This is a genomic window from Pseudomonas sp. UBA4194 (genome assembly GCF_002379585.1).
Classification (GTDB): Bacteria; Pseudomonadota; Gammaproteobacteria; order Pseudomonadales; family Pseudomonadaceae; genus Aquipseudomonas.
On record NZ_DFUE01000085.1, the window covers coordinates 1 to 57,334 of the forward strand.

Annotated in this window: 49 protein-coding genes and 1 pseudogene (1 of these 50 cut by a window edge); 24 read left to right on the top strand and 26 right to left on the bottom strand. The window is 61.5% G+C overall.

Annotated features, from left to right (window positions below; genetic code table 11):
• Positions 1-411 precede the first annotated feature (411 nt).
• From B3397_RS20645 to B3397_RS20665, 5 genes are all read left to right on the top strand, one after another.
• Positions 412-1,698: an ABC transporter substrate-binding protein gene (locus B3397_RS20645; protein ID WP_296253632.1), complete on the top strand. Its 1,287-nt coding sequence runs from the start codon at positions 412-414 to the stop codon at positions 1,696-1,698.
• Positions 1,699-1,845: 147 nt separating this feature from the next.
• Complete coding sequence (locus B3397_RS20650; RefSeq protein WP_296253634.1) at positions 1,846-2,751, top strand: carbohydrate ABC transporter permease; 906 nt, start codon at positions 1,846-1,848, stop codon at positions 2,749-2,751.
• A 98-nt stretch (positions 2,752-2,849) separates the two neighbouring features.
• Positions 2,850-3,593 (top strand): carbohydrate ABC transporter permease, encoded by a 744-nt coding sequence (locus B3397_RS20655; RefSeq protein ID WP_414704421.1) that lies wholly within the window; start codon positions 2,850-2,852, stop codon positions 3,591-3,593.
• Positions 3,594-3,597: 4 nt separating this feature from the next.
• Complete coding sequence (locus B3397_RS20660; protein ID WP_296253636.1) at positions 3,598-4,758, top strand: ABC transporter ATP-binding protein; 1,161 nt, start codon at positions 3,598-3,600, stop codon at positions 4,756-4,758.
• Between the two features lie 124 nt (positions 4,759-4,882).
• Positions 4,883-6,187, top strand: a complete 1,305-nt coding sequence (locus B3397_RS20665; RefSeq protein WP_296253719.1) for a carbohydrate porin — start codon at positions 4,883-4,885, stop codon at positions 6,185-6,187.
• Between the two features lie 539 nt (positions 6,188-6,726).
• Here B3397_RS20665 and hexR read toward each other — a convergent pair.
• Positions 6,727-7,587, bottom strand: coding sequence for a DNA-binding transcriptional regulator HexR (hexR, locus tag B3397_RS20670; protein ID WP_296253720.1), 861 nt, complete (start codon positions 7,585-7,587; stop codon positions 6,727-6,729).
• 213 nt (positions 7,588-7,800) lie between these two features.
• Here hexR and zwf point away from each other — a divergent pair, with 213 nt between their 5' ends.
• From zwf to B3397_RS20685, 3 genes are read left to right on the top strand one after another with little or no spacing between them, the layout of a single operon-like run.
• Complete coding sequence (zwf, locus tag B3397_RS20675) at positions 7,801-9,270, top strand: glucose-6-phosphate dehydrogenase (RefSeq protein ID WP_296253637.1); 1,470 nt, start codon at positions 7,801-7,803, stop codon at positions 9,268-9,270.
• Entirely contained in the window at positions 9,257-9,970 is a 714-nt protein-coding gene (pgl, locus tag B3397_RS20680) for a 6-phosphogluconolactonase (protein WP_296253638.1), read from the top strand. Before zwf ends, pgl begins: the two co-directional genes overlap by 14 nt.
• Before the next feature lie 17 nt (positions 9,971-9,987).
• Positions 9,988-10,653 carry a bifunctional 4-hydroxy-2-oxoglutarate aldolase/2-dehydro-3-deoxy-phosphogluconate aldolase gene (locus tag B3397_RS20685; protein ID WP_296253639.1) on the top strand — a complete coding sequence of 222 codons (666 nt, stop codon included), beginning with the start codon at positions 9,988-9,990 and terminating at the stop codon, positions 10,651-10,653.
• Positions 10,654-10,751: 98 nt separating this feature from the next.
• Here the strand turns inward: B3397_RS20685 and B3397_RS20690 are convergent, their stop codons facing one another.
• The gene (locus B3397_RS20690; protein ID WP_296253721.1) at positions 10,752-10,994 is read right to left on the bottom strand and encodes a DUF3820 family protein; all 243 of its coding nucleotides are present in this window, start codon (positions 10,992-10,994) and stop codon (positions 10,752-10,754) included.
• A 202-nt stretch (positions 10,995-11,196) separates the two neighbouring features.
• Here B3397_RS20690 and B3397_RS20695 point away from each other — a divergent pair, with 202 nt between their 5' ends.
• Positions 11,197-11,652, top strand: a complete 456-nt coding sequence (locus B3397_RS20695) for a PA2169 family four-helix-bundle protein (protein ID WP_296253640.1) — start codon at positions 11,197-11,199, stop codon at positions 11,650-11,652.
• A 334-nt stretch (positions 11,653-11,986) separates the two neighbouring features.
• Here the strand turns inward: B3397_RS20695 and B3397_RS20700 are convergent, their stop codons facing one another.
• From B3397_RS20700 to B3397_RS20720, 5 genes are all read right to left on the bottom strand, one after another.
• The gene (locus B3397_RS20700) at positions 11,987-13,486 is read right to left on the bottom strand and encodes a GGDEF domain-containing protein (RefSeq protein WP_296253641.1); all 1,500 of its coding nucleotides are present in this window, start codon (positions 13,484-13,486) and stop codon (positions 11,987-11,989) included.
• Positions 13,487-13,636: 150 nt separating this feature from the next.
• Positions 13,637-15,019: a heavy metal sensor histidine kinase gene (locus B3397_RS20705; protein WP_296253642.1), complete on the bottom strand. Its 1,383-nt coding sequence runs from the start codon at positions 15,017-15,019 to the stop codon at positions 13,637-13,639.
• A complete protein-coding gene (locus B3397_RS20710; protein ID WP_296253643.1) occupies positions 14,991-15,668 on the bottom strand; it encodes a heavy metal response regulator transcription factor in 678 nt (225 codons plus the stop codon). The genes B3397_RS20705 and B3397_RS20710 overlap by 29 nt, the downstream gene beginning before the upstream one ends.
• Before the next feature lie 10 nt (positions 15,669-15,678).
• Entirely contained in the window at positions 15,679-18,774 is a 3,096-nt protein-coding gene (locus B3397_RS20715; protein WP_296253644.1) for a multidrug efflux RND transporter permease subunit, read from the bottom strand.
• On the bottom strand, positions 18,771-19,919 hold the full coding sequence (locus tag B3397_RS20720; RefSeq protein WP_296253645.1) for an efflux RND transporter periplasmic adaptor subunit: 1,149 nt from the start codon (positions 19,917-19,919) through the stop codon (positions 18,771-18,773). The genes B3397_RS20715 and B3397_RS20720 overlap by 4 nt, the downstream gene beginning before the upstream one ends.
• A 336-nt stretch (positions 19,920-20,255) precedes the next feature.
• Between B3397_RS20720 and B3397_RS20725 the strand changes: the two genes are divergently transcribed.
• Positions 20,256-20,537, top strand: a complete 282-nt coding sequence (locus B3397_RS20725) for a hypothetical protein (RefSeq protein ID WP_296253646.1) — start codon at positions 20,256-20,258, stop codon at positions 20,535-20,537.
• Positions 20,538-20,553: 16 nt separating this feature from the next.
• Here the strand turns inward: B3397_RS20725 and B3397_RS20730 are convergent, their stop codons facing one another.
• From B3397_RS20730 to norR, 3 genes are all read right to left on the bottom strand, one after another.
• Complete coding sequence (locus B3397_RS20730) at positions 20,554-20,868, bottom strand: hypothetical protein (protein WP_296253647.1); 315 nt, start codon at positions 20,866-20,868, stop codon at positions 20,554-20,556.
• A gap of 50 nt (positions 20,869-20,918) precedes the next feature.
• Positions 20,919-21,818: a chemotaxis protein gene (locus tag B3397_RS20735; protein ID WP_296253648.1), complete on the bottom strand. Its 900-nt coding sequence runs from the start codon at positions 21,816-21,818 to the stop codon at positions 20,919-20,921.
• Between the two features lie 93 nt (positions 21,819-21,911).
• Positions 21,912-23,459, bottom strand: a complete 1,548-nt coding sequence (gene norR / locus B3397_RS20740; protein WP_296253649.1) for a nitric oxide reductase transcriptional regulator NorR — start codon at positions 23,457-23,459, stop codon at positions 21,912-21,914.
• Between the two features lie 141 nt (positions 23,460-23,600).
• Here norR and hmpA point away from each other — a divergent pair, with 141 nt between their 5' ends.
• The 7 genes from hmpA to cyoE all read left to right on the top strand — a co-directional run bounded on the left by hmpA (position 23,601) and on the right by cyoE (position 30,973).
• Positions 23,601-24,770, top strand: a complete 1,170-nt coding sequence (hmpA, locus tag B3397_RS20745; RefSeq protein WP_296253650.1) for an NO-inducible flavohemoprotein — start codon at positions 23,601-23,603, stop codon at positions 24,768-24,770.
• Between the two features lie 309 nt (positions 24,771-25,079).
• Positions 25,080-25,598: a disulfide bond formation protein B gene (locus B3397_RS20750; RefSeq protein ID WP_296253651.1), complete on the top strand. Its 519-nt coding sequence runs from the start codon at positions 25,080-25,082 to the stop codon at positions 25,596-25,598.
• Between the two features lie 552 nt (positions 25,599-26,150).
• A complete protein-coding gene (gene cyoA, locus B3397_RS20755; RefSeq protein WP_296253652.1) occupies positions 26,151-27,089 on the top strand; it encodes a ubiquinol oxidase subunit II in 939 nt (312 codons plus the stop codon).
• A gap of 3 nt (positions 27,090-27,092) precedes the next feature.
• Positions 27,093-29,108 (top strand): cytochrome o ubiquinol oxidase subunit I, encoded by a 2,016-nt coding sequence (gene cyoB, locus B3397_RS20760; protein WP_296253653.1) that lies wholly within the window; start codon positions 27,093-27,095, stop codon positions 29,106-29,108.
• A 3-nt stretch (positions 29,109-29,111) separates the two neighbouring features.
• Positions 29,112-29,741, top strand: coding sequence for a cytochrome o ubiquinol oxidase subunit III (locus B3397_RS20765; RefSeq protein ID WP_296253654.1), 630 nt, complete (start codon positions 29,112-29,114; stop codon positions 29,739-29,741).
• Positions 29,742-30,074, top strand: coding sequence for a cytochrome o ubiquinol oxidase subunit IV (cyoD, locus tag B3397_RS20770; RefSeq protein ID WP_296253655.1), 333 nt, complete (start codon positions 29,742-29,744; stop codon positions 30,072-30,074).
• A gap of 11 nt (positions 30,075-30,085) precedes the next feature.
• Positions 30,086-30,973 (top strand): heme o synthase, encoded by an 888-nt coding sequence (cyoE, locus tag B3397_RS20775; protein WP_296253656.1) that lies wholly within the window; start codon positions 30,086-30,088, stop codon positions 30,971-30,973.
• Between the two features lie 95 nt (positions 30,974-31,068).
• Here the strand turns inward: cyoE and B3397_RS20780 are convergent, their stop codons facing one another.
• On the bottom strand, positions 31,069-34,866 hold the full coding sequence (locus tag B3397_RS20780) for a dermonecrotic toxin domain-containing protein (protein ID WP_296253657.1): 3,798 nt from the start codon (positions 34,864-34,866) through the stop codon (positions 31,069-31,071).
• Positions 34,867-35,081: 215 nt separating this feature from the next.
• On the opposite strand from B3397_RS20780, the gene B3397_RS22620 reads away from it, so the two are divergent.
• Together B3397_RS22620 and B3397_RS20785 are read left to right on the top strand one after the other, a co-directional pair.
• Entirely contained in the window at positions 35,082-35,411 is a 330-nt protein-coding gene (locus B3397_RS22620) for a DUF4258 domain-containing protein (RefSeq protein ID WP_414704418.1), read from the top strand.
• On the top strand, positions 35,411-35,848 hold the full coding sequence (locus tag B3397_RS20785; RefSeq protein WP_296253658.1) for a transcriptional regulator: 438 nt from the start codon (positions 35,411-35,413) through the stop codon (positions 35,846-35,848). The genes B3397_RS22620 and B3397_RS20785 overlap by 1 nt, the downstream gene beginning before the upstream one ends.
• Positions 35,849-35,884: 36 nt before the next feature.
• On the opposite strand, the gene alaC is transcribed toward B3397_RS20785, so the two are convergent.
• From alaC to B3397_RS20830, 9 genes are all read right to left on the bottom strand, one after another.
• Entirely contained in the window at positions 35,885-37,087 is a 1,203-nt protein-coding gene (gene alaC, locus B3397_RS20790; RefSeq protein ID WP_296253722.1) for an alanine transaminase, read from the bottom strand.
• A gap of 116 nt (positions 37,088-37,203) precedes the next feature.
• Positions 37,204-38,244, bottom strand: coding sequence for a fimbrial protein (locus tag B3397_RS20795; protein WP_296253659.1), 1,041 nt, complete (start codon positions 38,242-38,244; stop codon positions 37,204-37,206).
• Positions 38,241-40,724 carry a fimbria/pilus outer membrane usher protein gene (locus B3397_RS20800; RefSeq protein WP_296253660.1) on the bottom strand — a complete coding sequence of 828 codons (2,484 nt, stop codon included), beginning with the start codon at positions 40,722-40,724 and terminating at the stop codon, positions 38,241-38,243. Before B3397_RS20800 ends, B3397_RS20795 begins: the two co-directional genes overlap by 4 nt.
• 68 nt (positions 40,725-40,792) lie before the next feature.
• Entirely contained in the window at positions 40,793-41,515 is a 723-nt protein-coding gene (locus tag B3397_RS20805) for a fimbrial biogenesis chaperone (protein WP_296253661.1), read from the bottom strand.
• Between the two features lie 67 nt (positions 41,516-41,582).
• Positions 41,583-42,116 carry a fimbrial protein gene (locus B3397_RS20810; protein ID WP_296253662.1) on the bottom strand — a complete coding sequence of 178 codons (534 nt, stop codon included), beginning with the start codon at positions 42,114-42,116 and terminating at the stop codon, positions 41,583-41,585.
• Between the two features lie 217 nt (positions 42,117-42,333).
• Positions 42,334-42,984, bottom strand: coding sequence for a DJ-1/PfpI family protein (locus B3397_RS20815; protein WP_296253663.1), 651 nt, complete (start codon positions 42,982-42,984; stop codon positions 42,334-42,336).
• Positions 42,985-43,164: 180 nt separating this feature from the next.
• Positions 43,165-44,328: a D-alanyl-D-alanine carboxypeptidase family protein gene (locus B3397_RS20820; protein ID WP_414704422.1), complete on the bottom strand. Its 1,164-nt coding sequence runs from the start codon at positions 44,326-44,328 to the stop codon at positions 43,165-43,167.
• 96 nt (positions 44,329-44,424) lie between these two features.
• Complete coding sequence (locus tag B3397_RS20825) at positions 44,425-45,807, bottom strand: sensor histidine kinase (RefSeq protein WP_414704419.1); 1,383 nt, start codon at positions 45,805-45,807, stop codon at positions 44,425-44,427.
• Positions 45,785-46,462, bottom strand: a complete 678-nt coding sequence (locus B3397_RS20830) for a response regulator transcription factor (protein ID WP_296253665.1) — start codon at positions 46,460-46,462, stop codon at positions 45,785-45,787. The genes B3397_RS20825 and B3397_RS20830 overlap by 23 nt, the downstream gene beginning before the upstream one ends.
• A 195-nt stretch (positions 46,463-46,657) precedes the next feature.
• On the opposite strand from B3397_RS20830, the gene B3397_RS20835 reads away from it, so the two are divergent.
• Positions 46,658-47,443: a substrate-binding domain-containing protein gene (locus tag B3397_RS20835; RefSeq protein ID WP_296253666.1), complete on the top strand. Its 786-nt coding sequence runs from the start codon at positions 46,658-46,660 to the stop codon at positions 47,441-47,443.
• 41 nt (positions 47,444-47,484) lie between these two features.
• Here B3397_RS20835 and B3397_RS20840 read toward each other — a convergent pair whose 3' ends face one another.
• On the bottom strand, positions 47,485-48,339 hold the full coding sequence (locus B3397_RS20840; RefSeq protein ID WP_296253667.1) for a class I SAM-dependent methyltransferase: 855 nt from the start codon (positions 48,337-48,339) through the stop codon (positions 47,485-47,487).
• Positions 48,340-49,091: 752 nt separating this feature from the next.
• On the opposite strand from B3397_RS20840, the gene B3397_RS20845 reads away from it, so the two are divergent.
• Positions 49,092-49,559 (top strand): hypothetical protein, encoded by a 468-nt coding sequence (locus B3397_RS20845; RefSeq protein ID WP_296253668.1) that lies wholly within the window; start codon positions 49,092-49,094, stop codon positions 49,557-49,559.
• Positions 49,560-49,608: 49 nt separating this feature from the next.
• On the opposite strand, the pseudogene B3397_RS20850 reads toward B3397_RS20845, so the two are convergent.
• Positions 49,609-49,730 (bottom strand): annotated as a pseudogene (locus B3397_RS20850) (glyoxalase); the annotation flags it as partial.
• A 309-nt stretch (positions 49,731-50,039) separates the two neighbouring features.
• On the opposite strand from B3397_RS20850, the gene B3397_RS20855 reads away from it, so the two are divergent.
• Positions 50,040-50,612, top strand: coding sequence for a hypothetical protein (locus B3397_RS20855; RefSeq protein WP_296253669.1), 573 nt, complete (start codon positions 50,040-50,042; stop codon positions 50,610-50,612).
• A gap of 21 nt (positions 50,613-50,633) precedes the next feature.
• A complete protein-coding gene (locus B3397_RS20860) occupies positions 50,634-51,092 on the top strand; it encodes a hypothetical protein (protein ID WP_296253670.1) in 459 nt (152 codons plus the stop codon).
• A 93-nt stretch (positions 51,093-51,185) separates the two neighbouring features.
• On the opposite strand, the gene B3397_RS20865 is transcribed toward B3397_RS20860, so the two are convergent.
• The gene (locus B3397_RS20865; protein ID WP_296253671.1) at positions 51,186-51,611 is read right to left on the bottom strand and encodes a VOC family protein; all 426 of its coding nucleotides are present in this window, start codon (positions 51,609-51,611) and stop codon (positions 51,186-51,188) included.
• A gap of 106 nt (positions 51,612-51,717) precedes the next feature.
• Here B3397_RS20865 and B3397_RS20870 point away from each other — a divergent pair, with 106 nt between their 5' ends.
• Entirely contained in the window at positions 51,718-52,572 is an 855-nt protein-coding gene (locus tag B3397_RS20870; RefSeq protein ID WP_296253672.1) for a LysR family transcriptional regulator, read from the top strand.
• Positions 52,573-52,672: 100 nt separating this feature from the next.
• On the opposite strand, the gene B3397_RS20875 is transcribed toward B3397_RS20870, so the two are convergent.
• The 3 genes from B3397_RS20875 to B3397_RS20885 all read right to left on the bottom strand — a co-directional run.
• Positions 52,673-55,186, bottom strand: coding sequence for a glycosyl hydrolase family 28-related protein (locus tag B3397_RS20875; RefSeq protein ID WP_296253673.1), 2,514 nt, complete (start codon positions 55,184-55,186; stop codon positions 52,673-52,675).
• Positions 55,187-55,381: 195 nt separating this feature from the next.
• Positions 55,382-56,620, bottom strand: a complete 1,239-nt coding sequence (locus B3397_RS20880; protein ID WP_296253674.1) for an NAD(P)/FAD-dependent oxidoreductase — start codon at positions 56,618-56,620, stop codon at positions 55,382-55,384.
• Between the two features lie 10 nt (positions 56,621-56,630).
• A protein-coding gene (locus tag B3397_RS20885; protein WP_296253675.1) for an ABC transporter permease crosses the window boundary here: on the bottom strand, positions 56,631-57,334 show its 3' portion. The gene runs 10 nt beyond the window's last position; 704 of the gene's 714 nt are visible here — the last part of the coding sequence; its start codon lies off the right edge, out of view — the gene reads right to left on this strand; the stop codon is at positions 56,631-56,633.

Consider the following 57,334-nt stretch of genomic DNA (forward strand, 5'->3'; position numbering starts at 1 on the left):
GGGGTGTGGGGTGGTGTGGGGCGTGGGAGGATTGTGGCTGAGGTCGGGTGCGGAGCGAGGTGGTGTTTACGAGTGATGTTGTGTGGTTCGGGGTTCGGCTACGCCCGAGATCTCCCCTCTTTCCCTGCCCTCCGCTCGTCCGATCGGAGCCTTAGCGCCCACGTCCTTGGTTGGGCTGTTTGCGTGCAGGACCTGCCCGTCGGTGGGTTGCCGGTGACCTTGGTGCTCCCGCGTGATGTGGGGTGAGGGGACCATTCACCGCAAACCTCAAACAGTACCCAACCCCAATGTCACCATCCCGTGACATTTCCCCATCCCTTCGTTACTTCACCCGCCGCAACACCTGATTACACTCCCCTGCAGCGCAAGCACCAGACTTGCATCTGCATAACAACAAAAAAAGGATGTCCCATGAATGCGATCTCTCGCCTCGCCACTGTCGTCTCCCTCGCTACCCTGTTCCCGCTGAGTGCCATGGCCGCCGATTCCAAAGGTACGGTCGAGGTGGTGCATTGGTGGACGTCGGGTGGTGAAAAAGCGGCGGTCGACGTGCTCAAGGCACAAGTCGAGAAGGACGGCTTCACCTGGAAAGACGGCGCCGTCGCCGGCGGTGGTGGCTCCACGGCCATGACCGTGCTCAAGAGCCGCGCCATGGCGGGCAACCCACCGGGTGTCGCCCAGATCAAAGGCCCGGATATCCAGGAATGGGGCAAGACAGGCTTGCTCAGCGACACGGCCTTGGAAGACGTAGCCAAGGAAGAGAAGTGGGACAGCCTGCTGGTCAAGAAGGTCTCCGATACCGTGAAGTACGAGGGCAAGTACGTCGCCGTTCCGGTGAACATCCACCGAGTCAACTGGCTGTGGATCAACCCGGAAGTGTTCAAGAAGGCCGGTATCGACAAAGCCCCTACCACCCTCGAGGAATTCTACGCCGCAGGCGACAAGCTCAAGGCCAAGGGCTTCATCGCCCTGGCCCACGGTGGCCAGGCCTGGCAGGACAGCACCGTGTTCGAGGATGTGGTGTTGTCGGTGATGGGCGCCGATGGCTACAAGAAAGTCTTCGTCGACCTGGATGAAAGCGCCCTCACCGGCGAGCAGATGGTCAAGGCCTTCACCGAACTCAAGAAAGTTGCCACCTACATGGACCCCAACCGCGCGGGCCGTGACTGGAACATCGCTGCCGCCGACGTCATCAATGGCAAGGCTGGTATGCAGATGATGGGCGACTGGGCCAAGTCCGAATGGACTGCCGCCGACAAGGTCGCCGGCAAGGACTACCAGTGCGTGCCGTTCCCTGGCACCGAGAACGCCTTCACCTACAACATCGACTCCCTGGCGGTATTCAACCTCAAAGACAAGGCCGACATGGCAGCCCAGCAAGACCTGGCCAAGGTGGCACTGGGTACGGACTTCCAGAAGGTGTTCAGCATCAACAAGGGCTCGATTCCGGTGCGCACCGACATGCTCGCCGAAATGGACAAGCTGGGCTTCGACGCCTGCGCTCAGACCGCCGCCAAGGACTTCCTGGCCGACGACAAGACCGGCGGCCTGCAGCCGAGCATGGCGCACAACATGGCCACCACGTTGGCGGTGCAGGGCGCGATCTTCGATGTGGTCACCAATTACATCAACGACCCCGAAGCCGATCCGAAAAAAGCCGCCGACCAGTTGGCCAAAGCCATCCGCTCAGCCAAGTAACCTGTAGCACCGGCGTAAGCCGGGTCCGCCCCCCGCCATTCCATCAGGCATACGCGGTGGGGCTAGACGCGGCTTACGCCGCTGCTACATGGCGTGATGCGTGACTGGACGCGGCTTGCGCCGCTGCTACTTCTTATCGAGGTTTCCATGAGCTCAATTGCTGTCACCAGCCGGGCCTCTTCCCAGGACGCTCTGCAGCGCTGGCTGCCCAAGCTGGTTCTGGCGCCGAGCATGCTGATTGTGCTGGTCGGCTTCTACGGCTACATCCTCTGGACCCTGGTGCTGTCATTCACCACTTCCAGCTTCATGCCCAACTACAAATGGGCGGGCCTGGCCCAATACGCACGTTTGATGGACAACGATCGCTGGTGGGTCGCCAGCAAGAACCTGGCGGTGTTCGGCGGTCTGTTCATCTTCATCAGCCTGGTGCTGGGCGTGTTCCTGGCGGTGCTGCTGGACCAGCGCATTCGTCGCGAGGGCTTTCTGCGCACCATTTACCTTTACCCGATGGCGCTGTCGATGATCGTCACCGGCACCGCCTGGAAATGGCTGCTCAACCCCGGCATGGGGCTGGACAAGATGCTGCGTGACTGGGGCTGGGAAGGCTTTCGCCTGGACTGGCTGGTGGATCAGGACCGTGTCGTCTACTGCCTGGTGATCGCGGCGGTGTGGCAGGCCTCGGGGTTTGTCATGGCGCTGTTCCTGGCCGGCTTGCGCGGCGTCGATCAGTCGATCATTCGCGCCGCCCAGGTCGACGGCGCCAGCCTGCCGACCATCTACCTGCGCATCGTGTTGCCGAGCCTGCGACCGGTGTTCTTCAGCGCGTTCATGATCCTGGCCCACATCGCCATCAAAAGCTTCGACCTGGTGGCGGCCATGACCGCCGGCGGCCCAGGCTATTCCTCGGACCTGCCGGCCATGTTCATGTACGCCTTTACCTTCAGCCGTGGCCAGATGGGCCAGGGCTCGGCGAGCGCCATGCTGATGCTGGGCGCGATTCTGGCCATCCTGGTGCCATACCTGTACTCCGAACTGCGGGGCAAACGCCAATGAGCAATGCAATCGGCAAACCGGCCCTGACCTTCAACCGGGTGGCGATCTACGCCGTGCTGCTGCTGGCGGCGGCCATCTACCTGGTGCCGCTGGTGGTGATGCTGCTGACCAGCTTCAAAACCCCGGACGACATCCGCACCGGCAACCTGCTCAGCCTGCCGGAAGTGTTCACGGTGATCGGCTGGGCCAAGGCCTGGGGCAGCGTGGGTGGGTATTTCTGGAACTCCGTGATGATCACCGTGCCGGCGGTACTGATCTCAACCTTCATCGGTGCCATGAACGGCTATGTGCTTTCGATGTGGCGCTTTCGCGGTTCGCAACTGTTCTTCGGCCTGCTGCTGTTCGGCTGCTTCTTGCCGTTCCAGACCGTGCTGCTGCCCGCCTCGTTTACCTTGGGCAAGTTCGGCCTTGCCAACACCACCACCGGCCTGGTGCTGGTGCACGTGGTCTACGGGCTGGCCTTCACCACGCTGTTCTTTCGCAACTATTACGTCAGCGTTCCAGACGCGCTGGTCAAGGCGGCGCGGCTTGATGGGGCGGGGTTCTTCACCATCTTCGGCAAGATCCTGCTGCCCATGTCGATCCCGATCATCATGGTCTGCCTGATCTGGCAGTTCACCCAGATCTGGAACGATTTTCTGTTCGGCGTGGTGTTTGCCAGCGGCGACGCGCAACCGATCACCGTGGCGCTGAACAACCTGGTCAACACCAGCACTGGGGTCAAGGAATACAACGTCGACATGGCGGCGGCGATGATCGCCGGGCTGCCCACCCTGTTGGTGTACATCTTCGCAGGCAAGTATTTCCTGCGCGGGCTCACAGCCGGCGCGGTCAAGGGGTAGTCACATGGCAACGCTGGAACTTCGCAACGTAATCAAGACCTACGGCAGCGGTTTGCCGGACACCCTCAAGGACATCGAACTGTCCATCGAATCGGGGGAATTCCTGATCCTGGTAGGTCCGTCGGGCTGCGGCAAGTCGACCCTGATGAACTGCATCGCGGGCCTGGAAAACATCACCGGTGGCGCCATTTTGGTGGACGGCGCCGACATCAGCGGCATGAGCCCCAAGGACCGCGACATTGCCATGGTCTTCCAGAGCTATGCCCTGTACCCGACCATGACGGTGCGCGAAAACATCTGCTTTGGCCTGAAGATCCGCAAGATGCCCCAGGCCGCCATCGACGAGGAAGTGGCCAGGGTGGCCAAGCTGTTGCAGATCGAACACCTGCTCGATCGCAAGCCGGGGCAGTTGTCCGGCGGCCAGCAACAGCGGGTGGCAATGGGCCGGGCGCTGGCGCGGCGACCGAAGATCTACCTGTTCGACGAGCCGCTGTCCAACCTCGACGCCAAGCTGCGGGTGGAGATGCGCACCGAGATCAAGCTGATGCACCAGCGCTTGAAAACCACCACGGTGTACGTCACCCACGACCAGATCGAAGCCATGACCCTGGGCGACAAAGTGGCGGTGATGAAAGACGGCATCATCCAGCAGTTCGGTACGCCCAAGCAGATCTACAACGACCCCGCCAACCTGTTCGTGGCCAGCTTCATCGGCTCGCCGCCGATGAACTTCATACCCCTGCGCCTGACCCGTCAGGAAGGTCGCCTGGTGGCCCTGCTCGACAGCGGTCAGGCGCGCTGCGAGTTGCCCCTGGGGTTGAGTGACGCGGGACTCGAAGCACGGGACGTGATCCTGGGTATTCGCCCGGAGCAGATCACCCTGGCCGACGGCGAGCCTAATGCCATGCCAACCCTGCGCGCCGAAGTTCAGATCACCGAGCCTACCGGGCCGGACACCCTGGTATTCGTCACGCTGAACCAGACCAAGGTCTGCTGTCGCGTGGCCCCGGACGACGCGCCGCAGATCGGCGCCACGCTCAACCTGCAATTCGATCCGGCCAAGGTCCTGCTGTTCGATGCCAGCAGTGGCGAACGGCTGGGCCTGGCAGCGCCGTCGGCCAGCGCCGCACCCTTGGGCAACGTGACCCAGTTCAAAGGACGCTGAATACCCGGCGGACGGCCTGTCGCCCGCCATTCGCATGGCTGTACAACACGTTAATAACAATAAAAGAGGAAGAGGGATGAACAGCAGACGCATCAATAAACCCAAGCTGATCGGCCGGTTGTCCATGGTCGGCGCCTTGAGCCTGGCTAGCAGCGTTCACGCGGCGGGGGCCTTCAGTGAAGATTCGCCCTGGATGACCGGCGACTGGGGAGGCTTGCGCACCGAACTGTTGGAGAAGGGCTACGACCTGTCGTTGGAGTATGTGGGGGAGGTGGGCAGCAACCTGGACGGCGGCTACAACGACGACACCACTGCCCGTTACAGCGATCAGTTCGCGCTCGGCGTGAAGATGGACCTGGAGAAAATCCTGGGCTGGAACGACGCCGAGTTCAAACTGGCCATCACCGAACGTAGCGGCCGCAATATTTCCAACGACCGCATCGGCGATCCTCGTGCCGGCACCTTGAGTTCCTCTCAGGAAGTGTGGGGCCGGGGCCAGACCTGGCGCCTGACCCAGATGTGGTTCAAGCAGGGCTACTTCGACAACAAGCTCAACGTCAAGATCGGCCGCTTCGGGCCCGGCGAAGACTTCAACAGCTTCCCCTGCGACTTCCAGAACCTGGCATTTTGCGGCTCGCAGGTGGGCAACTGGGTGGGCAACATCTGGTACAACTGGCCGGTGAGCCAGTGGGCGTTGCGCATCAAGTACAACATCACCCCCGAGGTGTATGCCCAGGTCGGTGTGTTCGAGCAGAACCCGTCCTATCTGGAAACCGGCAACGGCTTCAAGCTCAGCGGCAGCGGCACCAAGGGCATGATCCTGCCGGTCGAGCTGGTGTGGACACCCAAGCTCAACGACCTGCCCGGCGAGTATCGCGTGGGTTACTACTACAGCACGGCCAAGGCCGACGACGTCTACGAAGACGGCAATGGCCAACCGGCTGCCATCTCCGGCGCGAGCTACAAATCCCACAGCAGCAAGCACGGCGCCTGGATCGTGGCCCAGCAGCAGATCACCAGCCACAACGGCAGCGCCTCACGGGGCCTGAGCGTATTCGCCAACGCCACGGTGCACGACAAAGACACCAATGTGGTGGACAACTACCAGCAAATCGGCCTGACCTACATGGGGCCTTTCGATGCACGGCCCAAGGATGACATCGGGGTGGGCATCGCGCGGATTCATGTGAACGAGGATGCGCGCAAGAACCGGCGGTTGGTCAACGACCTGAACAATATCGATGACTATGACAATCCGTCGTATCTGCCGATTCAGGACACCGAGTACAACGCTGAGGTGTACTACGGGTTTCACGTGACCAATTGGCTGACCGTGCGGCCAAACCTGCAGTACATCAAGCATCCTGGGGGGGTTAATCAGGTGGATGATGCGTTGGTGGCGGGGTTGAAGATTCAGTCGAAATTCTGATTCGTGGTGTGTGCTATTTGCGGACGGCCCAGGTCGTCCGTTTTTTTTGCGCAAACCCCGTAGCAGCGGCGTAAGCCGCGTCCAGCCGTTACACAATCCACCTGCGTAACCGCGGCGCCACCGGACGCGGCTTACGCCGCTGCTACAGGGCCTGCGCTTGACCGGGGTGGGGCGAATATCAAAAGCCGAGGCAACGCTCTTGATCTGCCTTGGTTTTTGCTTCTGATCTCAAGCCCGTCCCAGCCCGGCCGAACGCAGGCGATGTGGAGGGGGAGACGAGGCAGGAGCCGAGTCAGGTGTTTAGGCCAGGGACGGCCGTAAACGCCGGCCCCCGGAGCATCGCCGGAGTGAGGGAACCCGAAGCGCAGCGCAGGGCCGTATGGAGGGCGCAGCGTTTTGCTTACTTTTTGGCGTCTGAAAAAGTAAGTCGCGCGTAAGGCGCGAAACAAAACTCAGCGCCCCCGCGCAACCGGATATGTACGCAAACCCCAAAGCCAGCCAGCGACGCGGCTTACGCCGCTGCTACGGGCGTCGGGCCATCAATCCAACCCATCCCCCGCCGGATACCGACTTACATTCAAACTCTCCTTGATCTTCCTCAAATGCGGCTGAAAATCCACTCCGCGACGAAGGGTCATCCCCGTTGCCAGAACATCAAGTACGGTTAACTGCACGATCCGCGAAGTCATCGGCATATAGATATCCGTATCCTCGGGCAGCGGTATATTCAGGCTCAAGCTGCTAGCCTTGGCCAGCGGCGAGCCCGCCGCCGTCAACCCCAGCACCGAAGCGCCGTTATCCCGCGCCAGACGCGCCACTTCCACCAGCTCGCGGGTGCGGCCGGTGTAGGAAATGATCACGAACAACTCGCCCGTATGGGCGACCGACGCCAGCATTCGCTGCATAAGGACATCGGCATGGGCCGACACCGCCAGGTTGAACCGGAAGAACTTGTGCTGGGCATCCAGCGCCACGGGTGCGGAAGCGCCGAGGCCGAAGAAGTGGATCTGCCGGGCCTGGATCAGCATGTCCACGGCGCGGCTGACCAGTGCCGGGTCCAGTTGCTGGCAGGCGCTGTCCAGCGACGCGATGGCGCTGCCGAAAATCTTCTGGGTGTAGGAGGCCGGGTCGTCGTCGGCTTCCACGGCGCGGCTGACATAGGCGGCGCCGCTGGCCAGGCTCTGCGCCAGTTGCAACTTCAGTTCCGGGTAGCCACTGACGCCGAACGAGCGACAGAAGCGGTTGACGGTCGGCTCGCTGACCTTTGCCGCCTGGGCCAGCGCCGCAATGCTGAAGCGAGTGGCCTGCTGCGGATTGAGCAGGATGACTTCGGCCACTTTGCGTTCGGCCTTGTTCAATTCATCGAGGCGGCCCTGGATCTGCTCCAGAAGGTTTCGCACGCGGTCCATGGTATGTCCTTGGGTCTGCTTCAGCGCCAGCACGCGTGTCTGGCATGGCTGTCTTCACGGGTGGCTTATCCTACTGGGGGCCGCAGCCCGCCACCACTCGAATCTGTTTAAACGGCCAAATGTTGTGGTTATTACTACATTCTGCCTTGAATCGTGCCCTGAAAAAGGGTATTACTCGTTCAACTTGATAGAAGAACAAACATCATGCCATCAATGACTGCCGAACCCTGCACCTTTGCCCTCTTTGGCGCCTTGGGCGACCTGGCATTGCGCAAGCTGTTCCCAGCCCTGTATCAACTCGATCGCGCACAGCTGTTGCACGCCGACACGCGCATTCTGGCACTGGCCCGCGAGCCAGGCGATGAAGCCCAGCATCTGGGCGAAATCGAAGCCGGCCTGCGCAAATTCGTCGCCGACGCGCAGATCGAAGCCGAGCCTTTGCAGCGTTTCCTGGCGCGCCTGAGCTACGTGCATGTGGACTTTCTGGACGCCAGCACCTACGTCGCGCTGGCGGATAAAGTCGGCGACGCCGCCCAGTTGATCGCCTATTTCGCCACGCCTGCCGCTGTGTATGGCGCTATCTGCGAAAACCTGCACAAGGTCGGTCTTACCGAACGCACCCGTGCCGTACTGGAAAAGCCGATCGGTCACGACCTGGAGTCCTCGCGCCGGGTCAACGATGCCGTGGCGCAGTACTTTCCGGAAAACCGCGTCTATCGTATCGACCACTACCTGGGCAAGGAGACGGTGCAAAACCTCATTGCCCTGCGTTTTGCCAACAGCCTGTTCGAAACCCAGTGGAACCAGAACTACATCTCCCACGTGGAAATTACCGTGGCCGAGAAAGTCGGTATCGAGGGCCGTTGGGGTTACTTCGATCAGGCCGGTCAACTGCGAGACATGATCCAGAACCACCTTTTGCAGCTGTTGTGCCTGATTGCCATGGACCCGCCGGCCGACCTGTCTGCCGACAGCATTCGTGACGAAAAGGTAAAAGTGCTCAAGGCCCTGGCGCCGTTCTCCGCTGAAGGCTTGACCCAGCAAGTGGTACGCGGCCAGTACATTGCCGGCTACAGCGAAGGGCGTCCGGTACCGGGTTATCTGGAGGAAGAAAACTCCAACACCCAAAGCGACACCGAAACCTTCGTGGCGCTGCGTGCCGACATTCGCAACTGGCGCTGGGCGGGCGTGCCGTTCTATCTGCGTACCGGCAAGCGCATGCCGCAGAAGCTGTCGCAGATCGTCATTCACTTCAAGGAACCGCCGCACTACATCTTCGCCCCCGAGCAGCGCCTGCAGATCAGCAACAAGCTGATCATCCGCCTGCAACCGGACGAGGGTATTTCCCTGCGCGTGATGACCAAGGAGCAAGGCCTGGACAAGGGCATGCAACTGCGCAGCGGGCCGTTGCAGCTGAATTTTTCCGACACCTACCGCAGCGCGCGCATCCCCGATGCCTACGAGCGTCTGCTGCTGGAAGTGATGCAGGGCAACCAGAACCTGTTTGTCCGTAAAGATGAAATCGAATATGCGTGGACGTGGTGCGACCAGTTGATCGCTGGCTGGAAGAAGTCTGGCGATGCGCCCAAGCCGTATGCGGCGGGGTCCTGGGGGCCGATGAGCTCGATTGCACTGATTACGCGTGATGGGAGGTCGTGGTATGGCGATATCTGATTTGCAGTTTCCCGAGGCGGTGAAGGTTCACGATTTCGTGAGCCCACCGCTGTTGGCAGAAGCCCTTGCGGGCAAAGTGGCCGAGCAGCTGCGCGACGCGATCGAACGCCAGGGCGTGGCGACTTTGGTGGTGTCTGGCGGGCGCAGCCCGGTGACGTTCTTCCAGTGCCTGGCACGCCAGACCCTGGACTGGTCGCGCGTGGTCATTACCCTGGCCGACGAGCGTTGGGTGCCGGTGGAGCATGTCGACAGCAACGCCGGTTTGCTCAAGCGCTACCTGCTGGTGGGTGCCGTGGCCAAGGCCCGGTTCATCAGCCTGTACCAGACCACCGCCAGCCAGGAAGAGGCTGCCGAAGCGGCCGATCGCCTGCTGGCCGAACTGCCGCCCATCGACGTGCTGATTCTGGGCATGGGCGATGACGGCCATACGGCCTCGCTGTTCCCCGCCAGCCCGAACCTGAGCCAGGCGCTGGACCTGGCCAACGAGCGCCGCTGCTGGCCCATGCTGGCCCCCAGCGTGCCTCATCAGCGCCTGAGCATGAGTCGCGCGCTGCTGGCTTCGGCTCGCTTCAAGGTGCTCTCGGTACAAGGCGAGGCAAAACTCACCACCCTGCGCACGGCGCTGGCTGGCGATGACATCGCCCAGATGCCGATCCGTGCGTTTCTACACTCGGCCCTGGACATCTACTGGTGCCAATGAATCAAGGAACCGTTTCCATGACGACGCGCGAACAACAACAACGCATGGTCGACAAGGTCGCTCAGATCGACGCCCTGGCCGCCCGCGCCCGGATCTTGCCGGTGATCACCATCGCCCGCGAAGAGGACATCCTGCCGTTGGCCGACGCGTTGGCGGCCGGTGGCCTGACAGCGCTGGAAGTGACCCTGCGTTCGGAGTTCGGCCTCAAGGCCATCAAGCTGCTGCGTGAACAGCGTCCGGAGCTGCTGGTAGGCGCAGGCACGGTGCTGACCCGCGAGATGCTCATTGCCACCGAGCAGGCCGGTTCGCAGTTCACCGTTACCCCGGGCGTGACGCAGGACATGCTCGAAGCCGGCGTGGAAAGCACCTTGCCGCTGCTGCCTGGGATCAGCAGTCCATCGGAACTGATGATGGGGTATGCCCTGGGCTACCGCCGCTTCAAGCTGTTTCCAGCGGAGGTGAGCGGTGGTGTGGCGGCAATCAAGGCGCTGGGTGGGCCGTTCCCGGAAGTGCGTTTCTGCCCGACGGGGGGTGTCAGCCCAGCCAACGTGAAGAGTTACATCGCCCAAGGCAACGTCATGTGCGTGGGCGGGACATGGATGCTGGACAGTGCATGGATCAAGAACCGTGACTGGGCCCGTATTCAGGAGTGCAGCGCCGAGGCGTTGGCTTTGTTGGACTGATTCGAATTCGTTGTGTGCTGTATGGCTTTTTCAGGGCGCTTGGTCGGCGCCCTTTTTTTTGCCTGGGGTTTATGGGGGCCGAACCGACAGCCCTGCGATCAGCGACCGTCCGCAATCCGCGGCTTGCCGTGCTTGACCCGCAAGGGGTCGAGGAGGTCCGACAGGCCGTTGTGATCGATTTCCTGCATCAGTGCCAGCAGCCCGCCGATCTCGCCGTTGGGAAATCCCTCGCGAGCGAACCAGTTCAGGTAGTGTCCCGGTAGGTCGGCAATGCTTCGCCCTTTGTACTTGCCGAAGGGCATTTCTCGGGTGATCAGTAGCTCAAGTTTCTCAGGGTTCATGGGTTGGCCGTAGATCGGGAACGAAGCATCGAGCTTACATGCATTCTGCACGAAGCCCCATCACCGGTTCATGCATAACGACACAGGGCGGTAAGTTCAATAACATTTAAGCCATTGATATTTAAGGTTTTTATATTTTTTGAAAGTTGGCACAAAGGCTGCTCTAGTCCTAGCATCCTCTAAACCGCACAAGGCATTGAAAATGAACGACCAAGCCAAAGAAGTTGTATCGATCCTTAACAACTTGATCGAAACTTGCAAAGACGGTCAGGAAGGCTTCAAGACCTGCGCCGAAGACGTCAAGAACCCTGAGCTCAAGGCGTTGTTCACCAAGCACTCCGAGGAATGCGCGCGCGCTGCCGGCGAGTTGCAGGAACAGGTGGTAGCCCTGGGCGGCAAGCCTGAAGATTCCACCAGTGTCAGCGGTGACCTGCACCGCCGCTGGGTTGACGTGAAATCGATCTTCACTGGCAAGGACGAAGAAGCGGTCCTCAATGAAGCCGAGCGTGGCGAAGATGTCGCCAAGAAAGCCTACAAGGAAGCGCTGGAGAAGCCACTGCCGGCTAACGTCTACGCCATCATCGAGCGTCAGTACCAGGGCGTGTTGAGCAACCATGACGAGGTCAAGGCACTGCGTAACATTGCTCGTGCCAGCTGATTCCACTGGCCAGTAAAAACGCCCGCGCATCGGGCGTTTTTTTATGCCTTGAATTCAGTGGCGCCGCGGCTAACGCCATCGCGGGTAGAACCCGCTCCCACAGGGGTTCGTCTTGGAGCAAGAGGTCAGTCTGGGAGCAACGGTGGTGAGTAGCACAATGTGGGAGCGGGTTCTACCCGCGATGGCGGCCGACGATCCCCCCTCGCTCTCAGGCCCAACCCTGTGGGAGCGGGTTCTACCCGCGATGGCGGCCGACGATCCCCCCTCGCTCTCAGGCCCAACCCCTGTGGGAGCGGGTTCTACCCGCGATGGCGGCCGACCTGCCAACACATACCTAACGGCCAGGCTCGTCAAACCCCACCCGATTGCGCCCCTCGCTTTTGGCCCGGTACAGCGCCTGATCCGCCGCACTCATCAGCATCTGCGGGGTAAACCCGCTCACTACCGGGTGCGCGCTGACACCAATACTGACCGTCGTAGGCCGTGTGTCACCGGCAAACGGCGGCAAGGCCTCCACGCCGTGGCGGATGGTCTCGGCGATGATCAGCGCGCCGTTGAGATCGGTTGCCGGCAGCACCACCAGAAACTCCTCGCCGCCATACCGCGCCGCCAAATCGCCGGGGCGGCGAATGCTCTGCTCGATGGTGCGCGCGACATCACGCAGCACCTGGTCGCCACCGGCATGGCCATGGCGTTCGTTGAATGCCTTGAAATGATCGACGTCGATCATCAGCACCGCCAACGGCTTGCCCTCGCGTTGGGCGCGGGCCCATTCGTTGCTCAGCGTCAGATCCAGGCGCCGACGGTTGGCCAGTCCGGTCAGGCTGTCGGTGGCGGCCAATGCGGCCAGGCTCTGCTCGGCCCCGCGGCGCAGGCGCAGCTCACGGCCCAACAGCCGGCTGAGCCAGAGAATGCCAATGCACAACAAGCCCGTCGCCACGCTCACCAGCATCGCGGTACGCCACCAGGAGGCATACACCGCGTCGGTAGAGAGCGCCACCACCACGATCAGCGGCAGGTCGCCCACTTTCGTGAAGGTATACAGCCGGGTCTTGCCGGTCAGCGCCGAAATCTCGGCAAAGTGGCCGCTGCTTTCGCGCACCATGCGCTGGAAATTCGGCGTCTGGCTGAAATCACGGCCGATGCTCGGCTGCCCTGGGGATTCGGTCTGGCGGGCGAGCAGGATTCCGCTGTCGCTGATCAGGCTGACGTTACTGTCCTGGCCAATGCGTAAGCGGTTGAACAATTCGTCGAAATACGAAAGCCGCAGCGCCCCGGTGGCCATTCCCCGAAATTCACCGCCGGGCCCGGAAATCCGCCGGCTGAAACTGATGCACCAGCCCAGGCCGCCGAGACTGTCCATGAACGGTTTGCTGATCACCAGCCCCTGATCCTGCGCCTTGAGCGAAATGAAGCTTTGCCATGTGGTGAAGGAGGCCTGACGCGGGGGCGTGACGATGGAGTCGGCAACGATCCGGCCTTGCTCATCGATCCACAGCAGATCCCCCAGCAGCGGCGCGGTAATGGCGCGGTCGAACAGCAGGCGGCGCTGCAGCGCATTGGGCAAGTCATTCAGGGCAGGGTTTTCGATCGCATCGATCATGCCTTGCAACGCCTGATCGTAGAGCCGCGCATTGCGCAGCACATCGGTATCGATCAGTTGCACGATATTGTTGGCCGCTGTAACCGCAGCGTTTTCGGCGCTGCTTTTCTCGCGCATCAACAAGAAGGTGACGATGGTGACGATGGTGATCACAGCCGCGAAGCTGCCCCATTGCAGAGCCTTTTCCGAGCTGGCAGGAGGGCGGATGGCGGGGGCGCGGGAAGTTGTCAAGGGAGCATCGACGCGAATGAGAGTCCGAAAAGGGGCGTCATTCTAGGAGTAATGAAGTGGGGCGGACAAGCAAACGGGCGTTTCAATGATCGCGAGGGGCCAGTATGCCCAGCTTCGCCGCTTCCACGCCGCTTCCACAGAATGTGCTGATCAGACCGGCAGACGAATGCCAAACGTGTTGCTGCCCGCGCGACTATGGGCAAACACCTGGCCGCCGTGCATCGATGCAATGGCCTTGACGATCGCCAGGCCCAGGCCATGATTGGCGCCGCTGTTGCTGCGCGATGCATCCACACGGTAAAAGCGCTCGAACAGCTTGGGCAGGTGTTCGGTGGCGATCGGCGGGCCGGGGTTGCTGACTGCGATGCTGACCTGCTCGTCCCTGCTGTCGATGCGCACCTCGATCACCTGGCCCTGGCTGCTGTGCTGCACGGCATTGTTGATCAGGTTGATCAGCGCGCGGCGCAGGTAGGCCTTCTCGATCCGCGCCTGGGCATCGCCCTCTACCCGGACCTGCACCTGAGCGTCCTCGAGAATGAAATCCAGGTAGTCCAGGGTGGTGGCCACCTCATCGGCCAGAGAACTGACCGGCAAGCGTGTGGCCTTGCTGCCCTGATCGGCGCTGGCCAGAAACAGCATGTCGTTGACGATGCTGCGCAGCCGCTCCAGCTCTTCGAGGTTCGATTGCAGCACTTCGAAGTAATGCTCGGCCGAACGCCCGCGGGTCAGGGCGACCTGGGTCTGGCCGATCAGGTTGGTCAACGGCGAGCGCAGCTCGTGGGCCACATCGGCATTGAACGACTCCAGCTGCGAGTAGGCCTGATCGACCCGCTCCAAGGTCGAGTTGAACGCGTTGACGAACTGGTTCAACTCCGGCGGCAATGGCGACAAGCGCAGGCGGCCCGACAACTTGGGCGGCGCCAGCTTCTGCGCTTCACTGGACAGCTCCACCAGTGGCTTGAGCCCCACCCGTGCCGCCCAGTAGCCCAGCACCGAGGCCAACAGCACGCCCAACCCGGCGAAACCGACCAAAGCCATCAGCAAGGTGTGCTGGGTTTGCCAGAAGGTTTGCGTGTCGATGGCCATCATGAAGCGCAGCGCCGGGCGCTGCTCGCGGGCGGGCAGTTCGCTGACCAGTACCTTCATCGGATACGGCTGACCGGGTAGCTGCAGATCACGGCGGCCTTCCGGGCCTTGGGAAAACGCCCGCAGCTGGGCGTCGGGCTGGCCGTAGGCGTAGGTGGGGTCCGGGCTCACTACCCAGAAACGAATGCGCCGATCTTCTTCGCTGAGCAGGTCCAGCTTGTTGCGAATGCGGTTCCAGTGCTCGGGATTGCCATAGCGGTTCAGGGCCGACTCGAGCACGCTGTAGCGCGCATCCAGTTCTGCCTCCGGCAGCAGGCCAAGACTCTTGTCCACCTGACGGTACAACGCCCAGCCGATCAGCATGAACACCAGCAGCGCCACCAGGGTGAACAACGCGCTGAGGCGCAGGGCGATGGAGTCACGCGATGCGGCGGCTTTCCAGGACATAGCCCATGCCTCGTATGGTGTGCAGCAGCTTCTCTTCGAACGGTCCGTCGAGCTTGGCGCGCAGGCGCTTGATGGCCACCTCGACAACGTTGACGTCGCTGTCGAAATTGATGTCCCAGACCAGTTCGGCAATCGCCGTCTTGGACAGAATCTCACCTTGGCGGCGAGCCAGCACGGTGAGCAGGGAGAACTCCTTGGCGGTCAGTTCCAGGCGTTGGCCGGCACGGCTGGCCTTGCGGCTGAGCAAATCTATCCACAGGTCGGCGATGCTGATCTGGACCGGCTCCTGGCTACTGGTACGGCGGGTCAGGGCTTGCAGGCGGGCCACCAGTTCGAGAAACGAAAAGGGTTTGCCCAGGTAGTCGTCGGCGCCCTCACGCAGGCCGCGAACGCGGTCTTCCACCCGCTCGCGGGCGGTGAGCATGATCACCGGCGTCTGCTTGCGAGCACGCAGGGCGCGCAGCACCCCATAGCCGTCCAGGCCAGGCAGCATGACATCGAGCACGATCACCGCGTACTCGGTTTCCAGGCCCATGTGCAGCCCTTCGATGCCGTCGCTGGCGACATCCACGGTGAAGCCTTGCTCGCTCAACCCCTTGCGCAGGTAGTCGGCGGTCTTGTCTTCATCTTCGATAATCAGCACGCGCATGGGGCGGTCCTCAATGGCTGGCCGGCAGCGCTGGCGTACCGGAGGCCTGGCGACCGTGGAACAGCCGCTCCAGCTGCAAGTATATGACCGGTGTGGTGAACAGCGTCAGCACCTGGCTCACCAGCAGGCCGCCGACCACGGCAATGCCCAGTGGCTGGCGCAGCTCGGCCCCAGCACCGTAGCCGAACATCAAGGGCAGCGCCCCGAGCAGGGCGGCCAGGGTGGTCATGATGATCGGGCGAAAGCGCGTCAGGCAGGCCTTGTGAATGGCTTCGCGGGGCGACAGGCCCTCCACGCGCTGGGCGTGCAGGGCGAAATCGATCATCAGAATGCCGTTTTTCTTGACGATGCCGATCAGCAATACCAGCCCGATCAGGCCCATGATGGAAAAATCCTGGCCCCAGAGCCACAACAACAGCAAGGCGCCGATGCCTGCCGAAGGCAGCGTGGAAATGATGGTCAGGGGGTGTACGAAGCTCTCGTAGAGCACACCCAGAATGATGTACACCGCCACCAGTGCCGCCAGGATCAACCAGGGCTGGCTGGCCAGGGAGCTTTGGAAGGCCTGGGCGGCGCCTTGAAAGGTGCCGATGATCGAGCTCGGCATGCCCAGTTCGGCCTTGGTCCGGTCGAGGATGCCCACCGCGTCGCCTAGCGCCACACCGGGAGCCAGGTTGAACGACAGGTTGGCGGCCGGGAACAGGCCATCGTGGCTGATGGACAATGGCCCCTGGCTGGGCGCCTGAACCTTGGCCAGTGCCGACAGCGGCACCATTTCCTGGGTGAGCGGCGAGCGCAGATAGAAGTAGTTCAGGCTTTCGGCCTTGCCGCGTTGCTGCGCGTTGAGCTCCAGAATCACCTTGTACTGGTTGGTGTCGGTCTGGAATTCGCTGATCTGGCGCTGGCCAAAGGCATCGTACAAGGCTTGATCGACATCGCTGGTGGTCAGGCCGAAACGCGCCGCGGCGATACGGTCGATGGTAACGCGCGTGACGCTGCCACCCAGTTGCAGATCGTTGGACAGGTCGCGAAACGCCGGGTTGGCGCGCAGCCGCTCGGTCAGGCGCTGGGTCCACAGGTTGAGCGCCTGGCCATCGTTGCTCTTGAGCACATACTGATACTGGCTGCGACTGGGGCCGGCGCTGAGGTTGATGTCCTGACCGGCGCGCAGGTACAGCACGATGCCAGGCACCTTGGCCAGTTCTGGCCGTAGCCGGTCGATCAGTTGGCTGGCGCTGACATCGCGTTCGCTCTGATCCTTGAGGCCAATCCAGAAGCGCCCGGTGGCAATGGTCTGGTTGCTGCCCGTCACCCCGACAGCATGAGAGAAGGCCCGTACCGCAGGCTCGGCCTCCACGATTCGGGCCAGCGCCAGGTGCTTGTCGAGCATGTCTTTATAGGAGATATCCGCAGCCGCTTCGGTGGTGCCAAGGACGAAGCCGGTATCCTGGACCGGGAAAAAGCCTTTGGGAATGATCACGTAGCCAACCCCGGCCATGGCCACGGTCAGAAAGAAAACGCTCAGGGTGATGCGTTGATGGGCGAGGGCCCGCACCAGCCCGCGGTCGTACCAGGCCACCAGGCGGTCGCCGAAACCGGGTGTGTCGTTGTGCTTGGGCTTGCGCATGAACAAGGCGCAGAGGGTCGGCGCCAGGGTCAGCGACACCACGACGGATATCAGGATGGTCGCCGTTGCCGTCAGGGCGAATTCCTTGAACAACCGGCCGACCACACCGCCCATGAACAACAGCGGGATGAACGCGGCGATCAGGGAAAAGCTGATCGACACCACGGTGAAGCCGATCTCGCTGGCGCCCTTGACCGCGGCCTCACGCATGCCGTCGCCGGCTTCCAGATGACGATGGATGTTCTCCACCACCACGATGGCGTCGTCCACCACAAAACCCACCGCGATCACGATTGCCACCAGGGTCAGGTTGTTCAGGCTGAAGCCCAGCGCGTACATCACCGCGAAGCTGGCGATCAGCGACACCCCCAGCACGCTGGAGACGATCAGCGTTGCCGACAGCTGACGCAGGAACAGCGCCATGACCGCGACCACCAGCAACACGGCGATGCCCAGGGTCAGTTCCACTTCATGCAGGGAGGCGCGAATGGTCTTGGTGCGGTCCATCAGCACCGTCACTTCGACCGAGGCGGGGAGCATTTCCTGCAGGCGCGGCAACGCCTCGAAAATGCGATCCACGGTGTCGACGATATTGGCGCCGGGCTGGCGGAAGATGGTCAGGTTCAAACCCGGCTGGTTGCCCGACCAGGTTTGCACGTAGGCGTTTTCGGCGCCCTTGACGACCGTGGCCACATCCTTGAGCTGGACCGGTGCGCCGTCGCGGTAGGCGACGATCAGCTGCGCGTATTCGTCGGCTTCGAAGAGTTGATCGTTGGTGGCCAGGGTGGACACACTGGCATCGCCGTACAGCGCGCCTTTGGCCAGGTTCAGGCTGGTCTGCTGAATGGCCCCGCGCAGGTCGGCGAGCGTCAGTCCCAGGGCAGCCAGCTTTTCCGGTGCGGCCTGCACGCGGATGGCAGGACGCTGCTGGCCGGTGATATTGACCTGGCCCACACCCTCGATCTGGCTCAGTTGCCTGGCCAGCAGGGTTTCGGTGAAGTCGCTCAATTCATTGGTGGGCATCTGCGCCGAGCTGACGGTCAGAATCAGTACCGGGCTGTCACCCGGATTGACCTTGCGCCAGGTGGGCAGGTTGGGCATGTCCTGGGGCAGCCGGCCGGCGGCGGTGTTGATGGCGGCCTGCACTTCCTGAGCGGCGGTGTCGATGCTCTTGTCCAGGCTGAATTGCAGAATCAGGTTGGTCGATCCCAGGGCACTGCTGGATGTCATCTGGGTCATGCCGGGAATGGCGCTGAACTGCACCTCCAGCGGCGTGGCTACCGACGAAGCCATGGTTTCGGGGCTGGCGCCGGGCAGTTGAGCATTGACCTGGATGGTCGGGAAGTCGGCCTCGGGCAAGGGCGCCACCGGCAGGCGAGTGAACGCCAGTGCACCGAGTAGCACCAGCGCCAGCGTCAGCAGTACCGTGGCGATGGGGTGATCGATGCACCACGCCGATACCGAGCGGTCGCCGGTCATGGCTGCACCGTGGCGGCAGCCGGGGCATCGCTGAGCACCTCCACGGGGGCGCCGGGTTTGAGCCGCGACTGGCCGTCGCTGACCAGCACGTCACCGGCAGCAACGCCGCTGATCAGGTTCTGGGTCGTGTTCTGGTACAGCATCTTCACCGGCACCTGTTCGACCTTGGCGTCTTTGACCCGGTACACGAAATAACCGTCGAGCCCGCGCTGTACCACTTGCAGCGGCACCACCAGGACGTTGCGTTCCACGGCAATCTGGATACCGATGCTCACCAGTTGCCCTGGCCACAGCGTGTGCCCCGCATTGGCGAACTCGGCCTTGGCGCGGATGGTGCCGGTGTTGGCGGCGACCTGATTGTCGAGCAGGGTCAGATGACCCTCGCCCAGCAGCGTGCCGGACTCGGCGTCGCCGTTGATGAAGGCCCGCACCGCAGCCGGCTGGGGGGCGTCGAGCAAGGCCTGGAGAGTCGCCAGGTCTTGTTGGGGCAGGGAAAACTCCACCGCGATGGGATCGATCTGGGTCACGGTGAACAGGCCTTCGGCGTCGCTGACCCGAAGGAAATTACCGGCATCGACGTTGCGAATGCCGACCCGGCCCGTGACCGGGGAACGAATCTGGGTATAGGACAGCTGCACCTGGGCGGAGGCGATGGCCGCCTGGTTACCCTGCAGCGTCGCTTTCAGCTGGTCGACCAACGCCTGTTGTTCATCCAGCAGTTGCCGCGAGATCCCGTTGTCGCGGCTCAGGTCCTTATAGCGTTTGAGGTTGACCCCGGCCACTTGCAACTGCGCCCGGCTCTGGCTGGCCTGCGCATTCGCCTGGTCGAGGCTGGCGCGAATGCCGCGATCGTCGATGGTCGCCAGCAGGTCACCCTTGTTGACCCATTGGCCTTCCCTCACGGCCAGGCGCGTGAGGATGCCATCGACCTGGGGGCGGATGGCGACGCTGTGCAGCGACAGCACCGAACCGATGCCGCTCAGGTAACGCGGTACATCGGCCTGGACCACCTCCACCACCCGCACCGGGACCGCAACGACGCCAGCCGCCCTGGTTTTACCGGGACGATTCCACAGCCAGAAAGCGGCTGCCAGAAGGATCATGGCCAGGCACACCAACACGACATTTCGAGTTGCTTTGCGCATGCGATTCGGACGCCAGAACAAGGAATTGAGGGGATGGCAGTTTGACTCTGTCGTTATACGTTGCCAAGCCGGACACGAAGCTGACGGCTGGCTGACACCGCCGTCAGAAACCTGCGCACACAGACTAAACGGTGCGGAAGAATTGTGACCGCGAGATTCAGTAACACCTTGGCGGCGTGATGAGAATCATCCGAGTGTCATTGGCCGTGTTTCCTACGCAACTAATCGCAGAGTCCTACAAGCGCTGCTGATTTACCTGATGGCAATCCCACGATGATGTCCAGAGACTTGCCTGCCTATAACAACTCGATAAATGAGGGAAGGTCAGTGATCTATATGGATTGTCTGAAGTATGGCAAGGGATTGCTGCTCGCGAGCTTGATCCCCACTTCGCTCCTGATCCTGCTCACCTGTTCGCTGCCTCCGGACGCCAAATGCTGGGCTTTCCATCTGATCGTGGCCGTCGGCAGCCTGCTGGTGCTGTCGAGCAAATTGCTGTGGTTGCGGGTGCTGATCATTGCCAGCTTCATCATCAAGTTCGCGTTGGTCGAAAGTCTGGACGAACGTGCGGGCAGCATGCCCGTGGTGAGCATGCTGTACGCTTTCATTCTGCTCTGAACCGCTGTCGACCTCTTTACTTGCCCTGAACCGAATCCCACTCCGTCACGAAGGCACTGCGTTTGTTCTTGTCGTACAGGCACAGTTCGGCACCGGGCTGGTTCTTCATGTGCGGCTGTGGATAACGACCCTGGATCAGCAGCGCGGTGTAACCCACGCGGTCATCGAATTGAGCGAGCTTGCTGGCCACCCGGGCCTGCTTCAGGGTGGTGGCCTTCAGGCAACTGGCGGTCACGCGCTTGTCGTACTCGGCCCAGGCATCGCTGGTGGCTGCCATGGTCTGGGTGCTCAAGGCAGCCAGGACCAGTACAAGGATCAGGGGCGCTTTCATGTTTGCAGGTCCGTCTCTGTTGGATTCGGCCCTATTATGCCTGATCGACCTCAATGCGCCTGATTGGCGACGAATCGCGCGGCGGTCACCAGGCAGCCGGTGAGCTCGGGCGAGGAAAACTTGGTCAGCACTGCATTGGCCCCGGCCAGGCGGGCTTTCTCGCTGTTCATGGTGCTGTCCAGCGAGGTGTGCAGCAGCACATACAGGTCCTTGAAATCCGGGGTCTCGCGCAATGTGCGGGTAAGGGCATAGCCGTCCATTTCGGACATTTCGATGTCCGATACCAGCACGTTGATCTGGCCCGGGGTGCCTTGCAGTTCCAGCAGGCAGTCGATGGCCTCCCGTGCGCTGCGCGCAGTGCGACACTCGATGCCCAGGTTGCGCAGGGTCAGCAGGGACTGCTGCAACGCCACCTGGCTGTCGTCCACCACCAGGATGTTGGCACGGGCCAGCAGTTGCGCGTCCGCTTCGTCCAGTTGCGAGCTCACGGCCTCGACGCGCATCGGGGTGATGCCGTGAATCACCTTTTCGATGTCCAGCACCTGCACCAGCGCGCCGTCGACCTGGGTCACCCCGGTAATGAAGGACTTGGCTCCGGCGCCGTAGGGTGGCGGGCGGATGTCAGTGGTCAGGCAGTGAACGATCTTGCTCACCGCCTGCACATGCAGGCCCTGCTTGGAACGGCTGACATCGGTCACGATCAGGCAACCGCCGCTGGGATCGAGCAGGGGTTGTTCACCGATGGCCCGGCTCAGATCGATCACCGACAACGCGGCGCCGCGCAGGGTGGCCACGCCTTTGACGTGTGGGTGCGATTCCGGGAGGCGGGTCAGGGCAGGGCAGGGGATGATTTCGCTGACCTTGAGCAGGTTGATTGCCATCAGCTTGCCGCTGCGCAAGGTGAACAGCAGCAGCGAGAGAGAGTCTGCGCGAGCGTTTTGGGATGCCATGAGGACCTTCTGTGTCGGGCCGATGCGGGCGGCCGTGGCCGCTGCGCAAGTTCGTTGCCGGGTTATCGACCTCGGCGCGCCAGGCTTTAAGGATTACTTCAAGCCCAGACGTTTGGCCAGACGACCGAGGTTGGCGCGGTCCAGCCCCAGTTCTCGTGCGGCGCTGGCCCAATTGTGCCGATGACGGAGCAGGCAGGCCTCGATCAGCTGGCGTTGATGGGCGTCCATGGCCTGGCGCATATCGAGCCGAGCGACGGGCAGCGTTGTGGCTGGCCCCTGGTCGTCAGCCAGGTCGGCAGGCGCGATGAGGTCCAGATCGCGGGCGTCCAGGGTCAGGATGCGAGGCTTGTGCCGGTGTTGGCCCAAGGCTCTGAGCGCCGACCGGCCAATCAGATGCTCGAGTTCCCGGACATTGCCTGGCCAGGGGTAGGCCAAAAGTGCCGCCTGGGCGTCGGGGCTCAGACGCAGGCTGTCCAGGCCCATGCGCGAGCGGTTTTGCTCCAGGAAATAACCGCTGAGCAACAGCACGTCGGCGCCGCGTTCCCTCAGCGCCGGTACCCGCAAGGGGTAGACGCTCAATCGATGGTAGAAATCGGCGCGGTAGCGGCCGGCCTGGACTTCATCGGCAAGGTCGCGGTTGCTCGCGGCGATTACGCGAACGTCCACCTGGTGTTCCCGGTCCGAGCCCAGACGCTGCAAATGGCCACTCTGCAAAACCCTGAGCAGCTTGGCCTGCACGGTCAAGGACAACTCACCCACCTCATCCAGAAACAGCGTGCCGCCGTTGGCCATCTCGAACTTGCCACGGCGCTCGCCGGTGGCGCCGGTGAAGGCGCCTTTGACGTGTCCAAACAGCTCGCTCTCCACCAGGGTTTCCGGCAGGGCGGCGCAGTTCAAACTCACCAGTGGCTTATGTGCCCTGGCCGACGCTTGATGAATCGCCTGGGCCACCAGTTCCTTGCCGACCCCGGTTTCGCCGGTGATCAACACGGTCAGATCGCTGCTGCCCACCAGCCGGATTTCGTCGAGCAAGTGGCGCAGGGGCGCGCTCTGGCCGATCATTTCCTTGGGTTGCTGGCCACTGGCCAAGCGATAGGCTTCGGCCCGGGCACGTTCATCCTGGGCATCGCGGGCCAGGCGATCGATCCGCTCGGCCACGGTGACCGTCGCCGCTGCGAGGCTGGCGAAGGCCTGCAGGGCGTCCAGTTCGATTCGGTCGAAGCGTTCGGGATCGAGCGCGTCCAGGGTCAGCAAGCCCCAGGGCTGTTCGTCCACGAACAGCGGGCAACCCAGGCAGTCGTGCACTTGCAGGTGTTCATGCAGGCCTTCGACCAGGCCGTCGTAGGGGTCGGGCAACGGGCTGTCACTGTCGAAGCGGGTGGGGCCAGGATTGGCCAGCAGGATGGCGAAGCGCGGATGTTCGCTGACCTTGAAGCGGCGACCGAGGGTATCCACGCTCAGACCGTCGACGGCCAGGGGCACCAGGCATTGGTCATCCAGGCGCAGCAGGGCAGCTGCATCACAGGGTAGCAATGCGCGCAGGGCTTCGAGCAGGCGGCGATAGCGTTCGGCCTCGGGCAAGTCGCGAGACAGATCAGAAACCAGGGGCAACAGTGCTTTGAGCAACGGGGTTGTAGTCATAAAGACTCCTGCGTGTCATTGGGACTATGCTCGCTGCGAGTCATTTTGACAATAATCCTCATAACCTGATGTTTTCGCTAGAAAAATTATGTGGCACGAAAACTGGACTGTCATGGCAGCTCATCTACGGAGAAGATTGCCATGCTTAGCCCAGAACATCGTGCCATCGTTAAAGCCACCGTTCCGCTGCTTGAAAGCGGCGGCGAATCCCTGACGACTCATTTCTATAAAATGCTCCTCGACGAACACCCGGAGGTGCGCCCGCTGTTCAACCAGGCGCACCAAGCCAGCGGCGCCCAGCCACGGGCCCTGGCCAATGGGGTACTGATGTACGCCCGCCATATCGATCAACTGGAACAATTGGGCGGCCTGGTGACGCAGATCATCAACAAGCATGTGGCCTTGCAGATCCAGCCCGAGCATTACCCGATCGTGGGAGCATGCCTGTTGCGCGCCATCGAACAGGTGCTGGGCGAGGACGTCGCCACACCGGCAGTGATCGACGCCTGGGGGGCAGCCTACGGCCAACTGGCCGACATTCTGATCGGCGCCGAATCTGCGCTGTATCGGAGCAAGGCGCAGGCGCCTGGTGGTTGGGTCGGCGCGCGGCCGTTTCGCCTGGCACGCAAGCAGGCCGAGAGCGCCGAAGTGGTGTCGTTGTATTTCGAACCCGTCGACGGGCAGGCGACCCTTCAGGCCGAACCGGGTCAGTACATCGGGCTGCGCCTCTATATAGACGGGCAGGAACATCGGCGCAATTATTCGCTGTCGGCGCTCTCGCGGTCCGGTTTCTACCGCATCAGCGTCAAGCGCGAGCCCGGTGGAGTGGTATCGAACTTCCTGCACGAGGGGCTCGATCCTGGCGCCACGGTCGAGCTGTTCCCACCATCGGGCGAGTTCACCCTGAGCGCCAGCAACAAACCACTGGTGTTGATCAGTGGCGGCGTCGGTATCACGCCCACGCTGGCGATGCTTGAGGCAGCCTTGCCCAGCGGTCGCCCGGTGCACTTTATCCACAGCGCACGCAGCGCTGAGGTTCAGGCGTTCGGTGCATGGCTGGAGGAAGTGGTGGCGAGCCATCCGCAGGTCAAGCGGTTCATCTGTTACGAGCAGGGGGAGGGCGGCGACGCACTCGGGCGGTTGGACCGCGAGCTGCTGGAACGTTGGTTGCCGGCGGATCGCGATGTGGATGCGTATTTCCTGGGGCCCAAGGGGTTCATGGCCATGGTCGATGGCCACCTGCGCGACATGGGCGTGCCGGATGGGCAGCGTCGGTACGAGTTCTTCGGACCGGCGTCGGCGTTGGTGTAGGGGCGTGGGAGCGGCGGTGCGGCCTTCGCGGCTGTACGCCGCTCCTACAGGGGGGGGGTGTGGGCGTGGATTCTGGTGTGGCTGGTGCGTGACCCTGTAGGAGCGGCGTGCAGCCGCGAAGGCGTCGGCAGATGCACCGGAGATCCATCGTTAACGCCCCTTTAATCGGCTCCCCATTAGCCTTGGCCCACCGCCAGGCTGTCCGCTGCCGATTTCCAGATTTATCCTACATTCCACCGTCCAACCCAGCGTGTAGACTGGCACCCATCGAACCAAGTCTGTTCAAAGCCTGTATAGGGAAAAGCCGCAATGACCGTTGCAACCCGTGAAACCAACCTGCCCCTGAATCGCGAACGTCGTTTCCTCGTGCTGCTGGGCGTGATCTGCCTGGCGCTGATCGGCGGTGCCCTGTACATGCAGATTGTCCTCGGCGAGGCGCCGTGCCCGCTGTGCATCCTGCAACGCTACGCCCTACTGTTCATCGCGCTGTTCGCTTTCATCGGCGCCGCCATGCGTGGGCGCAAGAGCCTGACCTTCTTCGAAGTCCTGGTAGTGCTGAGCGCCGTCGCTGGCATCGCCGCGGCGGGCCACCATGTGTATACCCTGGCCAACCCTTCGGTAAGCTGCGGTATAGACACGCTGCAACCCATCGTCGACGGCCTGCCCCTGGCCGATCTGATGCCCACGGTGTTTCAGGTCCAGGGATTCTGCTCCACCCCGTACCCGCCCGTGCTGGGATTGTCCCTGGCGCAGTGGGCACTGGTAGCTTTTGTTTTGACGGCTATCCTTGTGCCCTTGGGTATTTACCGCAACCGCCGTCGGGGCTAATCACAATTCGTGCCTGACTCCGATTCCCCGTCGATCGAGTAACGGACAAAATGCGGCAACTTGTCACCGTTGAAATTGCGCGGCCCTTGTAAACATGGGGCCGCAGCGCGGTTTTACGGGGTGCGACATCGTGTCGCAAGGCTTTGAATGTGCGTCGGATTGTTGCATAATTTGGAAATACCTGTTGCCGGATTAGTCATAGTCAATGGGGAATAGGCTCACTACAATCGCGGCAATTTCAGCGGGTAGCACTTGAAAGACGGCGCTACAGGCGATGAAAAATCATCGCGTTTGGCCTTCTTCAGAACCACTGGTGCTGCCCGAGTGAACCCTTTCATGATTTCTCCACACTCAAGGGAATGAGTCTGCAGACAGGCATCAGCCTGCGGAAATCAGAATAGAAGTACCGCTCCAGACAGGTCTTGCCCATCGCAGCAGCTGCGTTACCGGCATGCCCGTATTCAATCCCGATAAATGCTGGCGCTTGGCAGGACGAAGTGTTGGCTACCAAAACACAATTGCATTGAAGCAAGCTGCTCTAGAGGTCGTGAGATGAGTAAAAAGCGTTACCCCAGACTGTTTGGCATACTGCCCTTTTTAGGCATGCTTTTTCTCGGGGGGTGCAAATGGACCCTCATCGACTCGAAAGGGCAAGTGGGCATCGATGAACGCAACCTGATCTACATCTCCACCGCGCTGATGCTGCTGGTGGTGATCCCGGTCATCGTGATGACGTTCGTGTTCGCCTGGAAATACCGTGCCTCGAACAAGGACGCCACCTACAAACCTGAGTGGGCTCACTCCACCAAGATCGAAATGGTGGTGTGGGGTATCCCGCTGCTGATCATCATCGCGTTGGGCTACGTCACCTACGTGTCGACCCATCACCTGGATCCGTACCGTCCGCTGGACTCCGAGCACAAGCCGGTCACCATCCAGGTCGTTGCGCTGGACTGGAAGTGGCTGTTCATCTATCCGGAACAAGGCATTGCCACGGTCAACAAGATCGTCTTCCCGGCCAATGTCCCGGTCAACTTCCGCATCACTTCCGATTCGGTGATGAACTCCTTCTTCATCCCGCAACTGGGCGGCCAGATCTACGCCATGGCCGGCATGCAAACCCAGCTGCACCTGATCGCCAACGAAAACGGCGAGTTCGACGGTATCTCCGCGAACTACAGCGGTGCAGGCTTTACCGGCATGAAGTTCAAAGCAGTCGCGACATCCCAGGCCGATTTCGATGCATGGGTAAGTGAAGTAAAAGGCGCACCTAAGCAGCTCGACGCAGCTACTTATGAAGCGCTGGCCAAACCTAGCGAGAAAAACCCGGTCGAGCTCTATTCCTCGTACGCCCCGAACCTGTTCCAGACCATCATCGACAAGTATGAAGGCATGAACCCAGGCAAAGGCGTCTCCCACGAGGGTAAAGAGACAGCCTCGATGGAAGGGATGGACATGGGCAAGAATTCAGCTGCTGGGGCAGAGGAGTAAAAGATGTTCGGTAAATTAAGTCTGGAAGCGGTGCCCTTCCACGAGCCGATAGTGATGGTGACACTCGCCGTCGTTGCGCTGCTCGGGGCGGTGGTGTTCGGTCTCATCACGTACTACAAGAAGTGGACTTACCTGTGGACTGAGTGGTTCACGTCGGTCGACCACAAGAAAATCGGTGTCATGTACATCGCCGTTGCCATCATCATGCTGCTGCGTGGTTTTGCCGACGCCATCATGATGCGTTCGCAGCTTGCGGTCGCCACGGGCGGTTCTACCGGCTTCCTGCCGCCGGAACACTATGACCAGATCTTCACCGCCCACGGTGTGATCATGATCATCTTCATGGCCATGCCATTCATGATCGGTCTGATGAACATTGTCGTGCCGCTGCAGATCGGTGCGCGCGACGTGGCCTTCCCGTTCCTGAACTCGGTCAGCTTCTGGCTGTTCGTGGTCGGCGTGCTGCTGGTCAACATCTCCCTGGGTGTCGGCGAATTCGCCAAGACCGGCTGGGTGGCGTATCCGCCGCTAGCGGGGTTGCAATACAGTCCGGGGGTAGGTGTTGACTACTACATCTGGGCACTGCAGATATCGGGCTTGGGTACCTTGCTGACGGGCGTGAACTTCATCGTCACCATCCTGAAGATGCGTGCGCCTGGCATGACCCTGATGAAAATGCCGGTGTTCACCTGGAACTGCCTGTGCACCGCGGTACTGATCGCTGCTTCCTTCCCGATCCTCACCGCTGTTCTGTTCATGCTGACCCTTGACCGTTATCTGGGCTTCCACTTCTTCACCAACGAGCTTGGTGGGAACCCGATGATGTACGTCAACCTGTTCTGGGCCTGGGGCCACCCTGAGGTTTACATCCTGATCCTGCCGGCATTCGGCGTGTTCTCGGAAGTCACCTCCACGTTCTGTAAGAAGCGCCTGTTCGGTTACGTCTCACTGGTATGGGCGACCATCGCCATTACCGTACTGTCGTTCGTGGTTTGGCTGCACCACTTCTTCACCATGGGTTCGGGGGCCAACGTCAACGCCTTCTTCGGCATCATGACGATGGTCATTGCGATTCCGACCGGTGTGAAAATCTTCACCTGGCTGTTCACCATGTACCGCGGCCGGATCGAGTTCACCTCGCCCATGCTGTGGACCATCGGCTTCATCGTGACCTTCAGCATCGGCGGCATGACCGGCGTACTGCTGGCGGTACCAGGCGCCGACTTCGTGCTGCACAACAGCCTGTTCCTGATCGCTCACTTCCACAACGTGATCATCGGTGGTGCGGTGTTCGGTTACCTGGCAGGTTTCGCCTTCTGGTTCCCGAAAGCCTTCGGCTTCAAACTCAACGAGCGTCTGGGCAAGTACTCGTTCTGGTGCTGGCTGGTCGGTTTCTACCTGGCCTTCATGCCGCTGTACGTGTTGGGCTTCATGGGTATGACCCGTCGCCTGAACCACACCGACAACCCAGAGTGGACGCCTTGGCTGTACGTGGCTTTCGTCGGCGCGCTGTTCGTCGCCGCCGGTATCTTCTTCCAGCTGCTGCAACTCTATGTATCGATCCGCGACCGTCACAAGAATCAGGACGTCTCGGGCGACCCATGGGATGGCCGTACCCTGGAGTGGTCGACTTCGTCGCCACCACCGTTCTACAACTTCGCCGAGCAGCCTGTGGTCGCCGACCTCGATGCTTACTGGGGTATGAAAGAGCGTGGTGAAGCCACCGCCAATACCGCTGACTACAAGCAGATCCACATGCCACGCAACACCGGCATGGGCGTGATCATGGCCTTCTTCGGTCTGATCCTGGGCTTTGCCGCCATCTGGCACATCTGGTGGGCGGCTGCCATCGGTCTGGCCGGTATGGTCATCACTTTGATCGTGCGCAGCTACGACGACGACATCGACTATTACGTCCCGGCTGAAGAAGTCGCTCGTATCGAAGGTGAACGCATGGCTCGCCTGGCAAACGCTGCACGAGTTGATTCTCGTCTGAACTCCACGGTGGAGAAGGCTTAAACAATGTCAAACGCAACCTTGAACGCGGAAGTCGCGCACCAGCACGAGCACGGTCACGACGATCATGATCATCATGATGCCGGGGGCATGACTGTCTTCGGTTTCTGGATCTACCTGATGACCGACTGCATTCTGTTCGCGTCGATCTTCGCCGCTTACGCAGTGCTGGTTAACAACGTCGCCGGTGGCCCGTCGGGCCACGACATCTTCGAGCTGCCCTTCGTGGCAGCCGAGACGGCCTTGCTGCTGTTCAGCTCCATCACCTATGGCTTTGCCATGCTGGCGCTGCACGCAGACAACAAGAGCGGCGTACTGAAGTGGCTGTTCGTGACTTTCCTGCTCGGCGCTGGCTTCATCGCCATGGAAATCTACGAATTCCACAAACTGATCGAAGAGGGCTTCGGCCCGCAGCGCAGTGGTTTCCTGACCGGGTTCTTCACCCTGGTCGGTACCCACGGTCTGCACGTGACCAGCGGCCTGATCTGGATGGCCGTACTGATCGCACAGATCAAATCCAAAGGCCTGACCGCTACCAACAACACCCGCATGAGCTGCCTGAGCCTGTTCTGGCACTTCCTGGACGTGGTCTGGATCTGCGTGTTCACCGTTGTCTACCTGATGGGAGCTCTGTAAATGGCAAACCCCCATACCACTTCCGCTGGTAGCAGCCACGGCAGCCACAAGTCGTACATGATCGGTTTCGTGCTGTCGGTGATCCTGACCGCGATTCCTTTCGGCCTGGTGATGTTCCCGACCCTGTCCAAGGAAGCCACCCTGTGGATCGTGATGATCTTCGCCGTGGTTCAGGTACTGGTTCACCTGGTGTACTTCCTGCACCTGGACCGCACCTCCGAGCAACGCTGGAACGTGATTGCCTTCGTCTTCTCGGCGTTGATCATTGCGTTCCTGGTGGGCCTGTCGCTGTGGATCATGTTCAGCATCCATCACTTCATGATGGCGAAGTGAGGAAAACCTGCATGTCCGTTAAGCACTTTATCCAAATCACCAAACCGGGGATCATTTTCGGTAACGTGCTTTCCGTGGCAGGCGGTTTCTTCCTGGCCTCGCAGGGGCATGTGGACTTTGCCCTTTTCCTGGCCACGGTGATCGGTACTTCGCTGGTGGTGGCGTCCGGTTGTGCATTCAACAACTGCATCGACCGTGACATCGACGTCAAGATGGAACGTACCAAGAACCGTGCGCTGGTACAGGGGCAGATCTCGGTGAAGGTCGCACTGGCCTTCGCCACCGTACTGGGCGTCGTCGGCCTGGCCATGCTGTACAAGCTGGCCAACCCGCTGGCGGCCCTGGGCGGGCTGATCGGCTTCATCATCTATGTAGGTTTCTACAGCCTGTATCTGAAGCGTAAATCGGTACACGGTACCCTGGTTGGCAGCCTGTCCGGTGCCATGCCTCCGGTGATCGGCTATGTAGCGGTAAGCAACACCTTCGATCTGGCGGCGTTGACCCTCCTGGTGATGTTCAGTCTTTGGCAGATGCCGCATTCCTATGCCATTGCGATCTTTCGCTTCAACGACTACCTGGCCGCTTCGATTCCGGTGTTGCCGGTCAAGCGCGGCATCGTGGTGGCCAAGAAGCACATCCTGCTCTACATCCTGGCGTTCCTGTTGGCGACCCTGATGCTCACGCTCGGCGGTTACGCCGGCATGAGTTACCTGGCGGTAGCGGCGGCGATGGGTATGTACTGGCTGTACATGGCCTGGACCGGTTACAAGGCTGTGGATGATCGAGTCTGGGCGCGCAAGCTGTTCGTGTTCTCGATCTTCACCATCACCGCATTGAGCGTGATGATGTCCCTGGACTTCAAGGCGCCGACGGAGTTGTTGCTCACCTACGCGCGTTGATCCATCGGGTGCCAACAAAAACGCCCCAGGCTGAACAAGCCTGGGGCGTTTTTGTTTTTACAGTGCCAAGCCGCATGGGCGGGGCCTGCCCGCTGCTACGGGTCAATAGTGGGCTGGTTGGAAAATGGCGGGCTGGCCAGGGTGCCGTCCGGGTTGACATCCAAAGCCACCGTCTCGGTGGCGGGCAGCTGTGCTATCAGCCGGTCATACTCCGCCAAGGTGTGGTCTCCCTCATGGGTGCGGGCCTCCAGGGCCCCCAGCTCCTTGCCAAAGCGCCGATCCAAGTGGTCGATCCGCGCCGCGCGGGTGCCGGTGGTGTCGACCAGCCAGATACGCTCGGCGGGCAGTCCGCCGTCCGGCCGGGGGCCGCCCAACACTGAAATGTGCACTTCGGCAGCTACCTCGAACCCGCCGGTGGTGGAGTTATAGGGGTTGAGCACGAAGTTGTCCGCGATAGGTACGGTTTCCAGCCCTCGCGTATCGAACAGGTACACGAAGCCATCCTGCTGTTCGAGGCGCATCGCTTCAGTGTCCGATAGCGAGTCAGGGCTGGCGGAGCCGCCGGGGCTGCCACTGCCCTCATCCAAGGAACGAGCACCGGCGGGCAGCAGATCGGTCTGATAGTTGTAGGCCAGATCCTCGGCTTGCAGATGCCGGGAATAGTGCAAGGCATCTTGATAATTCAAACTGCCAACCACCGGCCGATGGCTGGTGAACTGAATGGGGTGGCTGCCCAGGCGGGTCAGTAGCCCGTCATCGCGGGCCAGCTCGAACGGTGTCCGCGAATCCCCGCGCATCACCGCTGGCAGGTCGGTGCGATAGAACGCGTGTTGGCTGTTCAACCGGTAGCCGCGGCTCAGGGCATAGTCGTGCAGAAAACGTGTGCTGAAATTGGCCACCGCGCGCCGTGCCTCCGGCGTTATGGGCTGGCGCCCGGAACGTCGCAGTGCCTCGATGACGGCATCACTCAAGCGCCGCAGCTCGTCGAAACGCGCAGGATTGTTGGGGTTCATCGACCGCTTGCGGTAGTCCGCAGCCCAATCCGGCACCCGTGGCTTGAGCCGCACATCCGCTGCCAGACGATCGCGCAATGCCTTGGGCATGTTGAAGCTGCGCAGCAGATGCTCGATGGTCGCCTTGCTCTGGCGCGGCGCCACTCGGCGCAGGGCGTTGAGGGTGTCGATATCCTTGATGGCGTCTTCGCCAGAGTTGGCGTCCCACAGATTGTCTCGCCGCGTTGGTGCGCCGCCTGGCAGGCGGTCGACCCAATGCTGGCGCCATTGTCCGCCGGCATCGCGCTGTATTGGCTGACCGAGAGAGCCGTGGGGATTGCGTGGGTTGAGTACGTACCAGGCATCGTTATGCGGCTGGCGCCGAGCCTCGTAGTGACGACCGCCTTGCTCCACAAACAATTGCGGTGGGCTGCCGTCGGTGGGCTGGCTCTGCCACAACCCTTCGTAGCCAGGATCGGTACGTGGGCGCAAACCCTTGGGTGGCTTGACAGCGTAGCGGCCATCGAGCCCGGTCAGCGTGGGTCCGGGGCGGGCGCCGGTGCTGAATACTTTGCTGCCGGCCAAGTCCGAGGACGCGTCCGTGAGATGAGCGATCGCACCCATGAAATAGGCGAGCGCCGCGTCGCGGTCCTGCGCGTTGAGGGCCTGCAGTCCCTTGCCGATAGACCACAGGCTGCGAGTCAACGCCAACGGGATCAACACCTTCACCGGCAGCACGGCGGTGATGACGTCCAATGCCAGGAGCATCACGGTGAAGGCATTGCTCACGTTGGTGTCGTGGGTTGATGTGGCCAGTGCTCGGGCGTTGAGCAGCGCCGCCTCCACCTGCGCCTGGTATTCGGCAACCGCCGGTTCGCGGCCCAGATGTTTGAGCGTGAACCAGTGCGGGCTGCCGGTGCCGAGCCGCTTCTGGGTATCGGCCTGATGCGGGTGGGGTACCCGAGCCACCAGATCCCGGCGCATGTCCGGTTCGGCCAGCGCTGCGTGCAACGCGGCAGCGTTGGAATACTCGTGGAAGCGTCGTCCACTTGCGGCGTCGGGACAGTAGAGCAGGTAATAGCGGAGGTCTGCAGGCGCAATGATCCATAGCCGGCAGCAAGTGACGCCGTCAATCACAAGATGGTGAGCCTGCAAGGCGGTGCCGTCGAACAGCGTGTCGAGGTCGCTGTGCCGATCCGCCGTCAAATCCTTGGCCAGCTTTGCCTCAAGGGCATCCAGGCGGAACTGGGCCTGCCAGATCGCTACGAAGCGCTGCTGCCGCCATTGCCCCTGACCCGCGCCCAGCAAGGCCTGACGGACCTGCGCGACGTAGCTGTTGGCAAAGTCCAACCCACGCACATGGGCGCGCACCTGGGCGGGTGAAAGTTGCGCCAGGGTGCTGCCGGCGCGGTCGTGTACCCGGGCGGTCAACAGGTAGTCGACGTCCAGCAAGCCGACGTTCTCAAGGGCCAGTTGAGTGAGCGTACGTTGGTTGGCGGCCAAGGTAACGGCGGGCCCCGTGTGCGGACGTGCGGCATTGGCCGCGTAGCTACTGGGCGTAACGCTGGCCGGACTGCTCAGCGCTCCGGTCTGCCAGGCCGAGGTGGTGGTGATGAACACCTGATCCGGGTCCAGATCCAACCCCTGGCGTTCCTTGAGGCGAGCGCGCAATGCCTCCCAGGCGTGATCCAGCACAGTCTGGCGTTGGCCATACAGATGAATCGGCAGCAAGGCCGGATCGATGGCTGCCTGCAACGCGGCCGCCAATGCTTGCCAGGCCGTACGCCACTGCTGTTGCTGTGCGCTGTCTGCGTCGCGAAGCCAGCTGGGCAGTGCCTGAGTCCACAGCGCGGTGTTGCGGGTGGTCTGAATGCCCGATAGGTCGAAGCACTGGCTAAGGTCGCTCGCTGTTTGCCATTGGGTGGCAAGCAGCATCAGGTCGCTGGCCGAACCATCGGCCTGCGCCTGACGGCTGGCATCACGCACGTCATCGATCATTTTCTGCAACTGGCCTTCGACCAGATCATCGAACAGCGATGACTCCACCAGGCTGTACAGCGGCGTTATGGGGCTGGCGCTCAACAGCCGCCCTCGGGCTTCGTTCGGGGCGTGGTAGAGCAGGGCATCGCGCTGCGCGGACTGGCTCAGGCGTTGGCGCAGGAGGGCGTCCAGATCATCGAAATGCTCGAAAGCTTCAATACCGTGCACAGCGGTGTAAAGCACTGCGCTGCCGTCGATCCAGTCGTCTCGGGTGATGACGAACGCGGCGTGCATCGGCACATCCGGCGCGCCCTGGAGGCTGACTCGGTAGACGGTCGCCTGCTGGTGAGGGTCCAGGTGCGCACGCTGGGCCTGCCGAGGGTAGTCAAGGACCTGCTGAATCAACTGATCAGCGCCGGTCGGCAGGGTCTTGTCGTAGCGGCGCAGTGCCAACTCGGCTTTCAGCCGCTCCATGTGCAGAGCCCGCAGCTGCCGGTGGCGGGCCTGACTGGCGTCCGGCGCTGTGCCTGTCCAGTAGGCGCGTAGTTGGGTCAGGTACAGGCGCTCGAGAGCGCTGGCGCAATCCTCCAGCCATTTCTCCACCCCGACAGCGTCCAGGCCCTGGATCAGATGGCTGGCTTGGGTGTGCACAGGGTCGATGGAAAAAGTCGTGAGTGCTTGATCGAAGGTAGGCCCGCGGCCATCAGCCAGGCGCCGGGCAAGCCAGGCATAGAGAGAAACGCCTGGGGTGTCTGCGTGCACATGCACGAACACCTCACGTACGCCAATCCGTGGGGCCAGGCTGGGAAACCGCTTGAGCAGTTCCCCATCGAGTGCATCGGGTACACCGGGACGCCCATCGAGCAGGCGCAGTATTTTAGTGTTCAGGTCAGTCAACAAGGCAAAGCTGGGGGCAGTCATGGCCATCCCTCAAAAGGAAAGGCCCAGAGTCTATGTACCCGCTCGCAAGCGATTGCCTATCCTTATACCACCCGGCCCCGAGCCCTGTAGGCGCGGCGTTCAGCCGAGGAAGGTGAAGCACTGAACGCATGCGAAATGTGCTGTTACGGCGTTGAGTTGATCGAGATGTATCGCCGCTGTAGGTTGCATCAACCTATAAATACTATAGATTGTTCATGACGCCCATATTGCCTTTTCCGCTGTTGCCTCACAAGGCGCTCGAGATTGTGAGATCGCTGTCAACTCGCTCCGAACGCGTGTTCTACACCCAACACGCACGGTCCCGGATGGTCGAACGCGGAATCACCGTGCCCTGTGTCATGGGCTGCCTGGCCAAGGGCCGAATTGTGGAAGGACCCATGCTTAATCCAGGCGGAGACTGGAAAGTGACGATGTCCTGGTTTCGTGCCGGATCGCCCATACAGGTCGTAGCGGCATTGGATATCGACCAAGACGGGACATTCATCGTCGTTGTCACAACGATTCTGCGAAAAGGAACACCCTGATGCATCACTACATGGAAAGCGGCCTGCCCAACGTATGGCTGACCAACGGTTTCGTAGTGAAACAAACCTCTCATGGCGAGGCGGTTGCCATTACCGATGTCCTCAGCTTGCACGATGTAATTGGCAAGGCGGTGGCACAGAAACCCGCCGCGCTCACAGGAGCCGAGTTCAGATTTCTGCGCAAGGAACTGGGGCTTTCGCAGGACAGCTTAGGCAAGATCATCGGCTTAAGCGGTCAGGCCATAGCGATCTGGGAAAAAACCGACCACATACCTTTGGTGAACGACCGATATCTGCGTGGGTTGTACCTGGAAACGAAAACCGGAGCGGCATCGTTGGCATCGACGATCGAATCGCTGAACGAGCTCGATCACCATCTCTACGCGCTGAACATGGAGTTCCAGGGCCATTGGAAAGCGGGTCGGCAGCAAGCCTGACCCGTTCAGCCCAAATCCCTCCGAACCGCGCAGGCGTCAGCTGGTTTTATCGGCGCGGAACATCTGGCGGATGCCGCGCACGGCCTGGCGGATGCGGTCCTGGTTTTCGATCAGGGCGAAGCGTACATGGTCGTCGCCGTAGTCACCGAAGCCGATGCCCGGGGACACACACACCTTGGCTTCGGCCAGCAACTTCTTGGCGAACTCCAGCGAGCCCAGGTGCGCGTACTGATCGGGGATCTTAGCCCACACGTACATCGAGGCCTTGGGGTTTTCCACCATCCAGCCCAGTTCATGCAGGCCCTTGACCAGTACGTTGCGGCGCTGGCGGTACTGCTCGGCGATGTCCTTGACGCATTGCTGGTCGCCTTCCAGAGCGGCGATGGCCGCCACCTGCAAGGGCGTGAACGTGCCGTAGTCGTGGTAGCTCTTGATCCGTGCCAGCGCGCTGACGAGCTCGGCATTGCCAACCATGAAACCGATCCGCCAGCCTGCCATGTTGTAGCTCTTGGACAGGGTGAAGAACTCCACCGCGATGTCCTTGGCGCCCGGCACCTGCATGATCGACGGGGCCTTCCAGCCGTCGTAGACGATGTCGGCGTAGGCCAGGTCGTGCACCACCAGCACGTCATAACGCTTGGCCAAGGCCACCACACGTTCGAAGAAATCCAGCTCCACGCACTGCGCGGTGGGGTTTGAGGGGAAGCCCAGGATCATCATCTTCGGCTTGGGAATGGATTCGCGAATGGCCCGTTCCAGCTCGTTGAAGAAGTCCACACCCGGTACCAGCGGCACCGAGCGCACCTGGGCGCCGGCGATTACCGCGCCGTAGATGTGGATGGGGTAGCTGGGGTTGGGCACCAGCACGGTATCGCCCTGATCCAGGGTCGCCAGCATCAAGTGCGCCAGGCCTTCCTTGGAGCCAATGGTGACGATGGCTTCTTCCTCGGGGTCGATATCGACCTCGTAGCGATCCTTGTACCAGCGCGAGATGGCGCGGCGCAGGCGCGGAATGCCACGGGAGGTGGAGTAGCCGTGGGTGTCTTCGCGCTGGGCGACAGTGACCAGCTTGTCGACGATGTGCGACGGCGTGGCGCCATCGGGGTTACCCATACTCAGGTCGATGATGTCTTCGCCGCGCCGACGCGCAGCCATCTTCAACTCGGCAGTGATATTGAACACATAGGGGGGGAGACGATCGATGCGCGCAAAGCGACGCGGGCGAACAGGTTCGGCCATGACTTCCTCGAATACGTAAGCGCCCGGAACCGTCCGAGCGACGTTGGCCACTGCGGTGACCTGTGGGCAAGATAATGGCGCAGTGGTTGGGCTGTCCAGCGGATTTTTCAACGCTGCTACCGATACGTCACGGTAAAGTTCGCGGCCGCATCGGCACTGCCGGCGGTGACGCGTTCGCCTTCGAGTTGCATGTACCGAGCCTTGAAGCGCAGCGGTGTGAGGTTTGAGTAGAAGCGCCCCACTTGTACTTCACGGCCCAGCGGCACGGGTGATCCGTCGTCGCGCAGGATCTGCACCCCCACGCCCTTGGCGGTCGCATCGGCCTGCAGGCTGAGCAAACCCTGTTCGCCATCGATGATGGTGGAGCCCTTCACACCCTCGAAGGTGATGTTCGCGTAGTCGCCACGGAAGTAGTTCCAGTCGGGCTGGGTACCGCCCCCGCCCGCGCAGCTGGTCAGATTGATCGTAAAGTCCCGGCTGGCCGTGAAGCTGCCCGGCCCGCTGAAGTCATTGGTGTAGTGGTCGCCCAAGGGCACCTGGATGGGCCGCGTGACATAGTCGGGCATCGAACAGCCCGTGACTATGGTACGTATGTTGGCGCTTCCGGTAGCCCATTCCACACCGTCCATGGTGATGCGGTACAGCGGAAGGTTCACAAAGTGACTCCCCGGCGCTATCGGCGCCGTCTTTATGAGGAAAACGGTCATCATGAGTGAGTAGGGAGTGGTCGGCGGGGCACAGATCTCGCCGGTGAAGGGAAAGAATCGCTGGTCCTTGGGCAACGGCAAGCCGTTGCGGCAAATGGACCCCCAGTTCGACTGCACCGCCACGCCTATGCCCCGTATGTTGGTGGGATAGATGTACTGCCCCTTGGTCGCCGTATCGGACCCTGCGAACGCGGGGTTGATACCCAGCACTCTTGGCTGGGGCAGAATCACATGATCCACCACGGCCCCGGTGCATTGATAAGAGGGCAGGCGAAAGTCAGACGTTTCGGCGATATGCGAACCGATGGGCGCATCCGTCGTGATGTACGAACTGCCCAGCACTGTGTGCAGGAAGGCCTGATGCATGGGCGGGCAAGGGTCGGCCAGCGCTTGTCCAGCCGCAAGCATTCCCAGCACCGGTGCAATCCTGGTCATTGTCTGCCTGCTCATGCCTGTTCCCCTTCCAGCCGCGTACAAACGATCTCGACCACCTGGTATTCATCGCGCCCCGTGGCGGCGGACAGGTCCACCTCGAATCGGCATCGCTGCGTATCGCCCTTGCCCCACTGCGCCACCAGCTCGCGCATGTCCTCGCGCAACGACAACAGCACCTGACCCCCAGGCCCGACCACGCCTACGCGTTCTTCGCCGGCCATGACCTGACTGCCGAAGGGCGGCACAGTCCCGTCGGTCATCTTCAAGTTGGCCACCATCTTCGCTGACCGACTGGCGACAAAGCGGGCCTTGACCACCGCGCCACGGCGCGGCACTACATCGGTGATACCGTTTTCGATGTCCACATCGTTCTCCAGTTGGCTGGTGTCCAGGCTCAGGCGGTTGCGCCGGTAGGGGGTCATGTAGGGCACCAGCGAATAGCCGCGGGCGTTGGTCAGGGTGCCGGGAGCATTGAGCACGCCGACGTTGGCAATGCCCGGTACTTCCACCAGGGCCAAGGTGTCACCCAGGGTATGGCCCAGCTCGATGCCGCCCTGGTGAGCGAGTACCGAGCCAGACGCAGTCACGGCGGCCTGGTGATAGCCTTCGCCCACGGTCACGCTGGAACCCAGTTGCGCGAACGGCGCCAGGTAACTCAGCGAAGCGGAACCGGCGGCACCGGATACCGGTGAGCGGCTGGCATCCAGGCCGTACATCAGGCGACCGTCCGGCGTGGCGCGGTCGCTGTAGCTGGCGCGATGGTCGTAGTCGCCACTGTTGTTACGGGTGGTGCCGTAGGTCAGGTGTCCGCCGCTGCCCAGGGGCATCGACAAGGTGAGGGCCACCTGTTGGTCCTCGCCGTAGGTGTTGGACAGGTTGCGGCTGGCGTACAGGCCATAGCTGACGCCGCGCCAGGTGCTGGAGATGCCCAGTTGATACTGCTTGTCGCGCCGGGTGGAGTTCCAGTAGTCCTGTTGGCTCACGTTGAAATAGAACGAGCCGAAGCTGGTGGGCTGGGCGATGCTGGCTTCCAGCTTGCTGCGCTTGGTGATGACGACCTGGCCATTGAGCTGCTGCTGCCACGCCGCTTCGCCGAAGTCCCGATAGCCCGCGGTGGAGTAGCGGTAGCCGGCAAAGCGCACCGAGGTGCCGGTGGCGAAGGCCTTGCCGTAACGCCAGCCATAGCTCTGGCCCTGTTCGTCCGGGCCGCCGGGGCTGGCGGTATAGGCCTGCGTCACGTCCACGGCCATGGCGCCGATGGAGCCCAGGTTCTTGCCCAGACCCAACTGGGTGGCGCGATAGAAATCGGCGCCGAGCACGCCGGTGTACAGGGTGAAATCCAGCGGCAGGCCGTAAGCGAACGTGAACTGGGCAAAGTCTGGCCGGTAGCCGTCCACGCCGTTGTATTGTCCGGCCGTGGCGCTGTAGCGCCAGATGCCCTGACGCAGCATGTTGCTCAAGGTCGCATAGGGTTGGGTGAATTTGCGCTGCCTACCATCGGCCTCGGTGATCACCACTTCCAGTTCGCCGCTGCCGGCGGCTGCATGCAGGTCGTCGATGACGAACGGCCCCGGTGGCACGAAGGTGGAATACAGCGAATAGCCGTTCTGCAACACCTCCACCTTCGCCTGGGTTTCGGCGATGCCACGTATCACTGGCGCGTAGCCTTGCAGCGAATCGGGCAGCATGCCCATGTCGCTGGCCAGTTGCACACCGCGGTAGGGCAGGCTGTCGAACACATCGCCGGGGGTGAAGCTTTCGCCCAGGGTCAGGGTGCCGAAGGTGCCGGGCAAGTCGCGTTGCACATAGGTATTGCTACGCTGCCACTCACGGGATTGTTGAGCGTTCTGGCTCAGCACGGAATTGGAGCGCAACCGCCAACCTGCCAGATTGACGCCGGCGCGCAGGTACAGGCTGTATTGATTGCTGCTGCCACTGCGGGTCCGGCCTTCGGCCCCGCTGAACTGGTAGTTGAGGGTGGCGGCGTCGATGCCGCTGTCCCATTCGGAGGGGGCCACGTAGCCCACGGCGTCACGGTCCAGGGCCACCTGCGGCACGCTGACGTCCAGCGCCAGGCGCGCGGCGTCGAAGCTGGACAGGGCGCCCTCGATCAGCGCTTCCAGGTCCACGCAATCGCCCAGCGGCTGATTGGCAGGTGCCAGGGCATCGAGTTTCACGCCCATTTCCCGCAGCAACTCAGGCGACAGGCAGGGGCTGATCTGGTCGCCACGGCCCACGGCCTTGAACAGGATATCGCGGCGGTCGAAAAAGCTCTGGTTCAGCCGCAGGGTGACCGGATAGGTCCCAGGCCCCAGGTGATCGCTGCTGGCGATGGCGTTCAGGTCCAGGTTGGGCCCGGCCTCGGTGCCGGCAAAGGGCTGCAGGAAACTGGCGTCGAAGGTGTCGCTGGCACCGGCGGCTGGCAGGGTCATGGCAGTGGCCACGGCCAGCATCCAAGGCACGGGCAAGGGCGAGCGGGTGTTGATATTGGACATGACTTCACTCGGCGCCTGGCCTTTTGGACCGGCGCTATGCAGGCAGAATGCACGCCACAGCGGGCAGGTCAGCGCGCGGGCGACAACGCGACCCGGGCGGGCTCGGTGTAGCCGCCGTGGTCGTTGATCACGGAAAACCACACCGTGTCCGGTGCAGCGCCAACGGCGCCAGGCAGTGGGTACTCACGGGTGGAGAACGGCGCAACCATCAACGGTGCGTCCACTTCCTCTTCCTTGCCGGCATTGCCCACGCGGATATGGATGAACGACACGTGGTAGGCCGAGGGATTGTTCACCTGCAGCACCGGCTTGCCTTGCGCGCGGACCACCGACCACTGCAACTTGGGCAGGCTCTCCAGCAGGGAGCCGGGCAGCCCTTTGGGGCGGTAGAAGAATTTGATCCGGGTACGGATGGCTACTTTCAGGGTGTTGCTGTCGCCCTCGGCGTTGCCGGGAATTTCCTGGGCATTGAAGTAGAACACCGACTCGCGGTCATCGGGCAGTTGTCCGGCGGTACGGACGATGCGCACCATCTGTTCCTTGCGTCCGTCCAGACGGAACAGCGGTGGGGTGGCGATGAAGGGCGCGGCGATGTTGATGTCGTCGGCTTCGGTGTTCACCCACACTTGTACGGCGTAAGGGCGGGTAGTGCTGTTGGCGACACTGATGCTGGCATCACGGTTGTGGCCATCGAACACGATTCGGGTATTGCTCAGGGTCACCGCCGCCAGCGCCGGGCTGGCAGCCAGCAGCAGGCTCAGGGCGAGCAAGGGTTTGGGGATTCGGAACATCACAGCGGTCCTCGGTCAGGCAGGCTGACGCGCGCCAGGCTTGGCGCGCGCGGTTGCAGGGGCAGCCTTACTGGATGCTGACGGTGAACGAGGCTTTGCCGTTGGCGGTGCCTGGCTCGGCGACACCGGTGGCGATGTAGTTGGCGGTGAAGCGCATGGGTTCGGTGAGGTCCATGTACTCTGCCGAAGGCTCGGACATTTTCACTTCGCCTGTGCGGTCGCGGATCTGGATCGCGACGTTCTTGGCGTAGCCGGCGGATTTTTCCAGCGACAGCCACTGCCCGCTCGGGCCGTCGACGCCGGTCAGGCCGAGGAAGGTGACCGTGGCTTTTTTACCGGTGATGTTGCAGGCCGGGTCGCTGGCATCGACGGACAGGCTGAAAGTGCCGCCACCGCCGATGGCGCCAGCCTGGCCCAGCGCCCCGGCCGGTACCGGCCCGAGCTTCACTTCGCCAGCGGCGCCGCCAGTGGTGTCGCCGATGGTGATGGCGCAGGTGGTATTGACGATGGTGCCCGTGAACTGCACTTCACCGTCCGCGGCCATGGCGGAGGTGGATACGGTGAGGGCGGCAAACAGGCTGGTAAGGGCAAACTTTTTCATGGTGTCTCCAAAGAATGGTAAGGCATTGCTTGGTCAACGGTGCCTTGGTGGTGGCACGTGAACAGCGCTCATTCTGGGGAAGCATGGGCGTGGCGGATGTAGTCCGATTCCCAAGTTTGCTGCGAAATTTCCGACATTCCTGATGCGTGTGAAATTGAGAGAAAGGCTCTGGCTCGAGCATTTCAGCCTGGTTGTAGGTCGAGGCGTGGGACGCGGCTTACGCCGCTGCTACGTCTTGCCATTCATATTGCATTTGCCGGGCGGTGGTGCGGCCGGCTTCGGCGCCGAGCAGGCGGGCGACCAGGTGCAAGGTCATGTCGATGCCCGCGGAGATCCCTGCGCTGGTGACCAGAGCGCCTGCATCCACGTAGGGAATATCTTCGACGACGTCGAGGGCAGGATAGTCGTGGCGCAGTTCCTCGATATCGGCCCAGTGGGTCGTCACGCGCTGGCCGTCGAGCAAGCCGGCCTTGGCTAGGATCAGTGCGCCGCTGCATACCGAGGTGAGCAGGGTGGTCTTGTCGGCCATCCGGCGCACCCACTCCAGGGTCGCGGGGTCAGCCATCGGCTGGTCGATGACTCCGCCAGGTACCAGCAGTATGTCGCAGGGCAAATCGTCACTGAAGTCGGCATCCGGCTGTACCCGCAGTTCATAGCGCGCGCTGACCAGTTCGCGGCGGGCGGCCACGGTGGTCACGGTGAAGGGGGCATGGCTACAGATACGATCCCGCAGGGCCACGCGGGTCGCCACGCTGAGCACTTCGTAGGGACCGGCGAAATCGAGGATCTCGACCTCGGGGTACAACAGCATGACGACATGCAAAGGGCGTTCGAGGATTTGCGCTTCCAGGGGCAGGGCGGTGGACATGGTGAGGCTCCGGCAAGTGAAGCCCCATGGTCGCGCGTGGCAAGCCATTGTTGAATGCCAATCACCCCACGAATCCTGCCATCGCAACACCCGCCCAGGCCGCGTGATAGGCAGGAGCTTATGGGGTGGATGTTATGGGGCGGGTGGTCCCCTTACCCCAGCCCTCTCCCGGAGGTGGGGCTAAAGGCCCCCCACCCACTTCCTGAAAAACAATCGCAACGAATCCCACACCTGCCCTAACCAACTCCCCGGCTCCCCGGCCTGCAACGCCACCAACGGCCGGCTGGCCAGCTTGTTTTCGCCATCGTACAAATCAAGACTTCCCACCACCGCCCCCTGGGCAATCGGCGCTATCAGGTCGCCGTCGATGTGCACCCGTGTCTGCGCCTTGCGGTTCTGGTTCCTGGGCAGGGTCAGGGTCATGTCATCCAGCAACCCGACCTGTAGGGCATCTTGCCGGCCTTTCCATAACACTGGCGTGGCCAGCACTTTGCCGGCGTGCTCGTAGGTCTGCGTGTCATAGAAACGGTAGCCATAGGTCAGCAATTTCTGCGTGTCCGCCGCGCGGTTTTCCAGGGTGCTGGAGCCGAACACAGCGGTGATCAGCCGACGGTTGTCCCGTACCGCCGACGTCACCATGCAGAAACCGGCGGCCTCGGTGTGGCCGGTTTTCAAGCCGTCCACGCTGGGGTCACGCCACAGCAGCAGGTTGCGGTTGGGCTGGCGGATGTTGTTCCAGGTGAAATATTTGTGTGCGTAGAGCTCGTAGTACGCCGACTCATCGCGAATGATCGCGCGGGCCAGGCGTGCCATGTCCATGGCCGAGGAATAGTGCTCCGGCGCGGGTAGCCCGGTGGGGTTCATGAAGTGGCTGTCGGTCAGGCCGATCTTCTGGGCCGTGACGTTCATCAAGCCCGCGAAGGCATCTTCGCTGCCGGCAATATGCTCGGCCAACGCGACGCTGGCGTCGTTGCCCGAATCGATCACCACGCCGCGCAACAGGTCATGCACCGGTACGCTGCTGTTGGGGTCCAGAAACATGCGCGAGCCCCCGGTGCGCCAGGCGTTCTCGCTGATGGTCACAGTGTCGTCGGCCTTCAAGCGTCCGGCTTGCATCTCGCGGGTGGTCACATACACCGTCATCAGCTTGGTCAGGCTGGCGGGGGGCAGATGGGCGTCCGGGTCCTGGCTGCTGATCACTGCGCCGCTGGCCGCGTCCATCAGCACCCAGGCCTTGGCGGTCAATTGCGGCGGCGCGGGAATCATCGAAGCGGCCGCCGCCACGGGAGCGGCATGGGCCGGAGCGATGGCCGTCCAGGCCAACAGGAAGGTCAAGCTCGACAGCGATTGTTTCACAGGCGTGAAGCCCCGGTTGATGGAAAGGGCGACACGGTAGGTCGGGCGGCGAGGGGGCTCAAATTAACGCCGATTAATTTAAATTTAAGGTGTCGGGCAGCGGATGCTCACGCAGGTGCCAGTACCGGTCGGTGGTACGTCGATGGCCAGGCTGTAGCCGTGCATGCGCACGATGGCTGCGACCAGCGACAGCCCCAGGCCATGTCCGGGCTCCTGGCGGCTGGCATCGCCGCGATACAACCGGCGGGTGACGCTGTCGCGCTCGGTGGCCGGAATGCCGCGGCCGTTGTCGCACACCTTGATCAGCACCTCCGAGCCCTGGCCGGCTGCGCTGATCTGGATGGCCCCACCGGGCGGGGTGAACTTGATGGCGTTGTCCAGCAGGTTGACCAGTGCCTCGAACAGCAGCGGCATGTCACCGCTCAGTGGCGGCAGATCGGCGGGCACCTGCAGGGTCATGGTCTGCCCACGCTCATTGGCCATGGGCTCGAAGAACTCGTGCGCTTGGTGCAGCAGGGTGTGCACATCGAAGCGTTCGAAGCCGGAGCGACGCCGGGTATCCTCCAGCTCCGAAATCCGCAGCAGCCCCTGAAAGCGCAGCATGATGGCTTCACTTTCCTCCATGGCCAGGCTGACGGCCTGAGCATCGCTGCCTTGCAGTTGCAGGTGCTGCAGTTGATGCAGTCGTGCCCGCAGCCGGGTGAGGGGAGTCCGTAGGTCGTGGGCGATACCGTCGCACACGCCTTTGACCTCCAGCATCAGCTGTTCGATGTGTTCGAGCATGACGTTGACCGCATTGGCCAGCATGTCCAGTTCATCCCGCCGGTTCGACAGGGGCAGGCGTTCGCCCAGGTTGCCGGAAACGATGCGCTCGGTGCAGTTCTGCAAGCGCTGTACCCGTTTCAGTGGCCGCCGACGCAGCAGTTGCCAGCCGATCAGCCCCGGGATCAGTGTCAGCGACAGCCCCCAGAACAAAGCTTGCTCGATGATGCCGCCCACGGCCGAGATCGAACCCCCGTCGCGGGCCAGAATGAGAATGCGGCCATCGTTGCGGTGCAACAGCAGGGCGTGGCTGCTGCGCGTCTGTTCTTCCCGCGGCACGGCGATACTCAAGCCTCGTTCCAGGTAGTGAACCCGGCCGTCATCGGGCAGGCTGGAGCGCAACTTCAGCAGGTCGCCGGCAATGTGCCGGCCGTTCGCCTCGAACAGACCGTAGGCATCGATGCCGGGAATCGAATAGGCCTCGCTGGCCGCCAGCTCAGCGGCCAGGTTGGCGTCGTCGACTTTTTGGTAATAGTGGGCGCGTTGCATCAGGGTGCGTTCGGCGACGGTACCCAGGTAGCGTGAGATCTCCCAGTACAACACACCGGTAAACACGGCGCCCCAGGCGACGAAGAACAGCGCGTACAAGCCAATCAGACGGCTGCTGGAGGAGCGCCAGCGTTCAGCTCGGTTCGGCAAGCACATAACCGGCACCGCGCACTGTATGAATGGCAGGCGAGCCTCGGCCTTCGATTTTCTTGCGTAGGCGACCGATGTGCACATCGATGATGTTGGTGCCGGGGTCGAAATGGTAACCCCATACTTCCTGAAACAGCATGGTGCGGGTCACCAGTTGGCCGGCGTTGCGCATCAGATAGGTCAGCAATTTGAACTCGGCAGGGAGCAGACTGATGTGCTCTCCACCCCTGGCCAGGGTGTGTTCGATCAGGTTCAGTTGCAGGTCGCCGAAAGTCAGGCAGTGGTCGTGGCTGCCCGCTGCCGGTCGGCGCAACAGGACCTCCAGGCGTGCCACCAGCTCGACCATGGAAAAAGGCTTGGTGAGGTAGTCATCGCCCCCCGACCGCAGGCCCCTGACCCGCTCGTCGACATCCGACAGCGCACTGACCATCAGCACTGGCGTGTGCAGCCCCAGGCCGCGCAAGGTGCTGACGATGGTCAATCCGTCGAAGTCCGGCAGCATGCGGTCCAGGGTGATGGCGTCATGGCCGCCGGCAATTGCACGGGCCAGACCCTCACGGCCACTGGCGGCCCATTCTGTTTGCAGCCCGTGACCCTGGAGTTCGGTCATGATGGCATGCGCCGTCACTTCGTCATCCTCGATCACCAGAACTGCACTCATTTGTTACTCCGCATTACAATTCCCGAACTTTGCCCACTTAAATGACAGCCGCAGCCTAGGCAGCGCTGGATAACGGGTAAACTAAATTTTTCTTCATCGGCCTTAATTGAGCTCCTGGCCAGAGCGTCGTTAGCGTGAAGTGTTGCAGGCCAGCCATCAGCCTGTTCTATCGTTCATTTTCAGGATCATATTGTCATGACCAAACGGCTCACCAGCGCCCTGCTGGCGTGTGTACTACTGGGCTCCAGCGGCGCCCAGGCGCAGAAAGCGCCGCCTCCCATCCAACTGTCCCTGCTCGGCTCCGGTGGCGTGGTCAGCGCCATGCAAGCCATTGTCGCAGACTACGAGAAGGCCACGGGTATCAAGGTCATCGTATTGCCGGCTCCGGCCGTGGGCGATAACCCGATGGCTATCTCCCACCGGCTGGAGCGTGGCGAACGTGCCGACCTGGTGCTCACCGAAGATGCATCGTTGAACAAGTTGATTCAATTGGGCGAAGTACAACGCGAGCCCCGGGTGGATGTGGGCAAGTCATTTATCGCCATGGCGGTGCGCCAAGGTGAAGAAAAACCCGATATCGGCAGCGTCGATGCCTTTCGCAAGACGCTGATCGACGCTCGCTCGCTGGCCTATTCCAACAGCACCAGTGGCCTCTACCTGTCGCACCTGCTGTTTCCACGCATGAAGTTGACCGAGCAGCTGCGCGACAAGAGCAGCCTGGTAGCCGATGAGCCAGTGGGCGCGGCGGTGGCGCGCGGTGATGTGCAGTTGGGCTTTCAGCAGCTCAGTGAGCTCAAGCCTGTGCCGGGCATCGATATCGTCGGTTTGATTCCCGATGCGGTGCAGAAGATGACCCTGTATTCAGGCGGCGTCACCCGCACCAGTGCCCACCCCGAGGAAGCGGCGGCGCTGTTGCAGTACCTCAGTTCGCCGGCCGCCCGGCTGGCCATCGAGGAAAGCGGGCTGACGCCTATTCACTGAGTGTGCGCAGGGTGGGCGTAAGGCCTGCCCTGCGCTAGGTTTCAGAGGATCTTGACGGTATGAAACGCCACCGTGTCATAAGGCACGGTGATGATGTCCTTGTCTTTGAGATCCGGATGGGTCGCAATGATCTCGCGCACCTGGGCGAAGATGGGTGCCTGCTGCTCCTCGGAAAGGGTGGAGACGAAGCTGATCGACCGAATGCGGTTGAGGATCACGTCTTCCGGTGTTCCGGTGTGGGTGTGGGTGAAGTGGCGTTCCACCAGCGGGTAGGCAAAACCGTGGTAGGGGAACATCTTGCGCCAGTTCTGGCTGTAGAACCGCGGGCTGTCGCCGGCCACACTGCTGACCACGTCCGCCACCTGACGTACCCAGTCTTCGCGAGTGTCCCGTAGATTCCAGATCAGGCCCAGGCGCCCGCCGCGCTTGAGCACGCGATGGATTTCCTTCATGGCTTCGGGTTTGTCGAACCAGTGAAAGGAGTGGGCGCAGATCACCGCGTCCACCGACTCGCTTTTGAGCGGGATTTCCTCGGCGGCGCCTTCAAGAATCTTCACGTAGGGTTTGTCGCCCCAATTGCGTTCCAGTTGCTCGCGCATGGCGGCCACCGGTTCAACGGCGAACACCTCGGCACCGATGTCTACCAGCCTCGGGATGAACTTGCCGGTGCCGGAGCCCAGATCGAGCACCGTGGTGTGCGGCGGGTCCCATTTGCTGTGCGGCTTGATCTCCATGATATCGCTCAGCCAGCCGTCCAGCTCCTTGGGGTAGTCGGGGCGGCCCTTGTCGAAGGCGCTGGCACCTTGTAGATACCCTTTGACCGCGGCGGCGGGCAGCACGCCCTGGAGTTTCTCGGTCAGGTCCTTGATGTGCAGAATGTCGCTCAGGTTTCTCATAGTGGCCCTCGCACGCTTGTCCGCGCTGTTGTTATCGCCATGCTGGTGGAACAGCCATACGCCCGGCCAGCCACGGTGGGGCGTTGTAACAGAAAGCGTAGCGCAAGGTGGGGGAGAGGGGCGGGGATTTATCGAGGGGTGTCTGTGCGGTCGCTTGCCGCCATGCGCAAGCCGGGCCACAGAATAGGCGCGCGCAATTTCCTGTGTAGTGATCGAATGTAACTTGATAGTGGCAGAGTAACTAAAAACTACGGGTCGACCGTAAAGACGCTGCCAAGCCTGATAATTTTAATTCAGGGAGCCATGCGCTGAACAATAATATACATCAGCCAGCGCTTGTTGAAGTGTCAGGCCGGTGATTTACTACATTCTGTAGTGATCGCCAGAAGGGTTCGGTACCCCATGCTGTTCAGTGTTCGCTATATATCATTTATATCATCTCCTTGGAGAGTTAATGATGAGCGAGAATAACGGTGTCGGCACGGCCAGTGAAAATCTATGTGCTGGAAGGTACAGTCCACGTCGTCTATCCGCGTTCCGGACGTACACCCATGCTTGGTGTACAGGGAAAGCCCCGGTCCTGGTTGAGACGGTTATTTAATCAACAGAGGGCTGAAGGGAGATAGATAACGGGCGTTCTTGTTTACACGAGGAGTGATTAGCTAAATGTTGGGCGATCGCCAAGCATTGCCGACATCGCACGCCGAAGAATATTCGGATTGGCTTTCCTATGATGCTGGGGAGTTTCTATAATGAATGAAGATGAAGAAGTAGGCTCAGTCCACGACTACGTCATGAGTACGTGGAGATTTACCGATGTTCCAAATCGTTCCTACAGCGCTCTGGCGAGGTGGTTAACCGATACGGAAGTGACGGCGGGAGATAACACTAGTGGCCAAATGCATGGTTTTGGGATCAATTTTGCCGAGAAGTGCTATGATAAACCCGGAAACTACAAGGTTCAGATGGGCTTGCCCGAGAAAAAGCCTGCAGTACACGTGCACTATTTGGTTAGCAGCAGCGGAGACCCGAATCTTCCTCCGTCAGCATGGTACTTCACCATCGATGGAGAGATGACCTATCACGTCGAATTCGACCCTGTTGCACAAACCGGGCGCACCTACGGATCTTTTCACGGGCATGCGCAGGAAATGACTGATGGAAGTGGAACCATTCATGACCTGGAAGGTACGTTCGATGTCGTCTATCCGCGTCCGTGACGTACGTGAAATACCACCGCTGCAGTCACGCATACTCGGCGCATTCTAAATGCGGCACGGCTACATCGTGGCCATCCACGGCATTGGTATGGGCCGCTTCCTGGGAAGTGGTTTTCGGGTGCTCGTGGATCAGAGTTGGTGGCCGTAGAAGTCGAAGTCGACCCAGTGGGCGCAAGCTGGCTCGCGAAGACATCCAGGTTGGCAGCGCAACTTTCGAACCCGTTGCGTGCTTTGGTACGTCTTAGTAGGCTGCTCGTGCTTTTGTAGTTATCGAATATAACCTGATAGTGGCAGAGCAACTATCATCTAAGGGGCGACCGCAAAGACGCTGCCAGGCCTGATAATTTTAATTCAGGGAGGCATGAGCTGAATAATAATATACATCGGCGAGCGCTTGCTGAAGTGTCAGGCCAATGATTTACTATTTGTTGCAGGGATCGCTTAGCGTTTTAGGGGGCTCTTCGCTGTTGAGTGTCCGCAATGTATCACTTTATGTTTTTCTTCGGAGATTTCATGATGAGCACGAATAACGATGCGCGCATGGCCAACGAATATGTGATGACTGATTGGGCATTGGCGGGAGTTCCAGGGCGATCCTACAGTGGGCTGGCTACATGGGAGATAGGGAATAAGCAAATAAACGTTCGTGATAATCGCACTGGTCAACTTCACACGCTCCTCATCCTGTTTTCCAAACCTCGGTACGACAAGCCTTTCCATGGTGTAATCCGAGTGGGGTTCCCTGACGAGGGAGGCGAGGTGGTGGTGCAATATTCTGTTATGTCCACTCCCGATCCTACCCATCCGCCGGGAAACAGTTTTTTATGCTTCGACGGGGAGATGACTCTGCACATCGAATTTGATTCAGTGACGGAAACTGGACGCACCTACGGTTCTTTCAATGGCAATGCCCATAGTGCTGCTGCTGAAGAACCGGGGATTTATGCTTTGGAAGGTACGTTCGACGTCGTCTATCCGCGTCCCGGACGCACGCCCATTCCTGGGGTGGCGGGAAAGATACGGTCTTGGTGGAGACGGTTATTTGGTCAATAGTGATACCGAGGAGTTTTTATAATGAATGAAGATGAAGAAGTAGGCCCAGCCCACGACTACGTCATGAGCACGTGGAGATTTACCGATGTTCCAAATCGTTCCTACAGCGCGCTGGCGAGGTGGTCAACCGACACGCACGTGACGGCGGGAGATAACACTAGTGGCCAAATGCACGGTCTTGAGATCATTTTTGCCGAGAGGCCCTATGATAAACCTGGCCATTTCACTATTAAGATGGGCTCGACGCAGGAACAGGATGTAAGCGTGGACTATTTGGTTTCCAGCACCGGAGACCCGAATCTTCCTCCGCAAGCATGGTACTTCTCCACCGATGGAGAGATGACCTATCACGTCGAATTTGACCCTGTTGCACAAACCGGGCGCACCTACGGTTCTTTTCACGGGCATGTGCAGGAAATGAGTGATGGAAGCATTCATGACCTGGAAGGTACGTTCGATGTCGTCTATCCGCGTCCGTGACCTACGTGACATACCATCCCTGTAGTCACGCAGATTCGGCGCATCCGTCCCCCCTCTGGAAAAACGCAGAGGGGGGCGATATGCCCCCGGTAGTCACTTGGCAAACAACTGACTCATATCCTTGAACGCCTTGAACTCCAGCGCATTCCCGCACGGATCGAACAGGAACATGGTGGCTTGCTCGCCTACCTGGCCCTGAAAGCGCACGTAGGGCTCGATCACGAATTGTGTTTCACGCTGGCGCAGGCGTTCGGCCAGAGCCTCCCATTGATCCCAGTGCAATATGATGCCGAAATGTGGCACGGGTACATCGTGGCCATCCACGGCATTGGTATGGGCCGCTTCCTGGGAAGTGGTTTTTGGGTGCTCGTGGATCACCAGTTGGTGGCCGTAGAAATCGAAGTCGACCCAGTGATCGCTGGAGCGACCTTCAGCGAGGCCGAAGACGTCGCCGTAGAAGTGCCTCGCCGCAGCAAGGTCGTAGACGGGGATGGCGAGGTGAAAAGGGGACAGGCTCACGGTGATGCTCCTCAGGTCGTTGTGATGCCAGTGTTTGCTATCGGGGATTTGATGGAAAGCAGATATTATTGCTGCCGAGCACCAATAATTTCGATCAGGGCTTTTTATGATCCGCGAGTTGAAAACCTTCATCACGGTTGCCAAACGCGGCACGTTTGCCGCCGCAGGGCAGCAGGTCGGCCTGACCCAGTCGGCGGTCAGTGCGCAGATCAAGAATCTGGAGCACAGCCTGGGCATGCGCCTGTTCGACCGCTCGGGGCGCAGTGCGCATCTGAACGCCGCCGGTGCACGGGCAGTGCCGATCGCTGAGGAGATACTTGAACTCTATGCGCGCATGGGCACGCCCCAGCGGCTGGAAGAGTACCGGGGAGAACTGCGCATCGGCGCCATTGGCACAGCCCAGACCGGCTTGCTGGCCAGCGCCCTGGTGCGCCTGCGCGAGGCGGCGCCGGGTGTGGAGCCCAAACTGGTACCAGGGGTGTCCTTGAACCTGCTGAGCCAGGTGGATGCCGGTGATCTCGATGTGGCCATCCTGATTCGGCCGCCGTTTGCACTGCCCAAGGAGCTGCACCTGGAAACCATAGCCCGAGAGCCATTCCTGTTGATTGCGCCACTGGGTACTGTCGGTGAGGAGCCGTTGCAGGTGTTGCAGGAGCAGCCGTTGGTACGCTACGACCGCACCTCGTTTGGTGGCCGATTGGTCACCGCCTTTCTGCGAGAGCAACGGCTGGATGTGCGCCAGGCGTTGGAACTGGACGAACTGGATGCGATTTTTCGCATGGTCGAGAATGGCCTGGGTGTGGCGCTGATTCCGCGGGCAGGGTTATGGCTGGAGCGCCAGGATCGCGTGCGGGTGATCGAACTGGGGGCGCTGACGTTCCACCGGGAACTGGTGATGCTGACGCGCCATGCACAGCGGCGCGAGCCTTTGATCGAGTTGTTTCTGGGGTGTTTGCGCTAGGTCGGATTGTGTCTTGGCATTGCCGACGCCATCGCGGGTAGCACCCGCTCCCACAGGATATTTCCTGGGCAGCGGGCTTGCGCGTAAGTCGACGATGGCGTCAGCCAGGCACATCGGCCGCCACTCCCACCACCTCCAGCACAGCCACCTGATCACTCTGAGCAAAGGTAAACTGCTCGGCCGTCAGGGTGTTGCTGTAGTCCCCTGCCAGCGTGACCTCGAAGTGCTGCCCCAGAGCATTCCCTTCCACATCCGTGACAGAAGTACGATCCAGCTTTTCGTTATAACTCACCTTCAACGTGCCATCGGTGCCATCGCCGAGCCCGGTGAAACCCAGCGACCCGACGTTGATGCGATCCTGATGCACGGAAAAATCAGTGATCAGGTCCACCGCTTGGGCGCTGTCGCTGCGGTAGCTTTCGGTGGCATTGAAGTAGCGAAACGAATCCGCTCCCGAGCCTCCTGTGAGTTGGTCGGCGCCCGCACCGCCCACCAGGATGTCATCCCCCGGCCCACCCGAGATCGAGTCATTACCCGCCAGCCCGCGCAGGATGTCGTCGCCCCAACCGCCCTGGAGCGTATCGTTACCCGAATTGCCGCTGGACACTCGATCCTGGCTAGGCGCCGAAGTGACCCATGTCGACCCTTGGGTATTGGCGAAAATCACATTGGCCGAGCCCAGATCACCCCAGTGATTACCATTGACCAGCACTTCGAAATGATTGCCCTGCGCGTCGGTTTCCAATGACTTGAGCGCTGTTTTATCGCCTGCAGCGTTGAGCACCACCTTGAGTGTGCCGTCGTAACCATTGCCCAGCCCGGTGAAGCCCAGCGCTGAAACGTCGATTTGATCACCGTCCTCATTGCTGAAATCGGTGATGGTGTCGCGGCGGGTGAAATCACCGGTGCTGTCGTTGCGCAGACTGTCACTGAGCTGAGTGAACACGAACGTGTCGCCCCCGCTGCCCCCGGTCAGCCTGTCAGCGGCTGCGCCACCGTAGAGGCGGTCATCGCCGGCACTGCCATCGAGGCTATCCTTGCCACCACCCCCGAGCAGGGTGTCATCCTGCGCGGTGCCGGTGAGCACGTCCCGGCCTTCAGTGCCGCGTACGAGGTGTTGAAAGTTATCGGCACCAAGGCTGTTCAGGTAGTTGCCTTTGAGCGTCAGTTCGAAGCGGTTGCCAGAGGCGTCGGCGTCCAGGCTTTTCAGGTAGGTGATGTCTTTGCTGGCGTTGTAGTAGGCCTTGAGCGTGCCGTCATGGCCGTTGCCCAAGCCACTGAAGCCCAGGCCGGCGACGTCCAGCTTGTCATGTTCGGCGTCGAAATCGTTGATCAGGTCGGCATAGGTTCGCTGCGCATCGCGGTAGCTGTCGGTCAACTGGCTGAAGCGAAAGACGTCATTGCCGTCGCCACCGGTCAGCCGGTCCGCGCCTGCGCCGCCCACCAGAATGTCATCGTTGCCGGCGCCGTCCAGCGTATCGCTGCCGTTGCCGCCGTACAGTTCGTCGCGGGTGGTGGTGCCCGTGATGATGTCGATCCCAGGCGTGCCCATTACCGACACCGCACCCGGGTTGGTCGAGTTGTCGCTATGAGGCCCATTGGCCACCGCACCCCCCAAGAGAGTCTGGCTGATCACGTTCTGGTTGATCAGGTTGTAGTCGCTGTTGCGCTCCAGCACCCCATAGGTGGAATTGGCACCGCCGGTGATCACGTTGAAGCCCACCGTGTTGAAACCAGACGTAGGGTTGCGCCCCTCCACCAGCACTTCGGCCGCCGCGCCGGCGCCGGCGTTGGCGTAGATCTGGTTGAACGACACATCGCCGTACACGCCCTTGTCCACATGCACGCCATTGCCACCGTTGCCATGAATGTCCATGCCGTTGACCACGAAGATATCCGCGCCTTGCACTTTTACCCCATCCCCGGCGTTGCCGTAGACATCGCCGCCCACCACGGTCAATGAACTGGGCGCATTGGCGACGCCAGTGCCCTCCTGGATCAGGATGCCATTGAGGCCGTTGGCATAGGCGCGGCTGTCGTTGAGGTTCAGGTCGCCGCCGATATTGAAACCGTTGCCCCCATTGTCATACGCGGTGTTATCGCGAAAGTCGCTCTGCACCAGGCGGTCGGCGATCACTCCGTCAATGGCGTTGTGATGCGCCACGCTGTCACGCAGGTCGATCTGGCTGGCCTGGCCGCGCAGGTCGAAGCCATAGGCGCTGGCATTCAGGGCTTCGACACCGTCGAGCCTGACGTCGCTGGCGCTGCCATTGAGCCAGCCGCTGGTGCTGCCGGTGGTGTTGGCGTCGTTGGCGTCCAGGGTCAGGTTGCTGGCACCGGTATGCTGGGCCGTTGCGCCGTTGAGCAGCGCCTTGGCCTGGCCGCTACCGTCCGCCAGCTTCAGGGTGGTGGTGCCCATGCCCTGGCCGTTAAGGGTGACGTTGTCGCGCATGGTCAATCCGGCACCGCTGAGCAGGTAGGTACCCGCAGCCATTTCCACCTGGCCACCGCCCGCGGCGGCCGCTGCATCGATGGCTTTCTGCAGTGCCGCTGTGTCGTCGGAGGTGCCGTTGCCTTTGGCACCGAACTGCGAGGCGTTGAACAGAGTGGTCATGGCTTGCTCCCCAAAGCTATCGGTGATCGCGGGTCTGAAGGTAGCCAAGATGGGCGATGATTCAAAAGCGCTTTTCACCAGGAATGTGAAGCGTCCGACGAACCGTGGGTGATTAAGTTTCCTGGGATTTTTTGACGTCAAATAACAGGGTGTCGTGCGCGATTGTCGGTGGAGGGTGCGGCGTGGAACGCGCTTTCAAAACCGCTCGACCCTGAAAGCCCCAGGATCGGTGAAGGGTGTCTGGCCGGTTACCATCTCCGCCAGCAGACGGCCTGTTACCGGGCCGAGGGTGAGCCCATGGTGTGCATGGCCGAAGTTGAACCATAGCCCTTCATGACGCGGCGCCGCACCGATCACCGGACGCATGTCCGGCAGGCAAGGGCGGCGACCCATCCAGGGCAGCGCAGCGGTCCGTTCGCCCAGCGCAAACAGGCGTCGGGCAATCTGTTCGGTTCTGCGCAGCTGCAGGTCGCGTTGCGGCGTGCTGTCCAGCGCAAACTCGATCCCCGTGGTCAGGCGGATACCGCCGGTCATGGGCGCGAGCACGAAGCCTGCGGCGCTGTCGCACAGCGAATGCACCAGCGGCGTCCGTTCTTCGCCATGGAAATGCAGGTGATAGCCGCGCTTGATGGCCAAGGGAATCTTGTAGCCCAATTTCTGGTAGACGCCAGCGGCGTCGGCGCCCAAGGTAATGACCGCCTGCCTGCTGCTCAACGGTCCGTCGACGGTGTCCAAAGTCCAAAGGCCTTGGCGTTGTGCAAGGCTGAAAGCATCGCCGCTGTGAAAACGCCCGCCTGATCGTTCGAACAGCGCTAGATAGGTCCTGACCAAGGCCTGGGGATCGCGGACGGTCTTGGGGTCGGTCCAGTGGATGCCGCCCACGGCGCGCTCAGTCAGGCCAGGTTGCACGGCGGCCAGGGCGGCGCTGTCGAGCAGGCGGTAGTGCACATCGAATCGCCGCAGCGCCCTGGCTTGATCGGCAGCGCCTTGAAAGGTTGCCAGTGAGCGGAACACCTCGATCCAGCCCCGGCTCGAAATCAGCTCGTGCGCACCCGCCATGTTCACCAGATGATCGTGTTCCTGCACTGACCGTTCGATCAGCGGCAGCATGGCCTCGGTGGCCCGTTGCAGCGGACCGGGTGCAGACTGTTGCCAGTACCGCCACAGCCAACCGGCCAGGCCCGGCAGGGCCGAGGGCTGATAAACCACATCCGGTCGAGTGTTGCTGGCGTACAGCAGCAGTTGGCCGATCTGCCGCGGAAACGCATAGGGCACCACGCTGGAACGCTCGATCAAACCGGCATTTCCGTAGCTGGCGCCACTGCCGGGCTCGGCGCGATCGACCAGACACACTGCCATGCCACGCTGCTGCAGGTGCAGCGCCGTGCAGACGCCGACGATACCGGCACCGCATACGATGATGTCGCAGTCCATTGGCACTTCCTCAGCCGGGGCTATCGAGATGACGATTCAGGCGGCGCTCGACCACCCGCAATAGGCGCCGCAGGGTTTCGACAATCAGCAGATAGAGGACGGCGGCCCATAGATACACCTGGAAATCGAACGAGCGCGAGAACGCCAGTTTGGCGATGCCCATCACATCGTAGACGGTGACCAGCGAAGCCAGGGCGCTGGCCTTGATCAGCAGAATGAGCTCATTGCCCAACGGGCCGATGGCAACCATCAGCGATTGCGGCAGCGTGACCTTGCACCATCGCGCCCAGCGAGAGAGTCCCAGGGCCATGGCTGCCTCCTGTTGGCCGGCGGGAATGGCCAGGAAACTGCCGCGAAATATCTCGGCCTGATAAGCGGCGGTGTTCAGCGAGAACGCCAGCAGTGCGCAGTACCAGGCGTCACGGAAGAACCACCACAGCCCCCAGTCTTGCCAGAACTCGCGTAGCGAGCCGAGCCCGTAGTACAGCAGAAAAAGTTGGGCCAGCAATGGCGATCCGCGCATCAACCAGCAGTAGGTAGCGCTGAAGCAGCGCAATATTCGCCATCGCGACAGCCGGGCAAACGCCAACAACAATCCCAGTACCATGCCCAGGCTGTAGGAGATGGCCACCAGCACCAGGGTTACCCACAAGCCGGCCAGCATGCGCGGGCCGTAGGTGGCCCACAGGGCGGCGTCGAAAACGTTGCCGAGTA

Coding starts and splice junctions, on each gene's coding strand:
- B3397_RS20830 (WP_296253665.1), bottom strand. CDS start 46,462: ATGAGTGCAGTTCTGGTGATCGAGGATGACGAAGTGACGGCGCATGCC.
- B3397_RS20765 (WP_296253654.1), top strand. CDS start 29,112: ATGTCAAACGCAACCTTGAACGCGGAAGTCGCGCACCAGCACGAGCAC.
- B3397_RS20750 (WP_296253651.1), top strand. CDS start 25,080: ATGACCGTTGCAACCCGTGAAACCAACCTGCCCCTGAATCGCGAACGT.
- B3397_RS20690 (WP_296253721.1), bottom strand. CDS start 10,994: ATGAACCCTGAGAAACTTGAGCTACTGATCACCCGAGAAATGCCCTTC.
- B3397_RS20880 (WP_296253674.1), bottom strand. CDS start 56,620: ATGGACTGCGACATCATCGTATGCGGTGCCGGTATCGTCGGCGTCTGC.
- B3397_RS20725 (WP_296253646.1), top strand. CDS start 20,256: ATGGATTGTCTGAAGTATGGCAAGGGATTGCTGCTCGCGAGCTTGATC.
- B3397_RS20870 (WP_296253672.1), top strand. CDS start 51,718: ATGATCCGCGAGTTGAAAACCTTCATCACGGTTGCCAAACGCGGCACG.
- B3397_RS20780 (WP_296253657.1), bottom strand. CDS start 34,866: ATGACTGCCCCCAGCTTTGCCTTGTTGACTGACCTGAACACTAAAATA.
- B3397_RS20785 (WP_296253658.1), top strand. CDS start 35,411: ATGCATCACTACATGGAAAGCGGCCTGCCCAACGTATGGCTGACCAAC.
- B3397_RS20730 (WP_296253647.1), bottom strand. CDS start 20,868: ATGAAAGCGCCCCTGATCCTTGTACTGGTCCTGGCTGCCTTGAGCACC.
- B3397_RS20655 (WP_414704421.1), top strand. CDS start 2,850: ATGCTGCTGACCAGCTTCAAAACCCCGGACGACATCCGCACCGGCAAC.
- pgl (WP_296253638.1), top strand. CDS start 9,257: ATGGCGATATCTGATTTGCAGTTTCCCGAGGCGGTGAAGGTTCACGAT.
- cyoE (WP_296253656.1), top strand. CDS start 30,086: ATGTCCGTTAAGCACTTTATCCAAATCACCAAACCGGGGATCATTTTC.
- B3397_RS20840 (WP_296253667.1), bottom strand. CDS start 48,339: ATGAGAAACCTGAGCGACATTCTGCACATCAAGGACCTGACCGAGAAA.
- B3397_RS20875 (WP_296253673.1), bottom strand. CDS start 55,186: ATGACCACTCTGTTCAACGCCTCGCAGTTCGGTGCCAAAGGCAACGGC.
- B3397_RS20660 (WP_296253636.1), top strand. CDS start 3,598: ATGGCAACGCTGGAACTTCGCAACGTAATCAAGACCTACGGCAGCGGT.
- B3397_RS20800 (WP_296253660.1), bottom strand. CDS start 40,724: ATGTCCAATATCAACACCCGCTCGCCCTTGCCCGTGCCTTGGATGCTG.
- B3397_RS20815 (WP_296253663.1), bottom strand. CDS start 42,984: ATGTCCACCGCCCTGCCCCTGGAAGCGCAAATCCTCGAACGCCCTTTG.
- B3397_RS22620 (WP_414704418.1), top strand. CDS start 35,082: ATGACGCCCATATTGCCTTTTCCGCTGTTGCCTCACAAGGCGCTCGAG.
- hmpA (WP_296253650.1), top strand. CDS start 23,601: ATGCTTAGCCCAGAACATCGTGCCATCGTTAAAGCCACCGTTCCGCTG.
- cyoA (WP_296253652.1), top strand. CDS start 26,151: ATGAGTAAAAAGCGTTACCCCAGACTGTTTGGCATACTGCCCTTTTTA.
- B3397_RS20645 (WP_296253632.1), top strand. CDS start 412: ATGAATGCGATCTCTCGCCTCGCCACTGTCGTCTCCCTCGCTACCCTG.
- B3397_RS20705 (WP_296253642.1), bottom strand. CDS start 15,019: ATGTCCTGGAAAGCCGCCGCATCGCGTGACTCCATCGCCCTGCGCCTC.
- cyoB (WP_296253653.1), top strand. CDS start 27,093: ATGTTCGGTAAATTAAGTCTGGAAGCGGTGCCCTTCCACGAGCCGATA.
- B3397_RS20650 (WP_296253634.1), top strand. CDS start 1,846: ATGAGCTCAATTGCTGTCACCAGCCGGGCCTCTTCCCAGGACGCTCTG.
- B3397_RS20710 (WP_296253643.1), bottom strand. CDS start 15,668: ATGCGCGTGCTGATTATCGAAGATGAAGACAAGACCGCCGACTACCTG.
- B3397_RS20695 (WP_296253640.1), top strand. CDS start 11,197: ATGAACGACCAAGCCAAAGAAGTTGTATCGATCCTTAACAACTTGATC.
- alaC (WP_296253722.1), bottom strand. CDS start 37,087: ATGGCCGAACCTGTTCGCCCGCGTCGCTTTGCGCGCATCGATCGTCTC.
- B3397_RS20810 (WP_296253662.1), bottom strand. CDS start 42,116: ATGAAAAAGTTTGCCCTTACCAGCCTGTTTGCCGCCCTCACCGTATCC.
- B3397_RS20825 (WP_414704419.1), bottom strand. CDS start 45,807: ATGTGCTTGCCGAACCGAGCTGAACGCTGGCGCTCCTCCAGCAGCCGT.
- B3397_RS20715 (WP_296253644.1), bottom strand. CDS start 18,774: ATGACCGGCGACCGCTCGGTATCGGCGTGGTGCATCGATCACCCCATC.
- B3397_RS20860 (WP_296253670.1), top strand. CDS start 50,634: ATGAATGAAGATGAAGAAGTAGGCCCAGCCCACGACTACGTCATGAGC.
- B3397_RS20805 (WP_296253661.1), bottom strand. CDS start 41,515: ATGTTCCGAATCCCCAAACCCTTGCTCGCCCTGAGCCTGCTGCTGGCT.
- B3397_RS20720 (WP_296253645.1), bottom strand. CDS start 19,919: ATGCGCAAAGCAACTCGAAATGTCGTGTTGGTGTGCCTGGCCATGATC.
- B3397_RS20735 (WP_296253648.1), bottom strand. CDS start 21,818: ATGGCATCCCAAAACGCTCGCGCAGACTCTCTCTCGCTGCTGCTGTTC.
- B3397_RS20855 (WP_296253669.1), top strand. CDS start 50,040: ATGTATCACTTTATGTTTTTCTTCGGAGATTTCATGATGAGCACGAAT.
- norR (WP_296253649.1), bottom strand. CDS start 23,459: ATGACTACAACCCCGTTGCTCAAAGCACTGTTGCCCCTGGTTTCTGAT.
- B3397_RS20845 (WP_296253668.1), top strand. CDS start 49,092: ATGAATGAAGATGAAGAAGTAGGCTCAGTCCACGACTACGTCATGAGT.
- B3397_RS20685 (WP_296253639.1), top strand. CDS start 9,988: ATGACGACGCGCGAACAACAACAACGCATGGTCGACAAGGTCGCTCAG.
- cyoD (WP_296253655.1), top strand. CDS start 29,742: ATGGCAAACCCCCATACCACTTCCGCTGGTAGCAGCCACGGCAGCCAC.
- B3397_RS20665 (WP_296253719.1), top strand. CDS start 4,883: ATGGTCGGCGCCTTGAGCCTGGCTAGCAGCGTTCACGCGGCGGGGGCC.
- B3397_RS20835 (WP_296253666.1), top strand. CDS start 46,658: ATGACCAAACGGCTCACCAGCGCCCTGCTGGCGTGTGTACTACTGGGC.
- B3397_RS20795 (WP_296253659.1), bottom strand. CDS start 38,244: ATGAGCAGGCAGACAATGACCAGGATTGCACCGGTGCTGGGAATGCTT.
- zwf (WP_296253637.1), top strand. CDS start 7,801: ATGCCATCAATGACTGCCGAACCCTGCACCTTTGCCCTCTTTGGCGCC.